56 protein-coding genes and 1 tRNA gene (1 of these 57 only partly in view) are annotated in these 54957 nt (G+C 66.7%); 26 read left to right on the top strand and 31 right to left on the bottom strand.

Translation table 11 applies throughout. The features are described from left to right. From LZD57_RS13395 to htpX, 3 genes are all read right to left on the bottom strand, one after another. Window positions 1-963, bottom strand: the 5' portion of a protein-coding gene (locus LZD57_RS13395; RefSeq protein WP_233719984.1) for a heparinase II/III family protein. The gene continues 726 nt to the left of window position 1, outside the view; 963 of the gene's 1689 nt are visible here — the first part of the coding sequence; it begins with the start codon at window positions 961-963; its stop codon lies beyond the left edge, outside the window. Window positions 964-1248: 285 nt separating this feature from the next. Next, window positions 1249-2619, bottom strand: a complete 1371-nt coding sequence (locus LZD57_RS13390) for an RsmB/NOP family class I SAM-dependent RNA methyltransferase (protein WP_233719983.1) — start codon at window positions 2617-2619, stop codon at window positions 1249-1251. 65 nt (window positions 2620-2684) lie between these two features. After that, window positions 2685-3779, bottom strand: a complete 1095-nt coding sequence (gene htpX, locus LZD57_RS13385) for a zinc metalloprotease HtpX (RefSeq protein ID WP_233719982.1) — start codon at window positions 3777-3779, stop codon at window positions 2685-2687. A gap of 208 nt (window positions 3780-3987) precedes the next feature. Between htpX and LZD57_RS13380 the strand changes: the two genes are divergently transcribed. The 5 genes from LZD57_RS13380 to LZD57_RS13360 all read left to right on the top strand — a co-directional run bounded on the left by LZD57_RS13380 (window position 3988) and on the right by LZD57_RS13360 (window position 6089). Beyond that, on the top strand, window positions 3988-4263 hold the full coding sequence (locus tag LZD57_RS13380; RefSeq protein WP_233719981.1) for a hypothetical protein: 276 nt from the start codon (window positions 3988-3990) through the stop codon (window positions 4261-4263). A gap of 123 nt (window positions 4264-4386) precedes the next feature. Next, a complete protein-coding gene (locus tag LZD57_RS13375; protein WP_233719980.1) occupies window positions 4387-4662 on the top strand; it encodes a ribbon-helix-helix domain-containing protein in 276 nt (91 codons plus the stop codon). Next, window positions 4643-4936, top strand: a complete 294-nt coding sequence (locus LZD57_RS13370) for a type II toxin-antitoxin system RelE/ParE family toxin (protein ID WP_233719979.1) — start codon at window positions 4643-4645, stop codon at window positions 4934-4936. Before LZD57_RS13375 ends, LZD57_RS13370 begins: the two co-directional genes overlap by 20 nt. A 236-nt stretch (window positions 4937-5172) precedes the next feature. After that, window positions 5173-5388, top strand: a complete 216-nt coding sequence (locus LZD57_RS13365; protein ID WP_233720021.1) for a DUF1674 domain-containing protein — start codon at window positions 5173-5175, stop codon at window positions 5386-5388. A gap of 185 nt (window positions 5389-5573) precedes the next feature. Then, window positions 5574-6089: a thermonuclease family protein gene (locus LZD57_RS13360; RefSeq protein WP_233719978.1), complete on the top strand. Its 516-nt coding sequence runs from the start codon at window positions 5574-5576 to the stop codon at window positions 6087-6089. Window positions 6090-6100: 11 nt separating this feature from the next. Here the strand turns inward: LZD57_RS13360 and LZD57_RS13355 are convergent, their stop codons facing one another. Beyond that, a complete protein-coding gene (locus LZD57_RS13355) occupies window positions 6101-6670 on the bottom strand; it encodes a carboxymuconolactone decarboxylase family protein (RefSeq protein ID WP_233719977.1) in 570 nt (189 codons plus the stop codon). A 212-nt stretch (window positions 6671-6882) separates the two neighbouring features. Here LZD57_RS13355 and LZD57_RS13350 point away from each other — a divergent pair, with 212 nt between their 5' ends. After that, window positions 6883-8157, top strand: a complete 1275-nt coding sequence (locus LZD57_RS13350; RefSeq protein WP_233719976.1) for an SAM-dependent methyltransferase — start codon at window positions 6883-6885, stop codon at window positions 8155-8157. Between the two features lie 100 nt (window positions 8158-8257). On the opposite strand, the gene LZD57_RS24165 is transcribed toward LZD57_RS13350, so the two are convergent. Next, a complete protein-coding gene (locus LZD57_RS24165) occupies window positions 8258-8974 on the bottom strand; it encodes a LuxR C-terminal-related transcriptional regulator (protein ID WP_233719975.1) in 717 nt (238 codons plus the stop codon). Between the two features lie 586 nt (window positions 8975-9560). Here LZD57_RS24165 and hslU point away from each other — a divergent pair. After that, entirely contained in the window at window positions 9561-10874 is a 1314-nt protein-coding gene (gene hslU, locus LZD57_RS13340; protein ID WP_233719974.1) for an ATP-dependent protease ATPase subunit HslU, read from the top strand. 297 nt (window positions 10875-11171) lie between these two features. Here hslU and LZD57_RS13335 read toward each other — a convergent pair whose 3' ends face one another. Beyond that, window positions 11172-12038, bottom strand: a complete 867-nt coding sequence (locus tag LZD57_RS13335; RefSeq protein ID WP_420844806.1) for an ABC transporter ATP-binding protein — start codon at window positions 12036-12038, stop codon at window positions 11172-11174. Here LZD57_RS13335 and LZD57_RS13330 point away from each other — a divergent pair. Further along, window positions 12029-12481, top strand: coding sequence for a cupin domain-containing protein (locus LZD57_RS13330; protein WP_233719972.1), 453 nt, complete (start codon window positions 12029-12031; stop codon window positions 12479-12481). The genes LZD57_RS13335 and LZD57_RS13330 overlap by 10 nt on opposite strands. A gap of 518 nt (window positions 12482-12999) precedes the next feature. On the opposite strand, the gene LZD57_RS13325 is transcribed toward LZD57_RS13330, so the two are convergent. Next, window positions 13000-13518, bottom strand: coding sequence for an ankyrin repeat domain-containing protein (locus LZD57_RS13325; RefSeq protein ID WP_233719971.1), 519 nt, complete (start codon window positions 13516-13518; stop codon window positions 13000-13002). A 172-nt stretch (window positions 13519-13690) separates the two neighbouring features. On the opposite strand from LZD57_RS13325, the gene ygfZ reads away from it, so the two are divergent. Genes ygfZ through LZD57_RS13310 form a run of 3 tightly spaced genes read left to right on the top strand, consistent with a single transcriptional unit; the run spans window position 13691 to window position 15813 of the window. Further along, on the top strand, window positions 13691-14554 hold the full coding sequence (ygfZ, locus tag LZD57_RS13320; protein WP_233719970.1) for a CAF17-like 4Fe-4S cluster assembly/insertion protein YgfZ: 864 nt from the start codon (window positions 13691-13693) through the stop codon (window positions 14552-14554). Next, on the top strand, window positions 14551-15237 hold the full coding sequence (locus LZD57_RS13315) for an HD domain-containing protein (RefSeq protein ID WP_233719969.1): 687 nt from the start codon (window positions 14551-14553) through the stop codon (window positions 15235-15237). Before ygfZ ends, LZD57_RS13315 begins: the two co-directional genes overlap by 4 nt. Window positions 15238-15297: 60 nt before the next feature. Beyond that, window positions 15298-15813 carry a tyrosine phosphatase family protein gene (locus LZD57_RS13310; RefSeq protein ID WP_233719968.1) on the top strand — a complete coding sequence of 172 codons (516 nt, stop codon included), beginning with the start codon at window positions 15298-15300 and terminating at the stop codon, window positions 15811-15813. 26 nt (window positions 15814-15839) lie between these two features. On the opposite strand, the gene LZD57_RS13305 is transcribed toward LZD57_RS13310, so the two are convergent. From LZD57_RS13305 to LZD57_RS13280, 6 genes are all read right to left on the bottom strand, one after another. Beyond that, window positions 15840-16903 (bottom strand): IS630 family transposase gene (locus tag LZD57_RS13305; protein ID WP_233719967.1). Its coding sequence is split into 2 segments (ribosomal slippage): window positions 15840-16411 and window positions 16411-16903, totalling 1065 coding nucleotides; the frame shifts between segments, so codons are not numbered across the junction. 86 nt (window positions 16904-16989) lie between these two features. Then, window positions 16990-18219 (bottom strand): adenylate/guanylate cyclase domain-containing protein, encoded by a 1230-nt coding sequence (locus LZD57_RS13300; RefSeq protein ID WP_233719966.1) that lies wholly within the window; start codon window positions 18217-18219, stop codon window positions 16990-16992. A gap of 151 nt (window positions 18220-18370) precedes the next feature. Then, window positions 18371-19198, bottom strand: a complete 828-nt coding sequence (locus LZD57_RS13295) for an MBL fold metallo-hydrolase (RefSeq protein ID WP_233719965.1) — start codon at window positions 19196-19198, stop codon at window positions 18371-18373. Then, entirely contained in the window at window positions 19195-19665 is a 471-nt protein-coding gene (locus LZD57_RS13290) for a cyclic nucleotide-binding domain-containing protein (protein WP_233719964.1), read from the bottom strand. Before LZD57_RS13290 ends, LZD57_RS13295 begins: the two co-directional genes overlap by 4 nt. Window positions 19666-19888: 223 nt before the next feature. Beyond that, a complete protein-coding gene (locus LZD57_RS13285) occupies window positions 19889-22603 on the bottom strand; it encodes an ABC transporter ATP-binding protein (RefSeq protein WP_233719963.1) in 2715 nt (904 codons plus the stop codon). Then, the gene (locus LZD57_RS13280) at window positions 22600-24615 is read right to left on the bottom strand and encodes a dipeptide ABC transporter ATP-binding protein (protein ID WP_338034703.1); all 2016 of its coding nucleotides are present in this window, start codon (window positions 24613-24615) and stop codon (window positions 22600-22602) included. The genes LZD57_RS13285 and LZD57_RS13280 overlap by 4 nt, the downstream gene beginning before the upstream one ends. Before the next feature lie 186 nt (window positions 24616-24801). Between LZD57_RS13280 and LZD57_RS13275 the strand changes: the two genes are divergently transcribed. Both LZD57_RS13275 and LZD57_RS13270 read left to right on the top strand, forming a co-directional pair. Continuing rightward, window positions 24802-25095: a BrnT family toxin gene (locus LZD57_RS13275; RefSeq protein ID WP_338034705.1), complete on the top strand. Its 294-nt coding sequence runs from the start codon at window positions 24802-24804 to the stop codon at window positions 25093-25095. Continuing rightward, window positions 25046-25309 (top strand): BrnA antitoxin family protein, encoded by a 264-nt coding sequence (locus LZD57_RS13270; protein WP_233719962.1) that lies wholly within the window; start codon window positions 25046-25048, stop codon window positions 25307-25309. The genes LZD57_RS13275 and LZD57_RS13270 overlap by 50 nt, the downstream gene beginning before the upstream one ends. 42 nt (window positions 25310-25351) lie before the next feature. Here the strand turns inward: LZD57_RS13270 and LZD57_RS13265 are convergent, their stop codons facing one another. Genes LZD57_RS13265 through LZD57_RS13255 form a run of 3 tightly spaced genes read right to left on the bottom strand, consistent with a single transcriptional unit; the run spans window position 25352 to window position 28925 of the window. Beyond that, the gene (locus LZD57_RS13265; RefSeq protein WP_233719961.1) at window positions 25352-26491 is read right to left on the bottom strand and encodes a glycosyltransferase family protein; all 1140 of its coding nucleotides are present in this window, start codon (window positions 26489-26491) and stop codon (window positions 25352-25354) included. Next, window positions 26491-27666, bottom strand: a complete 1176-nt coding sequence (locus tag LZD57_RS13260) for a glycosyltransferase family 4 protein (RefSeq protein ID WP_233719960.1) — start codon at window positions 27664-27666, stop codon at window positions 26491-26493. The genes LZD57_RS13265 and LZD57_RS13260 overlap by 1 nt, the downstream gene beginning before the upstream one ends. Further along, a complete protein-coding gene (locus LZD57_RS13255; RefSeq protein WP_233719959.1) occupies window positions 27663-28925 on the bottom strand; it encodes a glycosyltransferase family protein in 1263 nt (420 codons plus the stop codon). Before LZD57_RS13255 ends, LZD57_RS13260 begins: the two co-directional genes overlap by 4 nt. Window positions 28926-29279: 354 nt before the next feature. Here LZD57_RS13255 and LZD57_RS13250 point away from each other — a divergent pair, with 354 nt between their 5' ends. After that, entirely contained in the window at window positions 29280-30608 is a 1329-nt protein-coding gene (locus tag LZD57_RS13250) for an adenylate/guanylate cyclase domain-containing protein (protein ID WP_233719958.1), read from the top strand. An 81-nt stretch (window positions 30609-30689) separates the two neighbouring features. Here the strand turns inward: LZD57_RS13250 and LZD57_RS13245 are convergent, their stop codons facing one another. Continuing rightward, window positions 30690-32165, bottom strand: coding sequence for an ArnT family glycosyltransferase (locus LZD57_RS13245; RefSeq protein ID WP_233719957.1), 1476 nt, complete (start codon window positions 32163-32165; stop codon window positions 30690-30692). 191 nt (window positions 32166-32356) lie between these two features. Between LZD57_RS13245 and LZD57_RS13240 the strand changes: the two genes are divergently transcribed. The 3 genes from LZD57_RS13240 to LZD57_RS13230 all read left to right on the top strand — a co-directional run bounded on the left by LZD57_RS13240 (window position 32357) and on the right by LZD57_RS13230 (window position 35419). Then, complete coding sequence (locus LZD57_RS13240; protein WP_233719956.1) at window positions 32357-34105, top strand: glycosyltransferase; 1749 nt, start codon at window positions 32357-32359, stop codon at window positions 34103-34105. A gap of 5 nt (window positions 34106-34110) precedes the next feature. Further along, window positions 34111-34443, top strand: a complete 333-nt coding sequence (locus tag LZD57_RS13235; protein WP_233719955.1) for a lipid-A-disaccharide synthase N-terminal domain-containing protein — start codon at window positions 34111-34113, stop codon at window positions 34441-34443. A 142-nt stretch (window positions 34444-34585) separates the two neighbouring features. Next, on the top strand, window positions 34586-35419 hold the full coding sequence (locus LZD57_RS13230; protein ID WP_233719954.1) for a lytic murein transglycosylase: 834 nt from the start codon (window positions 34586-34588) through the stop codon (window positions 35417-35419). Between the two features lie 316 nt (window positions 35420-35735). Here LZD57_RS13230 and ldtR read toward each other — a convergent pair whose 3' ends face one another. Next, window positions 35736-36245: a transcriptional regulator LdtR gene (gene ldtR, locus LZD57_RS13225; RefSeq protein WP_233719953.1), complete on the bottom strand. Its 510-nt coding sequence runs from the start codon at window positions 36243-36245 to the stop codon at window positions 35736-35738. A 176-nt stretch (window positions 36246-36421) separates the two neighbouring features. Continuing rightward, entirely contained in the window at window positions 36422-36916 is a 495-nt protein-coding gene (locus tag LZD57_RS13220) for a DUF6163 family protein (protein ID WP_233719952.1), read from the bottom strand. Window positions 36917-37224: 308 nt separating this feature from the next. On the opposite strand from LZD57_RS13220, the gene LZD57_RS13215 reads away from it, so the two are divergent. The 6 genes from LZD57_RS13215 to LZD57_RS13190 all read left to right on the top strand — a co-directional run bounded on the left by LZD57_RS13215 (window position 37225) and on the right by LZD57_RS13190 (window position 43636). After that, window positions 37225-38616 carry a class II D-tagatose-bisphosphate aldolase non-catalytic subunit gene (locus LZD57_RS13215; protein WP_233719951.1) on the top strand — a complete coding sequence of 464 codons (1392 nt, stop codon included), beginning with the start codon at window positions 37225-37227 and terminating at the stop codon, window positions 38614-38616. 198 nt (window positions 38617-38814) lie between these two features. Further along, window positions 38815-39837: a porphobilinogen synthase gene (hemB, locus tag LZD57_RS13210; RefSeq protein WP_233719950.1), complete on the top strand. Its 1023-nt coding sequence runs from the start codon at window positions 38815-38817 to the stop codon at window positions 39835-39837. 538 nt (window positions 39838-40375) lie between these two features. Continuing rightward, window positions 40376-41362, top strand: a complete 987-nt coding sequence (locus LZD57_RS13205; RefSeq protein ID WP_233719949.1) for an ABC transporter permease — start codon at window positions 40376-40378, stop codon at window positions 41360-41362. Continuing rightward, window positions 41359-42366 (top strand): ABC transporter permease, encoded by a 1008-nt coding sequence (locus LZD57_RS13200; RefSeq protein WP_233719948.1) that lies wholly within the window; start codon window positions 41359-41361, stop codon window positions 42364-42366. Before LZD57_RS13205 ends, LZD57_RS13200 begins: the two co-directional genes overlap by 4 nt. A gap of 39 nt (window positions 42367-42405) precedes the next feature. After that, window positions 42406-43401, top strand: coding sequence for an ABC transporter substrate-binding protein (locus tag LZD57_RS13195; RefSeq protein ID WP_233719947.1), 996 nt, complete (start codon window positions 42406-42408; stop codon window positions 43399-43401). A gap of 159 nt (window positions 43402-43560) precedes the next feature. Further along, window positions 43561-43636: transfer RNA gene (locus LZD57_RS13190), tRNA-Lys, on the top strand. 167 nt (window positions 43637-43803) lie between these two features. Here the strand turns inward: LZD57_RS13190 and LZD57_RS13185 are convergent. Further along, window positions 43804-43971 (bottom strand): hypothetical protein, encoded by a 168-nt coding sequence (locus LZD57_RS13185; protein ID WP_233719946.1) that lies wholly within the window; start codon window positions 43969-43971, stop codon window positions 43804-43806. 198 nt (window positions 43972-44169) lie between these two features. Here LZD57_RS13185 and LZD57_RS13180 point away from each other — a divergent pair, with 198 nt between their 5' ends. The 3 genes from LZD57_RS13180 (at window position 44170) to LZD57_RS13170 (ending at window position 45983) form a co-directional block, all read left to right on the top strand. Beyond that, on the top strand, window positions 44170-44397 hold the full coding sequence (locus LZD57_RS13180; RefSeq protein WP_233719945.1) for a hypothetical protein: 228 nt from the start codon (window positions 44170-44172) through the stop codon (window positions 44395-44397). A 247-nt stretch (window positions 44398-44644) separates the two neighbouring features. After that, complete coding sequence (locus tag LZD57_RS13175; protein WP_233719944.1) at window positions 44645-45358, top strand: collagen-like triple helix repeat-containing protein; 714 nt, start codon at window positions 44645-44647, stop codon at window positions 45356-45358. Window positions 45359-45467: 109 nt separating this feature from the next. Continuing rightward, on the top strand, window positions 45468-45983 hold the full coding sequence (locus LZD57_RS13170; RefSeq protein WP_233719943.1) for a hypothetical protein: 516 nt from the start codon (window positions 45468-45470) through the stop codon (window positions 45981-45983). 146 nt (window positions 45984-46129) lie between these two features. On the opposite strand, the gene LZD57_RS13165 is transcribed toward LZD57_RS13170, so the two are convergent. Genes LZD57_RS13165 through LZD57_RS13115 form a run of 11 tightly spaced genes read right to left on the bottom strand, consistent with a single transcriptional unit; the run spans window position 46130 to window position 54699 of the window. Next, window positions 46130-46540 carry a phage tail terminator-like protein gene (locus LZD57_RS13165; RefSeq protein ID WP_233719942.1) on the bottom strand — a complete coding sequence of 137 codons (411 nt, stop codon included), beginning with the start codon at window positions 46538-46540 and terminating at the stop codon, window positions 46130-46132. Further along, window positions 46540-47184 carry a hypothetical protein gene (locus LZD57_RS13160; protein ID WP_233719941.1) on the bottom strand — a complete coding sequence of 215 codons (645 nt, stop codon included), beginning with the start codon at window positions 47182-47184 and terminating at the stop codon, window positions 46540-46542. The genes LZD57_RS13165 and LZD57_RS13160 overlap by 1 nt, the downstream gene beginning before the upstream one ends. 1 nt (window position 47185) lies before the next feature. Continuing rightward, complete coding sequence (locus LZD57_RS13155) at window positions 47186-48139, bottom strand: hypothetical protein (RefSeq protein WP_233719940.1); 954 nt, start codon at window positions 48137-48139, stop codon at window positions 47186-47188. Further along, entirely contained in the window at window positions 48139-48759 is a 621-nt protein-coding gene (locus LZD57_RS13150; protein ID WP_233719939.1) for a hypothetical protein, read from the bottom strand. Before LZD57_RS13150 ends, LZD57_RS13155 begins: the two co-directional genes overlap by 1 nt. A 4-nt stretch (window positions 48760-48763) precedes the next feature. Continuing rightward, window positions 48764-49000 (bottom strand): hypothetical protein, encoded by a 237-nt coding sequence (locus LZD57_RS13145; protein ID WP_233719938.1) that lies wholly within the window; start codon window positions 48998-49000, stop codon window positions 48764-48766. 2 nt (window positions 49001-49002) lie between these two features. Then, window positions 49003-50256: a phage major capsid protein gene (locus tag LZD57_RS13140; protein WP_233719937.1), complete on the bottom strand. Its 1254-nt coding sequence runs from the start codon at window positions 50254-50256 to the stop codon at window positions 49003-49005. 10 nt (window positions 50257-50266) lie between these two features. Further along, the gene (locus LZD57_RS13135; RefSeq protein ID WP_233719936.1) at window positions 50267-50962 is read right to left on the bottom strand and encodes an HK97 family phage prohead protease; all 696 of its coding nucleotides are present in this window, start codon (window positions 50960-50962) and stop codon (window positions 50267-50269) included. A gap of 2 nt (window positions 50963-50964) precedes the next feature. Continuing rightward, window positions 50965-52215 (bottom strand): phage portal protein, encoded by a 1251-nt coding sequence (locus LZD57_RS13130; protein ID WP_233719935.1) that lies wholly within the window; start codon window positions 52213-52215, stop codon window positions 50965-50967. After that, window positions 52215-53876, bottom strand: a complete 1662-nt coding sequence (locus LZD57_RS13125; protein ID WP_233719934.1) for a terminase large subunit — start codon at window positions 53874-53876, stop codon at window positions 52215-52217. The genes LZD57_RS13130 and LZD57_RS13125 overlap by 1 nt, the downstream gene beginning before the upstream one ends. After that, on the bottom strand, window positions 53876-54370 hold the full coding sequence (locus LZD57_RS24160) for an HNH endonuclease signature motif containing protein (RefSeq protein ID WP_338034702.1): 495 nt from the start codon (window positions 54368-54370) through the stop codon (window positions 53876-53878). Before LZD57_RS24160 ends, LZD57_RS13125 begins: the two co-directional genes overlap by 1 nt. Further along, window positions 54370-54699: a hypothetical protein gene (locus tag LZD57_RS13115; RefSeq protein WP_233719933.1), complete on the bottom strand. Its 330-nt coding sequence runs from the start codon at window positions 54697-54699 to the stop codon at window positions 54370-54372. Before LZD57_RS13115 ends, LZD57_RS24160 begins: the two co-directional genes overlap by 1 nt. Window positions 54700-54957 lie beyond the last annotated feature (258 nt).

The following is a 54957-nucleotide window of genomic DNA, read 5'->3' as shown; positions in this document are numbered from 1 at the left end:
TCCCGAATGGCGCGCATTCGACAGCGGCTCGCCGAGCGTCTCGTCGAAGCGCATCAGCGCCGCCATCAGCTGCATGTTCGAGCAGCCGGTGCCGTTGAACAGCGCCAGCGTGCCGTCGGTATGGCGGAAGAAGCGCAGCGCCGGCAGCATGCGGTCGATCGCCGAATAGATCCCCTTCGGCACCGGCTGGCCCTGGCCCTGCAGCGTCTCGCGGATCGGCAGGAGATCGCCGAGGATCGTCGCCAGCGCCGCCGGGTCGCGGCTCACATGGCCGCCGTCGGGCAGGATCTGCCGGTCGAGCTCGTCGGCGAGCTGCTGGGCCGACGCCCGCATCCGGCTCGCCGGACCCGGCAGGCAGTGCGTCGCCAGCGCCAGCGCCATGCGCACCGTCAGCCGCGGCATGCCGACCGGCGCCTCCTGGGCGATCGAGCGGAGGTAACGGGTCTGGATCGTCAGGCTCTTGAGGAACCGCCGGTAGAAGTCGTATTCGGCCGAGCCGAGCAGAAGGTCCGCATGGCTGAGCCAGGCGATCACCCGCCGCGCCGTCACCTCCGGCTCGAAGGCCACGCCGCCGAGACGGCCGGCCGAATAGCGCAGCCAGTCGGAAACCAGCGCGCGGGCATTCTGCGCGGCCAGCGCGTCGGCGGCGGCCGCATGGTGGGAAAGCCAGGAAAAGCCGTGCAGCTCGGCGGCGAACTCCGGGGTCGGGGGCGCGAGCTGGAAGATCGAGGCCCGGCCCGCTTCCACCAGCCGCCCGGCGAAGAGGAAGCGGCCGCCATAGATCGCCTCGGCGATGAAGGGATCGCCCTGATACAGCGTCGGCGGCACCACGGCGAGACGGTCGGGGCCGACGCCGGAGAAGCGCAGACGATGGATCGGCCCGTTGCGCAGCCGCCGGCGAAGGCGGCGCCAGGCCTCCTGAATCGTCAGAACCGCGATCTGCGGCTTGTCCGCCAAGGACATCGACACTCCGATCACCCCATGCTCAGCCCGGCCGGGTTCCCGCGACGCGCCCGGGCGGCCTCGCGCCGTGCGCCCGACGGGACGCACAAAGGACGCTCTCCTCATTCACGCGACGCGTCGTCGGCGCCGAAAATCCCATCGGATCCCCGTACCGCGGCGCCGCCGCGCCGGACCCGCAAAGGCCCCGCGTGGCTCGTCTGGTGCCAAGTTTCTGCCAATAGGGTAAACAAACCCTTACGAAACGAAGCTTCCGAAAGGGAATGTGAGACGCGACCTTACGGAAAATCAAGCTTTTTCGCGTCTGAACCTTGCGGCGAAGAAGCCGTCGAGGCCGCCGCCCGCTTCGCCGCCCCCCAGCATCTCGGGCGTGGTGCGCAACATTCCGTCCGGCGAGACGGCGAAGTCGAAGCCTTCCAGCTCGCCCGGAGCGACCGGCACCAGCGCATAGTCCGGCCGGGCTTCGAGAAAGGCGGCGGCGACGTCTTCCCCTTCCCGCCCGTCGATCGAGCAGTTGGCAAACACCAGCAGGCCGCCGGGTTCGACGAGATCGGCCGCCGGGGTCAGAAGGCGCAGCTGAAGAGCGGCGAGCTTTTCGATTTCCGCATCGTCCTTGGTATAGGCGACGTCCGGGTGGCGGCGGATGGTGCCGGTCGACGAGCAGGGCGCGTCGAGAAGCACCGCCTCGAAGCGGTGGTCGGGGGCGAACGCCATGACGTCCCCGGTCAGCGTCTCGGCGGAAAGGCCGAGACGCCCGAGATTCTCCTTCAGCCGCCGGATGCGTGAGGACGACTGGTCGAGCGCCGTCACCCGGGCGCCGGCGGCGGCGAGCTGCGCCGTCTTGCCGCCCGGCGCGGCGCAGAGATCGCCGACGCGCTTGCCGGCAACGTCACCGAACAGCTGGACGGGGAGCGCGGCGGCGACGTCCTGCACCCACCATTCGCCGGTGTCGAAACCATCGAGCCCCGAAATCGGCCCCTCGATCGCGGAAAGCCGCACGGAACGGCGCCCGATCGCCCGGCCACCGAGGCGCGCCGCCCAGCCTTGCGCATCGGACTTGACCGTCAGATCGATGGGCGCACGGGCGAGATGGGCGCCTGCGATGGCGCCGGCACGCTCCGGCCCATATTGCTCGACGAGCCGGCTCCACAGCCAGTCCGGGCAGTTCCGGCGGGGATCGGCCTGAAGGTCGGGCAGGCGCCCGGCCTCCCGCGCAATCCGCCTCAGGACGGCGTTGACGAGGCCGGAGAAGCGCGCGGCACGCGGATCCGAACCGGCACTGGCGACGGCGAGATCGACGGCCGCCGAATCCGGCACGTCGAGGCACAGGATCTGCGCCGCCCCGACATGCAGGACATGCCGCAGCGAAGCTGCCCCGGAGGGCAGCGGCCGTTCGAGCCTCGCCGCAATCTCCGCCTCGATCGTACCGCGAAACCTGAGGGCCGAGGTGAGGATCGCCTTGACCAGCGCCTGGTCCCGCGGCTCGAGCTGGCGCAGATGCGGATGGCCGGTCACGGCGTCGGTCAGGCCGTCGAGCGAGGTCTGCTTGTCGACGACGGCGGCCAAAAGCCGCGCCGCCACCTGCCGCACCGCGAGGCCCGGCCGATCGTCGGCAGGCGCGGGACGGCCGGGACGATCCGGCCTGCCCCCACGCCCCACGCCCGGTCTCCCCGGCTTCCTCGTCTTCCCGGCACCGTCGGTCGGATGCGGACCCTTCGCCCCGTTCAACCCCACGGCCCCTTGCGCGAGGGACCGCGGCCCGAACCGGCGCGACCCCAGGGCCCGCGCCCGTCCGCCTCCTTCGCGTCGCTCTTCGGATCATGGGGACGCCCGTCCCAGGGGCCGGCCCTGCCGCCCCTGCGGGGCGCTGCGGACTGTCCTCCGCCCGCCCACCCGTCGCTCCGAGCCACCCCGCGGCCGTCGCCCATCGGGGCGCCCAGCCGGTCGGCGTCGCGGCGATCGAGCCTCGCGCGGCCCATGTCGCTCGCCAGCTCCTCGAGCGCGGCGATGCGGTTTTCCGTCGCCGGATGGGTGGAGAACAGGCTGTCCATGCGCTGACCGTTCAAGGGATTGATGATGAACATGTGGGCCGTCGCGGGATTGCGCTCGGCGCCCCAGTTCGGCCGCTGGCGCACGGCGCCGGCAATCTTGCCGAGCGCCGAGGCGAGCCACAGGGGCTGGCCGCAGATCTCGGCGCCGCGCCGGTCGGCCTCGTATTCCCGCGTCCGGCTGACGGCCATCTGCACCATCATCGCCGCCAGCGGCGCGACGACGATGGCGACGAGGACGCCGACGAAGCCGAGCGGATTGTTGTTGTCGCGGCTGCCGCCGAAGAACATGCCGAAATTGGCGAGCATCGAAATCGCTCCGGCGAGCGTCGCGGTGATCGTCATGGTCAGCGTGTCGCGATGTTCGACATGGGCGAGCTCATGGGCCATGACGCCGGCGATCTCCTCCTGGCTCAGGGAGCGCAGAAGCCCGGTGCTGGCCGCGACGGCGGCGTTCTCCGGGTTGCGGCCGGTGGCGAAGGCGTTGGGCTGGTCGCTGTCGATGACGAAGACCCGCGGCATCGGCAGGCCGGCACGGCCGGCCAGCCCCTCGACGATCCGGTAGAACTCCGGCGCCGTGCGGGGGTCGACCTCGCGCGCGCCGTACATCCTCAGGACCATCTTGTCGCCGTTCCAGTAGGCGAAGAGGTTCATGCCGAGCGCGATGACCAGCGCGATCATCATGCCGCCGCGCCCGCCGATCAGGAGACCGACCCCCATGAACAGGGCGGTGAGGAAGGCGATCAGCATCGCCGTCTTGATCATGCTCATGAGGCTACCTCGAACCTTTCGTCCAAGCGGGGCTTGAGAGCGCCCGAACGCCTGAAATCTGGGAATGTCGCAAGGGGTCTTCAACGGTTCCCGACCGATCGTTGCCGCCCCGGCCGAGCGGCGGAGACGCTTTTCCGCCCCGCCTCCAAGGAGCCTTCCGGGCGCTGCGGGATTGCTGTTCGAATAGCTTCATCGAGGAGAACCGACAATGGCACAGTATCGACGCCTGGAAGGCGAGCGCGAGGAAGGCCAGATCGTCGTCCGCCTGGTCGAGGAGGGCGACATGGTCAAGGCGATGATCGTCGGGCACCGGGACACCGGCGACGTCACCGAGCCGACGATCTTTCCGAGCGAGGAAATGGACCCGGAAGAGGCGTTCCGCACGGTCGAGAACCAGCGCGAGATGCTCGGCGACACAGAAGTCCTCGTCGAGATGGAGGTCGGCGTCGAATGGGATCCGCGCTGGGGCGAACTCGCGGAGTGACGGCCCAGGCGGACCACGGGCCGGACGCCAAGGAGCGGATTCTTCTCCGGGCACTTCCGGGCTCGTCGGAAGCGCCTCGAGATTCGGCTGGCGGAAACTGGAGCGGGAACCTATGATTTCGTCATGACCATCACACTGACAGCCGATCAGGAAGCTTTGGTACGCCGTGCATTGGAGCGCGGTGTCGGCAGTTCGGAAGAAGCCGTGATCGACGCAGCTTTGCGAAGCCTCGGCGAGAACCCGGAACCGGATATTCTGGAACGGACGGGAATGGAGGCCGCCGCTCTCAACCGGGAACTCGAACGAGGATTGAGCGGACCGGGCGAGCCATGGGAAGGTGCCGACGCGTTCGAGGCGAAATTGCGGGCGAAGTATCCGCATGGCCGTTCGAACCAGTAGGGCAGCCCGAGCCGACCTCGAGCAGATCTGGCTTCAAGGCGCCACTACCTATGGTGTAAGTCACGCGCAAAGAGTTTTGCGCCGCTTCGACGAACTCTTCTCCCTGCTCGACGATTTCCCCGGGATCGGCCTGACTTATCCGGAATTTCCACCCGACATTCGCTATTTCCCGGTCAGAAATTATCCCTTTTTGATTTTCTTCACGCGAATTCGCGGTGGGATACGGATCGTACGGATTTTGCCGGACCGTGCGAACATCCCCAAGCGGTTCTGACGGCGCCGCAGGCGCTGGATCAGCGGTTAAGGGTGTATTCTGGGGCGCTCGTTCCGCTTTCGCGGCGCCTCGCCAGCCATCCCGGGTCTCCGCCAGGCTGGTGCCCACTTTCGCTCGCGTGAGGGCGCGACTATCTGCGCAGACGACCGGCTGGTGCGGAAGGGACGAATTCGATGAGCGACGACGGCAATGTGAATGACGGCAAGGCCGTGCGTGAGGACGCGATCCTCGATCGGATGCGCCTTTCCTCAGAACAGCCGGGGAGCCACGGCCGCCGCGAACTCACGCCGGCGGCAAGACGGGCGCTCGCCGAGGCAGAGGAACGGCGCCGCAGGCGCGCGGCCGAAACGGTCGATCCCGAAGACAGGCCGAAGGAGGTGAACGGCCGCAACGGCCCGGAGCCGATCCGCTACGGCGACTGGGAGAAGAACGGCATCATCTCCGACTTCTGAAATGGGGTGAGCCAAATTCCCGCGATGATTGTAGGTTGAACATCCTATAACTTCACCGAGTCGCGGACTTCGTGGAATCCGCGTCTTGATCTGTCCGCTCTCGCCTCCGTGAATCGACCTTGCCTTGCCGAATCGCCTTCTGCCGCGTACATAGGAAATTGTTCTCAGACGGAGCACCGTTTCCAATGCGCGCAATCGCGTGCCTTGCCCTCATAGGATGTGCCACCGCCGCCAGCCCCGGGCTGGCGGGCGAGGCTGTCTATCCGCGCGAGATCGCCGGGCCCGTCGCCGCCAACGTCGTCAAGGTGCGCGACGGCGACACGGTCGAGGTCGAGGCCTTCGTCTGGCCGATGCAGAGCGTTTACGTCGCCGTCAGGCTGCGCGGCATCGACGCGCCGGAAAAGCGCGGCAAATGCGCGGCCGAAAAGGCCGCCGCGGCCCGCGCGACGGCGCGACTGCAGGAACTCGTCGGCTCGGGCGAAGTCCGGCTCAGCGACATTTCCGGCGACAAGTATTTCGGCCGCGTCCTCGCCAGGCTCTCCGCCAAGGGCAACGACGACCTCGCCCGGACGCTCCTCAAGGAAGGACTCGTCGCGCCCTACAAGGGCGGCAAGCGCCGGAACTGGTGCGCCGACGGCGAGCTGCGCAGCGGCGCCCTGCGAGGCGAGGATCCCTCCGCCGTGGCGCTCGCCGGCCGCTGAGCCGCGCCGGCTCATTCCTTCTCGGGAACCGGCACGTTGAAGCCGTTCAGCGTCACCGACACGAGGCTGTAGAGGCCGACGAGATAGATCAGCTCGTTGGCGCCATGCTGGCCGAAGGTCTTCACCGCCAGATCGTAGGTCGGACGCGGCAGGATGCCGCCGCCGTTGAGCAGCGCGAAGGCGACGTCGTAGGCGACCTCCTCGGCGCCTTCGAGCCCCGTCGGCTTGACGCCGGCTACGAGCGTCGACAGCCGCTCCTCGGTCATCCCTTCCTTCTCGGCGACGGCGACATGGGCATAGATCTCGTAGGCGGCGTTGAAATGCGCGCCGGTGACGAGAATGGCGATCTGCCGGGCGTTGTCGGGCAGGGTCGCCTCCATCGACATCGCCTTGGTCAGCTCCCAGATGGCGCCGCCGATCTTCGGCTCGTGCAGCCACGGGTTCCACGGCCCCATCAGCGCGCCATCCTCGCGCACGGCCTCGAAAGCGTTGAAATTGCTGGAGATGCCGGCCTTCATGTCGTCGTAGAGCGGCTTCTGTTCGGCGGTGAGATCGGCAGGCGCGATCAGGGGCAGGCGCATGGCGGCATCCTTTCGTTTTCGGGTGCCGCGACTTCGCGGCGATTGTGCAATGCAACATAGAGGCCGCGCCGTTCCCTCCAGGACCATTGCCGAAATTTCATCGGGGCAGCGCTCGGGGCCGGCAGGAGGAGCGCCCCGCAATTGCGCCGTCGCCGCGGGCGGGCTAAGCCACCGCGCAACCGCGCATTTTCATGGAAAGTCGGAGTGATCGGATGGCCAACGCCGAGGAAAAGCTGGCGGATCTCGTGCGCCACGTGGTCGCCGCGCTCGAACCGAAGATCGCCATCCGGCTGTGGAACGGGGAATGGCTCGGCCCGACGACGGACGGCCCGGTGCTCGCCCTCAACGATCCGGCCGCCATCGCCCGGCTCGCCGTCAGCCCGAACATCGCCACCGCCGTCGGCCTGTGGATGTCGAAGGCGATCGACGTCGAGCATGGGACGATCTTCGATCTCGCGAGCGCCCGGCCCGACATCCGCACCAAGGCGGCGCTGAAGCGGATCGACAAGCTGAAGATCGCAGCCAGCCTGCCGGCGCTCTACGGCCTGTCGCGCCGGACGAAGACCAAGGGCCCCGCTTCCGGCGAGGATGCCTCGGCCAGCGGCTCCTCCAAGGCGGCGATCCAGTTCCACTACGACGTCTCGAACGACTTCTACCGGCTCTTCCTCGACAGCCGCATGCTCTATTCCTGCGGCTATTTCGACGGCTGGCACGACGATGTCGACAAGGCGCAGTTCGACAAGCTGGACATGATCTGCCGCAAGCTGCGCCTCGAGCCGGGCGAGCGCTTCCTCGACATCGGTTGCGGCTGGGGCGCGCTTCTGATCCATGCAGCGGAGAACTACGGCGTCTCCGGCCACGGCGTGACGCTCAGCCAGGCGCAGTTCGATCTGGCGAAGGAGCGTATCGCCGCCAAGGGCCTGTCGGACAAGGTGACCGTCGAGCTCAAGCCCTTCGAGGAGCTGACCGGCCAGTTCGACAAGGTGGCTTCGATCGGCATGTTCGAGCATGTCGGCTGGGACAGGCACGACGCCTATTTTTCCGCCGTCCGCAAGCTGCTGCGGCCGAACGGTCTCTATCTCCACCACGCCATCACCCGGCCGGCCAAGGAGACGGACGCCAAGTTTCGCAAGGGCACCAAGGAATATGCGGCGATCATCCGCTACATCTTTCCCGGCGCCGAGCTCGACCATGTCGGCCATACGGCGCAGTTCCTGGAAAAGCACCGATTCGAGGTCCACGACGTCGAGAACTGGCGGGAGCATTATGCCCGCACCTGCCGGCTCTGGCACGACCGTCTGCTGGCGCGCATGGACGAGGCTTCGGCGATCGCCGGCGAGGACAAGGCCCGGCTCTGGCTGCTCTATCTCGCCGGCGTCTCCCTCGGCTTTCAACGCGGCGGCCTGTTGATCTACCAGACGCTCGCCTCGAAGCGCTCCAAGGGCCCGAGCGGCCTGCCGCCGACGCGGCGCGATCTCTACGATTGAGCCGCGCGGGTTCGCCGGGTCACCGGCGTGGCGACGCCGGCCCTTCGATGGCGAAGGGCCGGCGGCACGTGACGCGAACGTCAGCCGCGTCCCGACGGGCTCACGACAGATAGCCGAGCTGGGCGGCCATGGCGACGGCGTGGGTGCGGTTGGCGGCGTTCATCTTGCGCTGGGCGGCGGTCAGATATTGCGACACGGTGTATTCCGACAGGGACAGGATGATGCCGATCTCGCTCGACGTCTTGCCGAGCATCGCGAGCTTCAGGCAGTCGCGCTCGCGCACCGACAGCGGATTGTTCCGCTGGTTCTCCTCGAAGCGCACCGCCGCCAGCATCGAGAAATAGACGAAGGCGAAACGGTGCAGCTCGCGGACGCTCTGCGCCGACAGGTCGGGATCGCGTCCGGCGAGCGACAGCGCGCCGCTGAAGGAGGTCATGGCGTGGACCGGCAGGAGGACGCCGGCCAGATAGCCCTCGCCGAGCAGGAAGCGCGCGGCCGGGCTCGGATCCGGCTCGTCGGCGCCATAGAGCGTCTCGATGTCCCAGACGAAAGGCATCGGATCGGTTCGCAGGGTGCCGAGAACGATTTTGAACTTGTTGAGACCGTTCGCGTCGTAGCCCTTGGCGAAGGCCGGCGACCAATTGGCGTGGACGATCCGGGTGACGAGGCCCTCGTCGTCGGTCGAAGGCAGGGAGAACGAGGCGGCATGGGTGAAGCCGTGCCGCCGCGCCACCTCGTCGAGGGCCTGTGCGAGATGCTCTTCCTGCCATGGCTCGTCGATCCGGGCGATCACGTCCTCGGCTCCGGCCACGCTCACGTCTCCCCCTCGCCTGCCTCGCGAGGATGGTCATTCGAACACCGATCGGAGAACGTCATCGTCGATCATACCCCTCGCGGCCGGCCCGCCGGTTTCGGGAAGGTCACTCGCCATTCCCGATCGCCGCGCCGGCTGGGGACGATGCCGCTTCGCCCCCTTCATCGAATGTCGCCGACTGCCGGAGACCTGGCCTGGAGTCCGACGAATCGCCGCCTCAGTTTGACTGCATTTCCGCCGGGATTTGAAGGCCCCGCAACGTCGGCTTCGCCATCATGCCGACGCAGAGGCTGGCACGGCGCGATCTGCGATCCCATCTAGACGGGCGTACACGAAGGACGGGATCGCCACGACCCCGCCTGCGCGAAAAACCGCGGCGCAACGGGAATGCGGCGGTGGCGCGTAGACACCTCACGAACGCGCCGGGCGTGGGAGGGATGGGCCGGCCGTCGCGATCCCGACTCCTGGTGTGACAGACTGACGCTCCCCTTCGCCGGCATCCAGAACGGCGCAACGGCCGACCGCGCGAGCGGCGAAGGGATTGGACCCTCGGGCGGGATTTCCCCCGCCGCAGATAGAAGTGACACTGATGACCGACTTCTCGCCCCGCGAAATCGTCTCCGAGCTCGATCGCCACATCATCGGCCAGAACGACGCCAAGCGCGCCGTCGCCGTGGCGTTGCGCAATCGCTGGCGCCGGCAGCAGCTGGAGGGGAGCCTCCGCGAGGAAGTGATGCCCAAGAACATCCTGATGATCGGGCCGACCGGCGTCGGCAAGACCGAGATCTCGCGCCGCCTCGCCAGGCTCGCCGGCGCCCCCTTCATCAAGGTCGAGGCGACGAAATTCACCGAGGTCGGCTATGTCGGCCGCGACGTCGAGCAGATCATCCGCGATCTCGTCGAGATCGGCATCGGTCTCGTCCGCGAGAAGAAGCGCGAAGAGGTGAAGGCGAAGGCGCATCAGGGCGCCGAGGACCGGGTGCTCGACGCGCTCGTCGGCAAGACCGCCTCGCCCGCGACCCGCGACACCTTCCGCAAGCGGCTGCGGGCCGGGGAACTCGACGACAAGGAGATCGACATCGAGGTCGCCGACACCGGCAATCCGCTCGGCGGCATGGAGATCCCCGGCATGCCGGGCGCCAACATCGGCGTCCTCAACCTTTCCGACATGCTCGGCAAGATGGGCGGCCGGCGCACCAAGCAGCGCCGCACCAGCGTCCGCGACAGCTACGACCTTCTCATCGACGAGGAATCCGACAAGCTTCTCGACGAGGAGCAGCTGGCGCGTGAGGCGGTCTCCGCCGTCGAGAACAACGGCATCGTCTTCCTCGACGAGATCGACAAGGTCGCCAACAACCACAGCCAGGGCGGCGGCGGTGCCGGCGTCAGCCGCGAGGGCGTCCAGCGCGATCTGCTGCCGCTGGTCGAGGGGACGACGGTCGCGACCAAGCACGGGCCGGTGAAGACCGATCACATCCTGTTCATCGCGTCGGGCGCCTTCCACGTCTCCAAGCCCTCGGATCTTCTGCCCGAGCTGCAGGGCCGCCTGCCGATCCGCGTCGAGCTTCGCGCGCTGACCCGCGACGACTTCCGCCGCATCCTGACGGAAACCGAGGCCTCGCTGATCAAGCAGTACGTCGCGCTGATGAAGACCGAAAACGTCGACCTCGAAATCACCGACGACGCCATCGACGCCATCGCCGATACCGCCGTCTCGCTCAACGGCTCGGTCGAGAACATCGGCGCACGGCGCCTGCAGACGGTGATGGAGCGCGTCCTCGACGACATCTCCTTCGAGGCGCCGGACAAGACCGGCGAGCGCTACACGGTCGACGCCGCCTACGTCCACAAGGCGCTCGACAGCATCGCCGGAAACGTCGACCTGTCGCGGTATATTCTGTAAGGGGGTGAGGGGCGTCGAGGACGCTCAGGCGTTTGAACGATCAGCCTTTCGGTGGGCCTTTCCCCCGCGCGGCGTCATCCTCGGGCTTGTCCCGAGGATCTACTGTGGGTCGATCATCGAACCGTTCGGTAGCGGAAGGGCGTTCTGCCAGGATTTGGGAGTGGCAGTGGCGGCAGATCCTCGGAACAAGCCCGAGGATGACGCAGCATACCGGGTCCGCGGCATGAATCCGTTCGGACCATGACGACATCGGACGTCTCCGCCGCGACCGCAATCGGGCAGCGGTCAATCACCCCCTCAATCATACCCGTGCCCCGCCCGCAGTCCTTCGCGCACCCGGTGCGCGATTGCCAGGAACTCCGGCGTATCCCGGATGTCGAGCGGCCGGTCGGCGCCGAGGTCGCAGTCGATGATTTCGTGGATGCGGCCGGGCCGCGGGCTCATCACCACGATGCGGGTCGACAGGAACACCGCCTCGGGGATCGAGTGGGTGACGAAGACGATGGTCTTGTCCGTCTTCGCCCAGAGCTTCAAAAGCTCCTCGTTGAGATGGTCGCGGACGATCTCGTCGAGCGCGCCGAAGGGCTCGTCCATCAGGAGAAGATCGGGATCGAAGGACAGCGCCCGCGCGATCGAGGCCCGCTGTTGCATGCCGCCCGAAAGCTGCCAGGGATATTTTCTGCCGAAGCCCGCCAGCCCGACGAGATCCAGCCCCTCGTCGATCCGCCGTCGCTGCTCGGCCCGCTCGATCCCCATGATTTCGAGGGGGAGCGCGATGTTCTTCTCGATGGTGCGCCAGGGATAGAGCGCGGCGGCCTGGAATACGTAGCCGTATGCACGCTGGCGGCGCGCCTCGTCCGGGCTCAGGCCGTTGACCGAGATCGAGCCGCCGGTCGGCCGTTCGAGATCGGCGATCACCCTGAGAAGCGTGGACTTGCCGCAGCCGGACGGCCCGATCAGCGAGACGAATTCGCCGCGGAAGATGTCGAGGTCGATGTCTTTCAGCGCGTGGACCGGCGCATCGGCCGTGGCGAAGACGAGGTCGAGCCCCTTCGCCGCGATCACCGGCGCCCCTCCTCTTGCGGCCGGATTCGCGCTATCCTTCGCCGTCTGGGTGGGTGCGCCCTGCCCGGACGACGATGGGAGACCTTCCGATGGATGCATCCTCGATTCCTTCCGACGCTGAATGCCGGCTCATAAGGCCCGCTTCGACCTATGACGGCAAGCAGGGTTTCAGCTATGTCGCCGGCATCGCCAAGGAAACCGTCGGCTCGACCGGCATCTGCATGCACCTTCTGACGATTCCGCCCGGCGGCCGGGCGAAGGCGCATCTGCACGAGAACCACGAAACGGCGATCTACGTCGTCAGCGGCGTTTCCGGCACCTGGTACGGCGACCGGCTGCAACATCACGCGACGGTCGCGGCGGGCGATCTCTTCTACATCCCCGCCGGCGTCCCGCACCTTCCCTACAATTCCGGCCCGGAGCCCTGCGTCGCCGTGATCGCCCGCACCGATCCGAACGAACAGGAAAGCGTGGTGCTGCGGCCCGATCTCGAGGCGCTGGTTCCGGCAACGCCCCCGCCGACGGTCGAGGCCGCAGAGTAGCGCGCCGCATCGCCTTCGGCCGGTCGGGCGCGTCTCGCGCCCTCGCCTGATCCTTCCGAGGTCAGGGAAGTCGCCGGGCGCCATTGGCCATGGACTCCTCCCGACCGGACATCCCGTGGAGAGACGACGGGACGACTTTGGCGCACCGACCGATCACCCTCTGTCGAAGGGCTGCGGCGACACCCCACCCGCATCGGCGATGACGTCCCGGCGAATCCATCGCAACGGCGTCATCCTCGGCCTCGTGCCGAGGATCTACCGTCACCTCCGCACCAGAAGCCTCGCAGGCACACCTTTCGTCAACGGACGGTCCGATGATCACCCCGCAGTAGATCCTCGGCACGAGGCCGAGGATGACGCCGCATCGAGGGCCGGGCCCGCAATTTTGTCGGCGGCCACGCGGAGTTTCGGGCAAAGCTCGATGCGCGGGGCCCCTCGCAGATGCGCGGCCTCTTCGATGACGCGCGGCCCCTGGGATAGGCGCCGGCGAACGTCGGCTCGTCGCGCGGCCTGCCTCCTCAAGCCTCGTTCAGCGCCGCCAACCGCTCCGCCGCCTTCTTCGCCCCCATCGTCTCGGCGGCACCCCGGGGCGTGCCTCCGTCGGCTGCCGTCGCCCCGAGATCGGCCCCTCGCCCGACGAGAAGGTCGATCATCTCCACCCGATCGAACATCGCCGCGATCATCAGCGCCGTTCGCCCGTCCTCGCCGGCCCCGTCGACGGCCGCCCCATGATCGAGCAGCAGACGGGCGATTTCCATCTCGCCCTTGAAGGCGGCCCCGGCGAGCGGCGCCTGGCCGCGATCGTTGCGCCGCTCCGGATCGGCGCCGCGCTCCAGAAGCAGCCGCGTCGCCTCCAGATGCCCGTGATAGCTCGCCAGCATCAACAGGCTGTCGCCCTTCTCGTTGGTGAGATTCACCGGCATCCCCGCATCGAGAAACGCCCCCAGCCCCTCGACGTCGCCGCCCCGCGCCGAATTGAACACGCGGGTCGCCAGATCCTGGAAGGCGGCGTATTCCTCCGGGGTGAGGTCATTCATGCGGGATGCTCCATCGATGGTCTTCGGCCCGCAGGCGAAGGCAGATGCGGCTGCGATTCGCCGTCCGTCGCCTTGTCGGGCGGCTGGCCGGGGTTTACCTATTGCGGAACCTAAAGACGCTCGGCCCACGGACCAGCCCCCGCCCCTCGAAGATCAAGACGAGCTGGACGACATGCCCTTCACCCCCCTCCCCGACCGCGCCGTCCTGATGCTGACCGGCCCCGACGCCGAGGACTTTCTGCAAGGCCTCGTCACCGCCGACGTCGGCGCCGCCACCGCCGGGGCGGCGAGCCCGGCGGCGCTGCTGACGCCGCAGGGCAAGGTGATGTTCGAGTTCCTGATCAGCCGGATCGACGGCGGGCTGCGGCTCGACGGGCCGGCGGAGATCCGGGCCGATCTGAAGAAGCGGCTGACGCTCTATCGGCTGCGGCGCAAGGTCGACATCGCCGAGAGTGACGAGACGGTCTTCGCGCTCTGGGACGAGGATGCGGACGGAAAGGGCCTCGGCGACCGCCGATTTCCGGACACCGGCGTCTTCCGCATCTACGGCCTGGCGCCCGAAGGCGTCGCCGAGGCGCCGGCGGAAGAGTACCGGGCGCTGCGGATGCGGAACGGCGTCGCCGAGCTCGGCTCGGACTACGGTCCCTCCGAGATGTTTCCCCACGACGTCCTGATGGATTTTTCCGGCGGCCTCTCCTTCAAGAAGGGGTGTTTCATCGGCCAGGAAGTGGTGTCGCGCATGCAGCATCGGGGCACGGCGCGGCGCCGGCTGATGCTGGTCGTCGGCGAGGCGCCCCTGACCGCCGACGCCGAGATCCTGGCGGGCGAAAGAAGCGTCGGCGAGATCCTCTCGATCGAAGACGCCGCCGGCCTTGCGCTGGTGCGGATCGACAAGCTGGCGAGCGCTGCCGCCAGAGGCGAGGCGCTGACCGTGGATGGCATGCCGGTGGCGCTGGAAATCCCGGCCTTCGCCGGCTACGCGATCCCCGAAGCCCGCGGCGGCGGGGATGACGGAACGGCCGGCGACGCGGCATGAGCCGCCGCCACGCCCCGCCGAAAGCCAGCGAGGGACGAAGCGCACCCCGCGTCTGGCAGCGCATGTTGTCCGGCCGCAGGCTCGATCTTCTCGATCCCTCGCCCCTCGACGTCGAGATTTCCGACATCGCCCATGGCCTCGCCCGCGTCGCCCGGTGGAACGGCCAGACCAGGGGCGACTACGCCTTTTCCGTCGCCCAGCACTCGCTGATCGTCGAAAGGATCGTCGCCGAGAGAGAGGTCGATCCGCGCTGGCGCATGGCGGCGCTCCTGCATGACGGGCCGGAATATGTCGTCGGCGACATGATTTCGCCCTTCAAGGCGGTGATGGGCGGCGACTACAAGACGGTCGAGAAGCGGCTGCAGGCGGCGATCCACCTGCGCTTCGGCCTGCCGGGCGAGCTGCCGGCGCCGGTGGAGAAGGCGATCAAGGCGGCCGACCGGGTCTCGGCCTATTACGAGGCGACGCTGCTCGCCGGTTTCGGCGAGAAGGAGGCGGCGAAGTTCTTCGGCGCGCCGGGACGGGAGGTCGTCTCGCCGGAAGACTTCGCGCCGCAGCCGGCAACGCGGATGGAGGCCGCCTTCCTGGAGCGCTTCGCCGTGCTGGACAAGGAACTGACCGCAGGGCGACCACGGACCGGCGGCGCGACGAACGCCCCGCCGGCGGCAGCAAGCGCGCGATGAGCCCGTCCACCTTCGTGCGATGCATTGGCAATCTCGTCGGGGAGGCCCTATAGCAGCGCCATGAGCTATCTCGTCGTCTCCTCCCTCGCCGACATGCCGAAGACGGTCGAAGAGCACGGCGCCCTCGATCTCGTCACGCTGATCAATGCCGAAACCGTCGTCGACCGCCCGGTGGCGGTCGCGGCGCCGCGCCATCTCTTTCTCGGCTTCAACGACATCGCCGAGGAGATGGCGGGTTTCGTCGCGCCCTCCCGGGATCATCTCGACCAGCTGATCGCATTCGGTTCGCGCTGGAGCCGGGACAGGCCGCTGGCGATCCACTGCTTCGCCGGCATCAGCCGATCGACGGCGGCCGCCTACATCCTGGCGATCGCCATCAATCCCGATCTCGACGAAGCGGCTCTTGCGAACGAATTGCGCCGTCGCTCGCCCTCGGCGACGCCCAATCCCCGGCTGGTCGCGCTCGCCGACGAAAAGCTCGGGCGAGGCGGCCGGATGGTCGCGGCGATCACGGCGATCGGCCGCGGCGAAAACGCCTTCGCCGGCACGCCCTTCGTCCTGCCGCTGACGCTCTGAGGGAGGGCCCCCTTATACCAACAGCCCTAACCCTTGATCTGTGTCCATGACCTTCGGGTTATTGATGCGACGGTTGCCGGGTCTCGTGCGAAGAATGTCCATGCATCGCAGCAGACGTCGACGATGTGGGCATAGTCGTCGAAGACGGTGATCGCGAGCTTGTTCTGGCGCAGATACTGCCAGACGTTCTCGACCGGGTTGAGTTCGGGGGCGTATGGCGGCAGTTCGACGATGGTGATGTTGCCGGGAACGTCCAGCTCGTCCGACTTGTGATAGCCTGCACCGTCCCAGACGAGGACGGCATGGGCGTCTTCGGCGACCTGTCGGCCGATCTCGTCGAGATGCAATTGCAGCATCTCGGCGTTGGCCCGGGGAAGGACGAGCGCCGCGCTCGTTGCCCGGGTGGGGCATACAGCCCCGAAGATATACGCCCATTTGTAGCGTCGGTCGCGCGGGCCGCGTGGTCTCGTGCCTCGCCGTGCCCAGACGCGGGTCAGCGTGCCCTGCTGGCCGACCCGGGCTTCATCCTGGAACCAGATCTCGATCGGCTTGTCCCTTGCCGCTTCCGGCAAGGCGGCCGTCACGGTTTCGCAGAAGCTTTTTTAAAAGCCTCCTGTGCTGCGGGGTCGGACTTGGGATGCTGGGCGCGAACGGAAAGGCGCTTGAAGCCGAGATACGCCAACTGCTTGCCGACAGCCCGTTCCGTCAGGACGACACCGAAGCGCTCTTCGATCACCCGCTGCAGATCGCTCTGGCGCCAGCGCACGACCCCGTCCTTTTGGGGATCGGGTCCCGCCTCCACGATCGCTGCCAGTTCGGCGAGGTTCTCCGGGTTCAGCCGCCGTTTCGGGCCGGCATAGCTGCGGTTCACCAGGCCGGCCAATCCATCTGCGTTGTAACGGTGAACCCAGTCGCGAAGCGTCTGGCGATCCATGCCGCAGGTTTCGGCCGCCGTCTTGCGGTCGACCCCATCCAGCACCATCGCCAGAGCCAGCATCCGCCGCGCCGCCTTCACGTTCGGCGCCTTCGCCGAAGCCGCCCGAAGCTCGGATGAACTCATCTCCAAACGCGTGATCTCGATCCCTGCCATCGGGGCCTCCCTGTCGCAAATCACAGAGAGTCAGACTTTCAGCGCCGTGGGAATCCACCCAGAGTCAGAATTCGGGGCGGTTGGTATTACTCGGCCGCCGCCTTCAGCGGCACTGCCGCCAAGTTCAGCGGCATGAAGAGTTCCATCGGCTCGTCGACGCCCTCGAGGGCATGGGAGCCGACCGAGCGCCAACGCCCGGGCACGAGATCGGCGACGCGCTTGCTGGCGAGAACGTTGGCATCCATCGTCTTGGTCAGCTTCTCGATGCGCTCGACCTCCGTCACGGTCGGACCGATGACGGTGAAGGCGAGGCGCTCGGGTACGCCGATATTGCCGAACACCACCTTGCCGATGTTGAGGCCGATGCCGAAGTTGATCGCGGCGAGGCCCGCGGCACGGCGCGTGGCGTTGACGCCGTCGCGCATGTCGAAGGATTGCGATAGGGCGTCGAGCACCTTGCGGAGCACGGCCTCGCCCTCGGCCCGCGTCTCCATCGGAAAGACGATCAGGACGGCATCGCCGATGAAGGCCAGAACCTCGCCGCCGGCAAGGATGGCCGGCCGGGCGGCGCATTCGAAATAGTCGTTGAGGAGCGCCAGATAGTCGTCGCTGGAAAGCGTCGCCGTCAGATGGGTGGAGTCGCGCAGGTCGGAATACCAGACCAGCGCCTTGGTCGTCGCGCCGTCGCCGAGGCGGATGTTGCCCTCGAGCACGCTGCGGCCGGCCTGCCGGCCGAGATAGGCCTCGACGATGTTGGTGGTGATCTGCTGCTGGATGATCGACTTGCAGACCAGCGCCAGGCTGCGCTGGATTTCCTGCAGGACGGAGAGATCCTCCTCGGTGAACCCGCCGTCGCGGTCGCAGGCCCAGATCACGATGATGCCGGTTCCCCGCAATTCCGTCCCCTTGCCGGGCTGCTTGAATGCCGTGCGAAGCGCCAGATAGTCCGTGAAGCCGTGTGCGGCGAGTTCCTCCAGCAGCCGGAAGTCGGTGAGCCTGCCGGGCCCGGCCAGCCGCCGGCGCAGGATCTTCAGGTCGTTCTCCAGCATGTGCTTGAGCGGGCTCGCCTGCCAGGCTTCGGTGTTGGAGTCCTGATGGTGGAAATGATCGAGCGTCGCCACCCTGTCGTGGCGGTCCCAGGAGATCATCTCGGCGCGAAACAGGGGATGCAGCGTCGGCCAGTTCAGCCGTGCCCGCGAGATCGGCACGCCGATGCCGAGCAGCTTGATGCACAGGCGATAGAAGATGTCTTCGAGCTTCGGCTCGCCGAGCGCCTCGGAGAGCAGCCATTCGTTGACCTGATCGGCAAGCCCCATGACGCCAGCCCTTTCGTTGCAGAAATGCCCGAAGCGAACCGCCGGGTTCCTCTCGGGGTGGCGGTCCGATCCAACATCAACTGAAGAGCCATGGCGGTCTTTTCAAGACGAGGCGCCGATTGCGGCCCTGCCGTCCGCCCGGGCCCTGCGGTCAGACCGACAGCGTCAGGCCGGTGCTGGCGACGTATGCGCCGGGAAACACGGCCCGCATCTCGGCCTCCAGCCTCTCCAGCCAGCCGTCGGTCCGCGAGACGTCGTGATGGAAGGCGACGAACCGTTCCACGCCGGCGGCCCGGCAGAGGCGGACGCCCTGCTGCCAGGTCGAATGGCCGAAACCGACGTAGCGGGCGAAGTCCTCGTCCGTATAGGTCGAATCGTAGATCATCACCTCGGCGCCGGCGATGAACTCGACCAGCGCCGGATCGATCGTTCCGACCTCGTGCTCGGTGTCGGTGATGTAGCAGAGCGAGCGGCCATCGAAATCCACCCGGTAGCCCACCGCCCCGTTCGGATGGTTCAACCGGAAGGTCTTCACGCAGATGCCGTCGCCGAGATCGATCTCGTCCGGCGGTCGGAAGTCGCGATAGCCGATCTTCGCCGCAAACTGTTTCGGCGTCACCGGAAAATAGGGCGGGCACATGAACCGGGCGACCATGTTCCGGCAGGTGGTTCCGTCGAGGAGATGGCCGGCGAAGATCCGCGCCGAGACGTGGTCCTTGTAGAGCGGGATCAGGAAGGGCAGGCCCATGACGTGGTCGAAATGGCAGTGGGTCAGAAGGACGTCGAAATCGTCGACCCGCTTCTCCTCGTAGAGCTTGCGGCCGGCGGCGACGATGCCGGTGCCGGCGTCGAGAAAGATCACCCTTTCGCCGCAGCGCAACTCGACGCAGCTCGTGTCGCTGCCATAGCGGGTATTGACGGCGGCCGGTGCCGGGATCGAGCCGCGCGCGCCCCAGACCGTCAGTTCGAAACGGCTCATCTGGCTCCGCCCTTGCCGGCGGCGAGGTCGCGGGCGCGAACCAGCTCGGCATTGGTGTGGCTCAGCCGTTCCGCCAGCCCGCGCATCACTTCGGCCGCCACTTCCGGGAACTGCCGCACCAGCTGCAGGAAGGCGTCCTTGCGAACCCTGAGCGCCGAGACGGGCGTCTTGGCGGTCACCGTCGCGGTGCGCGGCACGTCGCAGAGGATCGAGATCTCGCCGACGACGTCGCCGGTCTTCAGTCTGGCCACGACGAAGTCGCCGGTCTCGGCCGCGATCGAGACGTCCGCCTCGCCGTCCATCAGGACGAAGGCGGCATCCCCCTGTTCGCCCTGCCGGCAGAGCACCTGGCCCTCGCGATACATCACCGTCTCGGCGGTGTAGGCGATCAGCTTCAGCCGACTGGGCTCGATGCCGGCGAACAGCGGCACGGCCCTCAGGAGGTCGATCTCGGATTTCAGAAGCATCGTCTTCGATCCTTGCGTAACGACGACGGCAGTGCGGACAATCCGTTCGCGATTTCAGTTTGCATGCCGGCAGTGATCACAACTCGTGAGCCACGCGTTCCGAACGTCCCGAAACGCGACGACGAGGCTGCGACATTTGCGCACCCCGAACTTGGCACGGCGGCGGATGCCGCATCAATAGCACGGCCCCGGAGCTTTGGCTGGCGTCGCAGCCGGGCGGCGGTCACGACACCTCCATCGGCGTCGCGGCCCGGCTTTCCGGATCCTGCATGCGACCCTCCCGGAAGCTGATCCGCCGATCGAAGAGATCGGCATGTTCCGAATGGGAGAGGACCCAGACGATCGTCTGGCGCTCGACGCCGAGGTCCTGGCGCGATTTCAGCACGGCGGCGGTGATGCGCCGCTGGCTCTCGCCGTCGAGAGCCGAAAGCGGCCGGTTGAGGACGAGGAGATCGGGCCGCTTCAACAGGGCCCGGGCGAGCGTCAGCTTCTGCTGCTGGCTGGCGGCGAGCCGCTTGGCGCCAGAGCCGATGTCGAAGGAGAGGCCGAGATCGAAAACCACCTCGTAGAGGCCGGTCTCGCGCAGCGTCTCGGCGAGCACCGTGTTGATCCGCCCCTGCGCCTCGGCATAGCGGGTGACGATGCGGCCGAACAGGATGTTGTCCTGCAGGCTCGCGGCGCGGTTCACGCCGGCCGGATCGTGAAGGAACACCGCCCCGGCGAGATCGGGACCGAGACCGTCGGCAAAGTGATCGCGCGCCGCGACGATCGCCTGCTTCAGGCCGGCGTCGAGCAGCCCCAGGCGGTGCCGCGGCTCGACATAGCCGAAGGCGAGGCGCTGGAAGGCGCGGCGGTCCCTGTCCTTGTACTTGTCCTCGCGCTTGCCCTCGCCGTCGATCCGGCGCAGCGCGGCCCGGTAGCGCTCGACGTCTTCGGGGGACATCAGGTCGATGTCGTCGAGCAGCGGATTGTCGGCGGAAAGGTCACCGAAGATCTCGACCAAAGTCTCGGCGATCTGCCGCCCCATGACGAACAGCTTGTCGTCGAGGCCGCTCGCCACGAGCGCCGCCTTGACCGAGGGCCGGTCGGCAAGCGGCTGGTCGGCATCGGCATCCGGATCGGCGGTGCCGAAGACGAGATTTTCGAAGACGGAGGCGTAGTCGGAATAGCGGCTCCTGTCGAAGCTCTCGAAATAGTCCTCGTCGCCGCCCTCGATCAGCCGCTGGCGGAATCGCGCCCGGGCGCTGAGGATCTGGTCGGATACGCCGTCGGCGAGGACCTCCGGCAGTTTGCCGCGCAGGCCGAAGCGGGCGATTTCCGATCGCAACTCGACGATCGCCAGAACTTCGGCGAGCCGGGTGGGAAGGGTTTCCGGTCCGGTGACGCCGGCCGCCTCGTAGTCGATCCAGTCGTCGCGGATGTCGAGGTCGAGATTGCCGGAGAGCCGCGCTTCCTCCAGCCGTGAGGCTTCGGCACGGCCGCTGCGCTCCTCGCGGCGCATCGGCACGTGCTTGAGCCCGTAGGTCAGGGCGTCGCGGACGCTCATCTGCGGCAGGAAAAGCCCCGAGGCCGAATAGCCGAGGCGCCGGCCGGGAATGAAGTCCGGCATCGAATCGAGCGTCGTGCCGGCAAAGGCGACGCGCCCTCCGGCCGGCTGGACGAGCCGCACGAGCGCTTCGGCAAGATATTCCCCGCCACCGCCCGGCGGGCCGACGAGGGCGACGGTTTCCCCGGGCGAGAGCCTCAGCGTCGTCGGGTAAAGGAGCTCGTTGCCGGCGTCGTCGCTGACCTTCAGGCCCGACACCAGCACCTCGCCCTCGAGCCGCGGGGGCGCGTCGAAGCTGACCTTCTGGGTGTCCGCCGCGACGAGATCCGACATGACGAACTGCTCGCGGATCTGGGCGTATTTCGACTGCACGTCGACCCGGTACTGATCCCAGGCGATCAGTTCCTTCAAGGGGGCCGGCAAGTCCTTGTAGGCGGCGATGACGGCGACCAGCTGGCCGATGTCGAGCTTGCCGGTGATGACCAGATAGCCGCCGCCGAGATAGAAGATGAACGGCGTCATCTGGGCGAGCAGGTTGTTGAGAAAGTTCACGAAGAACTTCCACTGGTAGAAGTCGTAGCGGATCTTCAGGATCCGGCCGAGCCGCTCGCCGAGTTCGGCCCGCTCGTAGTTCGACGTATCGTTGGTGCGGATCGAGGCGATGCCTTCCACCACCTCGCCGATGCGTCCGGACAGGATGCGGGCGGTCAGCTGCCGGGAGCGGGCGAGGACCACCAGCCGCCGCCGCATGCGCGGGATCATCACGATCTGGACGAGCACGATGGTCGCGGCGACGAGGCCGAGCCAGAAATTCTGCAGGACGATGAAGAACAGCGCCGTCAGCGCCTGGCTCATCAACAGCGCCGGATCGGCGAAGGCGCTGCCGCCGAATCCGCCGACCGGCTCGGTCTCGTCCTTGATCATCGAGGCGATCTCGGAACCGCGCACCTGCTTGAAGCGGCCGGAGGGAAAGCGCAGCACCCGATCGACCAGCTGATAGCGCAGCCGCCGGAGCAGCCGCTCGCCGAGCTTGCCCTTGTAGGTCGAGATGTAGAACTTGAAGAGGCCGTTGACGATGACGAAGAACAGGAAGGCGAAGGAGAGCGCCATCAGCACCCCCAGCCTGTCGAGTTCGAGCCCGTCGAAGACGTCGATTTCCCCGCCGCCGAGAAAACCCGGCAAGGGGATCGAGAAGTCGAACAGCGTCTGGGTCTCGCCGGCCGCCCACTCGCCCTGGATCGGACCGTTGACGATGCGCTTGGGCAGGTCGAGCGTCAGATAGTAGAGCGGCAGGGAGACGGCGAGGACCCCGAACAGCCAGAGCTGCTGGCTGCGGGTAAAGCGCCAGACGTAGCGAAAGACGCTTTCGTCGAGTTCGTCGGCGGGCTTCATGCGGGCGTCTCCAGGGCCGCCACGGCGGCGGCGACCGCCTCTGCGACACCGCCGCGATCGCCTCGCTGGTTCAAGAACCGAAGGTCGGCGGCCCGCACGAAATGGCCCGGCCTCGCCTCGAGGAGCGGCGGCAGCGGCTGGTCGGCGGCGACGGTGAACGGCGCCGGCCAGTCCCGGCGCCCGATCAGCCCGGCTTCCGGCAGGTGCGAGAAGTCGAGCGGCCTGTCGAGATCGGCATGGGGAACCGCGTCGATCAGAAGCTTGGTGTAGGGGTGCAAGGGCCGGCGGAAGAGGTCCGCCCGCGGCGCCAGTTCGACGATCGCCCCGTCGCACATGACCACGATACGATCGGCGATGTGGTTCACCACCGCCAGATTGTGGGTGATGAACACGTAGGTGAGGCCCGACAGACGTTGCAGATCCTTCAGCAGATTGAGGATCTGCGCCTGGACCGAAACGTCGAGGGCGGCCACGGGCTCGTCGCAGATGAGGATTTCCGGCTCCAGCGCCAGCGCCCGCGCGATGCCGATGCGCTGGCGCTGCCCGCCGGAAAAGCTGTGCGGATAGCGGCCGGCGAAGCTCGGATCGAGCCCGACGGCGGCGAGCAGCCGCGCCACCCGCTCGCGCCGCTCGGCCGGCTTGCAGAGATCGTGGATCTCCAACGGTTCCGACAGGATCGCCCCGACGGTCATCCGCGGGTCGAGCGAGGAGAAGGGATCCTGGAAGATGTACTGCATCCGCTTGCGGACCTTGAACATCGTCTCGCGGTCGGCGGAGACGAGATCGACCGGCCCGTCCGTTCCGCCCTCCCCCTCGCCATGCAGCACGATCGAGCCGTCGTCGACGGGCACGGCCCGCATCAGGGCTCTCGCCAGCGTCGTCTTGCCGGAGCCGGATTCTCCGACGAGGCCGAGGCACTCGCCGCGCCGGACCGTCAGCGAGACGTCGGCGAGCGCCCGGATCACCCGCGCCGGCGCCCGTCCGACGAGGCGGCGGTCGCCGCGCAGCGAAAAGCTCTTCTGAAGCCCCCGCGCCTCGACCAGCGGCTCGCCCTTCGGACCGCTCGCCTTCGGCTTGACCAGGGCGTCGGCGTCGATCCTGATCTCGCGGATCGGCGTCAGCCGGCGGCGATCGGCGTCGGAAAAGTCCGGCACCGCCTTCATCAGCGAGACGAGATAGGGATGGCTGGGATTGGTGAAGATGGTCCGGGCGGGACCCGATTCGACCACCCGGCCGTGATGCATGACCACGACCTCCTCGGCCAGATTGGCGACGACGCCGAGATCGTGGGTGATCAAGAGCACCGCCATGTCGAGCTCGCCCTGAAGGTCCTTCAGGAGCTTGAGGATCTGCGCCTGCAGCGTCACGTCGAGCGCGGTCGTCGGCTCGTCGGCGATCAAGAGCGGCGGCCGGCACATCAGCGCCATGGCGATCATCGCGCGCTGGCGCAGCCCGCCCGACAGTTCGAACGGATACATCCGGACCGCCCGCTCGGGCTCCGGAAAGCGGACGAGCCGCAGGGTTTCGATCGTCAGCTCGCGGATTTCCGCCTTCGACGCCTTGCGGTGGATGGCCGCCATCTCGCCGATCTGGTCGCCGAGCGTGTGGAGCGGCGAAAACGCCGTCATCGGCTCCTGGAAGACCATGGCGATGGAGCGGCCGCGGATCGAGCGGAATTTCGGCGACGCGCGGGGGATCGCCGCAAGGTCCACCTCGCCGAGTTCTTGGTCGCGAAACAGGATCGTCCCGGCGGTGATCACGCCGTTCTTCGGCAGGATGCCGAGGATCGCCTGGGACGTCACCGACTTGCCGGACCCCGATTCGCCGACCAGCGCGACGGTGCGGCCCGGCGCGATCGCCATCGACAGGCCGGTCACCGCCTTGGTGACGCCTGCCATGGAGCGGAACTCGATCGACAGATCCTCGATCGACAAGAGCGCGCCGACCGAGCGGTCGACGTCCGGCGTGATCGAACGCGATGCCGAAGACGAAAGCACCGCAGCGTCACTCATCGACACGTTCCCCCATTGACGACGCATTGCGGCGAGATTTCCCACCCGCCCACCCAAGCTTCCATCGCATTATCACGGCGGCGGCGAAAGGTTGCTACGGGTGTCGAGCGAATTCGTGTGCAAATATCGCAGGCGCTTGCGGATACATGTGTACACGATATATGTACATGAAATGGAGGAGCGACTATATCTCTGCGCTTCGAGTGGGACGATGCGAAAGCCAGCGGCAATTTCGAAAAACACGGCGTTGCGTTCGTCGACGCCGCCCAGATCTTCGCGGGACCGATCCTGCGGGTCCGGGACGAGAGAAACGCCTATGGCGAGGAGCGCTTTCGCGCCGTCGGCTCGGTCCGCGGGCTCGTTCTCGTCGTGATCTTCACGAGGCGAGTCGAGGCGATCCGGATCATCTCCGCTTGGAAGGCAGGACGCAATGACCGACGACGCTACGACCAGATACTCGCTGACCGAATTGATCGGTAGAGACGGCGGAACGCGAGACGATGCACCGGAAGGCCCCGAACTTGGCCCCGATTTTTGGGAAAAGGCCGAGCTGGTGATGCCGCGCAAGAAGAAATCCGTGCATCTTCGAGTCGACCAGGACGTCTTCGATTTCTTCAAGAGTCAGGGAGATGGGCATCTCACCCGCATGAGTGCCGTCCTGCGATCCTATGTCGAAGCCCATCGACAGAGGTGATGCCGCGGCAGCCGAACGAGGGGGCCGCAACGGCGTTCTTCGTCACCCCCCGATCAGCCGGGCGATCGCCGCGGCGGTGGCGTCGGCGCCTTCGAGGTCGATCGACGGCGCCGGTCGGTCCCTCCGCGAATCGGCCGCGACGATCGCTGCGGCGAGGCGTTCCGGCGTGAGATCAGCGGCGTCCACAACGCCGAGGAGCCCGATCTTTTCCATCCGTTTCGACCGGAAGGCCTGTTCGGTCTCCTCGCCGTCGTCATAAGGCACCACCACCGCCGGGATCTTCGCCCGCATCAGGTTCATCACCGTGTTGTAGCCGGCCTGGGAGATCGACAGGGAGGCCCCGTCGAGAAGTGCCTGGAAGGACGGCGTGAAGCGCTCGACGACGGTGCGCTCGTCCGCCATCGCCTGCAGCGCGGCGTAGTCGGCTTCGTTCGCCCGCGGTCCGGCGAGGAAATGCCAGACCTTGTCCCGGATCGCCGGCGGACACAGCGCCCGCGCCTCGATCGCCGTTCCGAGCAGCCGGCCCGCCGCCGCGCCGCCGCCGGCCGAGATCACCACCCGGCCGTTCGGCTCGATCGGCCCGCGCTCGGCGGCCTCGGTGACGTAGCCGGTATAGGCGACGAGATCGGCGATCTCTTCGGCATGGGGATAGGTCTCGCCGAAGGTGAAGAGCTTCGGATCGGAATGGACGAGCACCGCCGCGAGATGGCGGCGCGCCAGCTCGGCGGCGAACTGCGCCCGCTCCGGATGCTTGGTCGCGACCAGAATGTCGCGCACCGAGGTGACGCATTTCACCCGCGGCGCGTCTCGAAAGGCCCGCTCCATCAGCGGCACCAGCTCGAACCGGAAGCGCCAGCGGCCGAAGGGAAACATCTCCATCAAAACGACGTCGGGCCGGACGGTCTCGTAGACGTCGATCAGCGCCTCGGTGCGCCTCGCCTTCCATTCCGCGTCGATCGGCTTGCCGGTCTCGTCATAGAGGGTCTTGAAGTCCGCTCCCTCGATCGAAACCGGCGGCAACTGGACGACCTCGGCCTCCTTGAACGGCATCTCCGGCACCGGATGGCCGCCGAGGGCCACCGTCACCTCGATCCCCCGCGCGGCCATCGCCCGGGTGATCAGCTCGCCGCGGCGCAGGTGGCCGACGCCGAGAAGATGCTGCACGTGAAACAGAACCCGCATCAGACGGCCCTCTTCATGGTGGATGGCGTGGAAGCGGCTCGCCCGAAGCGGCGAAGCGTTTCGGCGAGCACTGCGTCGAGCCGCGCGGCGGCGGCGGCGACGTCGTGCCGCGCCATCGCCCGGCGGCGCGCGGCATCGCCATATCGCGCGCGTCTTGCCGGATCGCGCAGCGAACGGACCGCCCCGGCAAAGGCGGCCGGGTCGCCATGCGGCACGAGCAGCCCGGTTTCGCCATGGGCGACGACGCCGGCGACGCCGGGGCTCGTTCCCGCGACGACCGGCAGGCCCGCCGCTCCGGCCTCGATCAGCGCCATGCCGAAGGCCTCCTTCACCGCCGGCCAGACATAGAGGTCGGCGGCCGAAAGCAGCGCCGGCATGTCGGCGGCGAGAACCGGGCCGAGGAAGGCCGCTTGGACGCCCTTTTCGGCAAAGGCCGCGCGCACCTGCGGCTCGGCCGGGCCGGTCCCGGCGATGAGAAGCTCGAAGCCGTCGGGCTCGACGAGGGCCAGCGCTTCGGCCAGCAGCCGGTAGGAGGCGAGTTTCTGGTCGGCCCGCATCATCGCCGCCGTCACCAGCCACGGCCGTTCGGGATCGAGCCCGAACCTGGCGGCAAGCGCGGCGCGGCTTGCGGCGCGCCCCGCGCCGGCCGCCGCGAAGGGGCCGGCGTCGATGAACGGGGCGAGCGTCTCCATCGGCACGCCGGGGTCGAGATGCGGCGCGACGCCCGCCGCGTCGTTCGGGTTCAGCGTCAGGACGAGATCGGCGCGGGCGAGCGCCGTCAGGCTGGCGCGATAGCCGGCATCGAAGGGGCCGCCGCGCTGCTTGTTCGCGACCGAAGCCTCGGCGACGACGTAGGGGATGCCGAGGGTGGTCGCAACGGCCGGCCCGACGTGGTCCGGCGCCTTGTGGTAGAGGTGATAGGTGAACCAGAGATCGGGCCGCAGCGACGGGTCGGCGAGGCGCCGGCCGAGGCGCCGTGCGAGCCGTGCGCCGACGGCGGCGAGCCTTTCCTGCCGTTCCCGATCGCCGCGGTCGTAGCTCCTGAAGCGCGAGGCGAGCGTCACCGCGTGGCCGGGCAGCCGCAGCGCCGCCATCAGATTGCGGGCGAGCAGCCGGTCGCCGGACGGAACCGGGTCGTCCGGCGCCTTCATCGGCGCGTAGAAGGCGATCCTCATGTCCGGGCGAAGCGCTGGACCTGGTACCGCGCCTCGGACGAAGCATCGCTGATACCGGTGGACTGCCCGGGCGCCGGCCGGCCTTCGGCGACGATCGCGTCGACCAGCCGGCGGATCGTCTCGACGCCGCCGAGAAGCTTCGGAATCGCCGCGGCCTGGGGCCGGCTCTGGGTGGGCAGACCACGGATCGCGTCCGCCATGATCGCGGCGTCGTCGACCTCGTCGTCGAGCAGCATCCGGGCAAGGCCCAGCTCCTCGGCCCGCGAGGCCCGGATGAACTGTTCGAGACGCGGATGCCGGCGCGGCACGATGACGGCCGGCTTGTCGAAGGACAGGATCTCGCAGAAGGTATTGTAGCCGCCCATGGCGACGAGCCCCTCGGCCCGCTCGATCAACGGTTCGATCGAGGCGGCGAAGGTGATGAGGTCGACGCTGTCGAGCCGTCTTCCCCGCTTCTGGAAATCCGCCGCGTAGCCCGATTCCATGAAGGGCCCGAGCACGATCTTCGCCCGCACCCCGATCGTGTCGCAGCTTTCATAGGCCCGCAGCACCCAGTCGACGAGCCTCGCGCCGTCGCCGCCGCCACCGGTGGTCACCAGCACGTAGGGCCGCTCGCCGATGCGGATCCGCTCCGGCAGCGCGCCGGAAGGCTCGTCCGCACGGGGCAGATAGCCGGTGAACACCGCCCGCTGGCGGACCCGATCCGAGACGCCGATCCCCTCGAGCGGATCGCAGATCTCCGGCAGGCCGTAGATCCAGACGTCGTCGTAGAGATCCTCCACCGCGGCGAAGGCCCCCTTGCGATGCCATTCCTCGGCCAGCCGGGACGGCTCGTCCATGATGTCGCGCAGGCCCAGCACCAGCCGGCAGCCGGTAGTCTTGAGAAAGGCCAGGCTTTCCCCGACCTCGCCGCGCATGCCGAGCGGCTCCTTGTCGACGAGGAAGATGTCGGGGTCGAAGATTTCCGCGGTCTTCTTGATGATCGCCGAGCGGATCTCGGTCAGGTCCTCGATCGAAAGACCGGGATTGGAGGGCGCATAGCTGTCGGTGCCGAGCTTGACGACGCCCGGAACCCGGATGAAGTCCACCTGCGGGGGGAAGCTGAAGGAGCCGACGACGGGAGAGCCGGCAACGATCAGGATCGAGGTGTCCGGCCGATGGTCGACCAGCGCCTGTGCGATCACCCGCGAGCGTCTCAGATGGCCGAGCCCGAACGTGTCGTGGCTGTAGATCAGGATGCGGGGAGACCGAGACTGCATGGCGACTCCTGACGCAGCCCTCATTCAAGTCCATCGCCGGCGCGGCGAGCTTCACTCCCCACGCGCACCGGCTCGAAGCGCTCGCCTTCAGGGGCCGCATCGGGATCTTCCCGGTGCCTTCCGGGCGAGCCCGCTCCAGTCGTCTTACTATTGCGTCACCCTCCGGCGATCAAGCGAGGCGTGTACGATAGCGGCGAGTTTGCCGGATGAGGGCCGGAATGGCGGGTGCAAGGCGGCGCGAGTGTTTCCGAAGCGTCACACACAGTTGACCTTGCCGCGCCGTTGCACGGCCGCGCAATCGGGCGAAAACACTCGACGCTCGCAGGTCGAGTCACCGGCGTCAGGAAAGGCAAAATGCTGAACGGTCTCTTCGTCCCGCGCCCCGCCGGCGCCGTGCCGCCGCGTATCCTTGCCGACATCCTGCGCTTCGACGCGGACAGCGAAAGGCTGACCGGCTGGGTGCAGTTCGCCGTCGCCGCCTTCATTCTCGGCCTCTATCTGATCGCCCCGAAGCCGGTCGATTCCATGTCCCGCAGCCTGGTGCCGCTCGGTCTCGGCATCTATCTCGGACTGACGCTGCTGCGCCTTTATCTCTCCTATCGCGCCTCGCTGCCGAAACTGTTCCTGTTCGCTTCGCTCGTCGCCGACGTGGCGCTGCTCTATGCGCTGATCTGGTCGTTCCACTTCCAGTACGGACAGCCGCAGGCCTTTTCCCTGAAGGCGCCGACGCTCCTCTACGTCTTCGTCTTCATTGCGCTGAGGGCGCTGCGCTTCGATCCGATCTGGGTGCTTCTGACCGGTCTCGTCGCGGCGCTCGGCTGGGTGCTGATGGTCATCCACGCCATCGCCGAAGACGGCACCGGCGCGGTCACCCGCAGCTTCGTCGACTACATCGACGGGACGAGAATCCTGATCGGCGCCGAGGTCGACAAGATCGTCGTCATGGTGGCGGTCTCGGCGATCCTCGCCATCGCCGTCGCCAGGGCCCAGAAGCTCGTCCTCAGGACCGCGCGCGAACAGGTCGAGCGGGCCGAGATCCGCCGCTTCCTGCCGGCTCCGGTCGAGGCGGCGATCACCGGTTCGCAGGACGCCGTCGTCGCAGGCGAGGGCGTCCTGCGCAACGCCGCGATCATCGTCCTCGACATCCGGGGGTTTTCAGCCTTCGCCGCCGGGCGAGATCCGAAGGCGGTGGTGGCGACGCTGGTCTCCCTCCACGCCATCGTCGTGCCGATCGTCGAGAAACATGGCGGCATGATCGACAAATATCTCGGCGACGGCATGCTGGCGACCTTCGGTGCGGCCCGCGAAAGCGAGATGCCGGCGGCCGATGCGCTCACGGCCCTCTTCGAGATCGTCGAGGCGACGCGGGACTGGAGCGAGGACAATGCCGACGGTTCCGGCGTTCGTCTTGCGCTCAACGGCGCGGCGGTGGCCGGCCGGATCATCTTCGCGGCGCTCGGCGATGCGGCGCGGCTCGAATATACGGTGATCGGCGAGGCGGTGAACCTCGCCGCCAAACTGGAAAAGCACAACAAGACCGAGGGAACGACGGCCCTCACCACGGCGACGACGCTGGAGGCCGCCATCCTCCAGGGCTACCGCCCGCCGCGGCCGCTCGCCCGGCTGGCCGATCGCCGCGTGGCGGGCGCCGGCGAACCGCTGGCGCTGGTGGTGGTGGCATGAACGGCGGGCGCGGGGAAGCCGTCGGCGGACACGCGGCCGTAACGGCGATGGCGCCGCGTGGCATGGCGCCCCCCTGCCGGCTCAGCGCTTCGAGGCCGCTCCGCCCGCTGGCTCGGAAAAGCCGTAGACCGGCATGGTGCCCTCGGCCGAGGCGTAGATCGGCGCGTCGATCGTGGCGATCTGCCGCGCTCCCAGCCGCTCCAGATCGTCCTCGCCGAGGCCGATGAGCAGCGTGCCGTCCCGTGCATCCTCGCCGTTCCAGGGCCGGTCGAGCTGGAACTGGTCGGTCGGCGTCTCGCCCTTCGCCAGGTAGGCGAAGACCTTCAGTTCGGAATCGCGCAACGCATAGGCGACGCCCGCCGTCAGCGCCCGGCTTTCGACGACGATGCGGCTCGCGCCTCGTTGCGCGGCCAGCGCCTCGAGGCTCGCCGCGGTCTTCTGCCAGCCGGCGAGCTGGCGGAGCTGCTTGCCCGCGCCCGGCGCGTCGGCCGGATCGAAGACCGCCGTACCGACGAGGACGGCCAGCGAGACCAGGCCGCAGACGATCAGATTGGTCCAGAAGAAGAGCCGCCAGCGGTGGCGGACCACCAGGGCCGTCGCGACGATGACGCCGGCCGGATAGGCGGTCGCGGCCCAGTTGGCGTTGGCATGGGCGAGAAAGCCCTGGATGGTGATGACGAAGAGGATCGGCCAGGACAGGACCAGCATGAGGACGTCGGTGCGCGGCGTCTCCGTCCGCGCCTTCAGGAACAGCGCGTTGAGCATCGCCCCGAAGATCACCGGCCCGGCGATGCCGAACTGCGCGGCGAAAAACTCGAAGCCCTTGCGGCCGTTGATCCGCTCGAGGCTCCAGCCGATGTTGTCGTTCGCCGTGTGCTCGAAGGTGGCAAAGCCGTGCAGCGCGTTCCAGACGAGGTTCGGCGCGATGAGGAGCAGCATGAGGCCGAGGGCGACGAGGCTTTCCCTGCGAAAGAGCCTCTCCCGCAGTTCCGGCATCACGGCCCCGGCCAGAGCCACCAGCGCCGGCAGATAGATCATCGCGTATTTCGCGTTGAGCCCGAGCCCGGCCGCGATGCCGAAGAGAACCGCCGGCTTGAGACCGGGCCGCTCGATCTGTGCGCAGACCGCGACGAGTGCCAGCGCCCAGAAGAACAGCAGGAACGGATCGGTGGTGATCAGGAAGGACGAGACCGCGATCCCCGGCATGACGACGAAGAAGATGCCGGTCCAGAAGCCGGTCCGCGCGCCGTAGAGCCGGGTGGCGAGAAGCGCCAGGACGAAGGCGGTGGCGCTGTTGACGAACGGGACGACGGAGCGCACGCAGGCCGCCCCCTCGCCGCAGATCCGCGCCTCCGCGGCGATCGTCCAGGCGATCAGCGGCGGCTTGGTGAAATAGCCGAAATCGAAATGCCGGGCCCAGAGGACGTATTGCGCCTCGTCGAAACCGAGTTCGCTCGGCGACAGGAACAGCGCCGCAAGCCGCGCGGCAGCGATGGCTGCGAGGATCAGGGCCAGCCCGGAAAGCGAGAGGAAGCGATCCTGCAGGCGGCCCGTCATGCCGGCCGAATCAGGAATGGCGGCATCGCGAATGGCTGTCGTCGGAAGTGTCATAATTGTTTGCCGATGGGGGGTTAGAGCCCGCCGGATGCGGGAAATGCGAAGGGTCTCCCGTCGCTGAATGACCGACATCGGCGCCCTGGGTCGGTGCAAACTGTCCCATGGCGGATTGCGGTGCAAGGGAGTTTGGAATGTTCGGCCGTGCAGAACCGCCCGCCGGGCCGCTCGACCGGTTCGCCCGATCGGTCGACGGGCCGCCGCGAACGAACCACGCGGCGGGCTCGAAAAGCCCGAACCGTGAGACGGCGCTGCACGCCGCCGGGCTGACGGGGCGGCGTCCGCTCGTCGTTCTGACCGGCTTGCTGGCACTCGTCAGCCTGTTCTTCCTCGGCTTTCCCGGCATCGACACCTCGGTCAGCGCGCTGTTCTATCGCCCGCATCTCGGCTTCGTCGGCAACGACAGTCTCGATCTGACGATCATCCGCGGCTTCGGCAACTGGATGACGATCGCGGCCGTCGGCGCCGGTCTCCTCGCCGTCCTCGGGGCCCTGCTGGTGCGCACCGGGCGCTGGTCCCTGGCGCCGAGCGAGGCGCTTTACCTCCTGTCCGTCTACGCGATCGGACCGGGGCTGATCGTCAACGCGATCCTGAAGAACGCCATCGGCCGCGCCCGCCCGCGCGAACTCACCCAGTTCGGCGGCAGCCTCGATTTCACGCCGGTCTGGGAATGGGGCGGCGCCTGCACCCGCAACTGTTCGTTTTCCTCCGGCGAAGCGGCGGCGGCGGCGGCGATCCTGACTTTCGTCGTCCTCGTGCGGCGGGAGGACCGCCTGTCGCTCTGCCTCGGTCTCTCGGCTCTCGCCGCGACCGTCTCGGCCGCCCGCATCGCCGCCGGCGGACACTTCCTGTCCGACGTCCTGGTCTCGTGGGTCATCGTCCTCGCCACCATCATCGCGCTCAGGCCGGTCTTTCTCGGCCCGCGCGGCAGGCGGATCGACGAAGGCTTCGCGAAGCTGCGTCGCCGCCTTCGCAGCCGGCTGCCGTCGGCCGCCGCTTCGCTAACTTTCCGTTCCCGCGCGTCGAATTTCCGCGAATCCGTGCGATTTTCGGGCGCGACCGGCACGACGGACTGTGATATTGGCGCGCCGATGGACGCCTTTCCCGCATTCGAAACCGCGACCGAGCCCCGCAATTCCAGGCGATTCGCCATGGTCAGCGTCGTCGTGCCCGCCAAGAACGAAGCCGACAATCTCGCCATCCTGGTGCCGGAGATCGCCGCAGCGCTGGCGAGCCGCGGCCACGAGATCCTCGTCGTCGACGACGGCTCGAACGACGGGACGCCGGCGGCGGTCGCGCGGCTGCGGGCGGACGGCATCGCCGTGCGCCACATCCGCCACGAGCGCTCGGCCGGCCAGAGCCGGGCCGTGCGGACGGGCGTCATCCACGCCGCCGGGGACTGCGTCGTCACGATCGACGGCGACGGCCAGAACGACCCGGCCTTCATCCCGGCCATGGTCGATCTCCTGGAGCGAAGCGGCAACGGCTGCGGTCTCGTCGCCGGCCAGCGGACGGGGCGCACCGACACCTTCGCCAAGCGCCTGTCCTCGAAAGCCGCGAACCGGCTGCGCACCGCGATCCTGAAGGATGCGACCCGCGACACCGGCTGCGGTCTCAAGGCGCTGCCGACCGAATTGTTTCGCCGGCTGCCCTTTTTCGACGGCTGGCACCGCTACCTCCCGGCGCTGGTCCTGCGCGAGGAGCGGACCATCGCCCATCTCGACGTCAAGGACCGGCAGCGGCGCTTCGGCAGCTCGAACTACGGCATCTTCGATCGTGCGGCACGCGGCGCGCTCGACCTCTTCGGCGTCTGGTGGATCATCCGCAGAGGCCGCAGGACCCCCGGCGAGGTCGTGGACGTCACTGCGGCGAAGGAGCATTGAGACCGATGGCGGCCTATCTCTACCACGTCTTCGTCGAGCAGTTCGACCTGTGGATCGCCCTCGGCTTCTTCGCCCAGGCGATGTTCACCGCGAGATTCGTCGTCCAGTGGATCGCGTCCGAGCGGGCGCGCCGCTCGGTGGTGCCGGTCGCGTTCTGGACGTTCTCCCTCGCCGGCGGAGCGCTGCTGCTCGTCTATGCCCTCCACCGCCGCGACCCGGTCTTCATCATCGGCCAGGCGGCGGGCCTGTTCATCTATACGCGTAACATCATGCTGATCGCCGGCGAGAAAAAGCGCAATCTCGCAGAGACCGAGAGCATGGAGATCCCGCGATCCTGACCGGCGCAAGAGTTGCCGATTTAACTCTTCAAGAGATTTTGCCCGACTGCTGCCGTTTTCATTGATAGAAGGCGGCACAGATGATTGATCCGTGCATCCGGCAATATCGCCACGAACAGACATGAGACGAGGGAAACGACCAATGCTCCGACGCACCAAGTTCGCCCGCCTGGCCGCCGCCGGCCTGACTGCCGCCGTCATGTTCGGCGCGGCCGCCCTTCCGGCAAACGCTGCCCAGTGCGGCAACTCGGCCGCCGGTTTCGACCAGTGGAAACAGCAGATGGCGCGCGAGGCGGCCTCCGCCGGCATTTCCCAGCGCACCATCCAGTCGGCGCTGATGCCGACCCGCTACTCGAACAAGGTCATCAGCCTCGACCGCAACCAGCATTCGATGAACATCTCGCTGGAAGCCTTCATGCAGCGTCGCGCGCCGGCTTCCTTCGTCTCCAAGGGCAAGCGGATCATCCAGCAGAACGCCGGCCTGCTCAACTCGATCGAGAACCGCTACGGCGTGCCGAAGGAAATCCTCGTCGCCATCTGGGGCATGGAGACCGGCTTCGGCTCCAATTCCGGCAACATGCCGGTGTTCACCTCGCTGGCGACCCTGTCCTACGACTGCCGGCGCTCGGCCTTCTTCACCGAGGAGCTCCTGGCGGCGCTGGCGATCGTCGACCGCGGCGACATGAGCGCCGACCAGATGCGCGGCGCCTGGGCCGGCGAGATCGGCCAGACCCAGTTCCTCGCCAAGAACTACCTGCGCTTCGCCGTCGACGGCGACGGCAACGGCCGGCGCGACCTCATCCGCTCGAAGGCGGACGTCCTCGCCTCGACGGCGAACTTCCTGCGCCAGCACGGCTGGCGCCCGGGCGCCGGCTACCAGCCCGGCCAGCCGAACTTCGCGGTGCTGCGCGAATGGAACCGCGCCGGCGTCTACCAGAAGGCGCTCGCCCTCTTCGCCTCCAAGCTCGCCGGCTGACCGGAACGTCGCTCCCGCCGTCTGCGGCGCGAGGTCGGCTGAACGACATCGACGACCGGGCCCGGCGCACACCCTGCGCCGGGCCTTTTCATTGCCGGCGATCCGGTCGGGCGGGCCGTCGTCACGACGGCGCAAGCACCGGAAAGCAGCCCGGCTGAGCGGGATCGGCCTGCCGCGCGACGGCATGCGCGATGGCGACGACGTCGACGACGTCCGGGCCGGAGCCCGCGCGCTTCGCCCACCAACGCCGATCGCGCCCGCGGAGCGAATGCCCCGGGGCGGATCGATGCGGGCCGACTGAAGGTTCGCGGGCCGATCAGAGGCGATAGAGGATCTGGTCGTTCCAGAACCGGTCGAGACGCTGCAGCGACTTGTTCATCTTGGTGAATTCCTGCTCGTCGAGGCCGCCGACCTTGTCGATCGAGCCGATGTGGCGGTCGTAGAGTTCGGCCACCACGCGGGCGACTTCCTGGCCCGTCTCGGTCAGCGAGACGCGGACGGCGCGGCGGTCGACGCGGGATTTCTGATGGTCGATGAAGCCGAGTTCGACGAGCTTCTTGAGATTGTAGGAGACGTTCGAGCCGAGATAGAAGCCCCGGGTCCGCAGTTCGCCGGCGGTCAGCACCGAATCGCCGATGTTGAAGAGCAGGAGCGCCTGCACGGCGTTGATGTCGGTGCGACCGGCCCGGTCGAACTCGTCCTTGATCACGTCCAGAAGACGGCGATGAAGCCGCTCGACGAGCTGAAGCGTTTCGAGGTAAAGCGACTTCAGCTCGGTCTTCTCTTCTGCGACCGGAAGCGACTGCGCCTTGTTGTTCGTGATCATGTTACTGCTCCGCTGTTGAAGTGATGGACTATTGTTTTGTCTATCCATCTTGGAGACCAATCTACGCGGCGCACCTAAAATTCGACTTAAACCGCAGACTTAACACGATCTTACGCCGACAGGACGAATTTCTTGCTTAATGAAATTCTTCGAATGCGATCGAACGGCCGGCGAATTCAGCGGCCGGGCCGCAGCCCGCTCTCGCGCCAGTCGATCACCCGCAGCGCCGCCAGCATGCCGAGTCCCCAGGCATGGGCGGCGAGCCCCAGCGGGTTTTCGCCGAACAGCGCCGGGAAGCCGAGATGCATGACGGCCTCGACGATCGCGATCAGCACCCAGATGACCGCGCCCCACCCGGCGGTCATCCACAGGCCGATGCCGGCGACGGGATAGAGCACGGCGAGCGCCGGCGCGGCGATCCGCCACCAGATCGGCATGAGATCGAAGCGCCCGAGATGGACCGGGTCGATGCCGATCAGCCGCGCCCAGTAGAAGATGCCGACGGCGAAGACGACGAGCCCGGCGGTGCGGCAGAGCAGAACCGTCAGCCGGCGATTGAGGCTCTTGGCCTTGGTCTCGCCCGAAAGCGCGATCGTCATCTGGCTGCCCTGGCCTTTCTTGGAGTGGTCGAGGGTCGTCGAAGCCTCGCATCGGCCGCCGGGTTCCGGCATCCCGCCTTTGGGCTCGTCGGCATCCCCGACCCGGGGTTGCGCGGGATCTCCCGCAACCGTGCTGCACGACAGTCCTACGCTGCCATCGGCCTTTGCTCAAGCCGGCGGCGCTCCCGGCGCGGCGGCGCCAAGCGAGCGTGGCGATGATCGCCTCGGCTTTTCCGAAAGCCGCCGACGCGCCCCGCACACCTCGTCTTGATGATCCCACCCGATGCCTATACGGCTCGCTCGAACGAGGCCCTGGTTGCGGCACGGCGCGGGCGGGCGTCTGGCCGCGTGGTCCGCGCCGGTCGGCGGGAGATCGGATCGTGCGCCGGTCCGCCACCCTCGGGCCGAACGCCGACGATCCCGTCGTCGGCAGGAAATCCGTCGCGGGTGGTGCGCGGCATCACCTTCTGTCCATGGGGGGCATGATGACGTTTCGAGACTTCGACCTCGCCGAGGGTATCCGACGGAACCGCGCGGCGGGCGACTTCGCCTTCGCCTCGATCTGCTCGGCCCATCCAGACGTGCTCGCCGCCGCGCTGGACCATGCGCGGGACGGCGGCTGGCCGATCGTCGTCGAGGCGACCAGCAACCAGGTGAACCAGTTCGGCGGCTACACCGGCATGAAGCCCGCCGATTTCATCGCCTTCGTCGCGACGATCGCCGAAGCCGCCGGCTATCCGGCCGGGAAGATCGTCTTCGGCGGCGACCATCTCGGCCCCCAGGCCTGGCGCAGCCGGCCCGCGGACGAGGCGATGGCCCTCGCCGAGACGATGGTGCGATCCTATGTCGAGGCCGGCTTCACCAAGATCCATCTCGACTGCTCCGAGGGATGTCGCGGCGAGCCGGCCCAGCTCGACGACGCGGTCGTTGCAGAGCGCGCCGCCCGGCTGGCGCGCGCCTGCGAAGCGGCGGCCGGCCAGGGCGCCGCGAAGCTGCGCTATGTCGTCGGCACGGAGGTTCCCCCGCCCGGCGGCGCGAGGGGCGCGCATGCGCCGATCGTTCCGACCGACCCCGACCGGGCGCTCGGGACGATCGAGGCGCATCGCCGGGCCTTCGAGCGCGAGGGACTCGGCGCGGCCTGGAGCCGGGTCTGCGCATTGGTCGTCCAGCCGGGGCTGGAATTCGGCCCGGCCCATGTCGATCATTTCGACACCGCCCGGCCGGACCGGCTGAGCCCGGTCCTCGAGGCCTTTCCCACCCTCGCCTTCGAGGCGCACTCCACCGACTACCAGAAGGCCGCCGTCTATCCGGATCTCGCCCGCCGTCACTTCGCCGTCCTGAAGGTCGGTCCGGCGCTCACCCACGCCTATCGCGAGGCGATCTACGGGCTGTCCCACATCGACGGCTGGCTGACGGGCTCCACCCACGTTTCCGCGGTGATGGAAGATCTGATGCTGGCCGAGCCGAGGTCCTGGAGCGGCCATTACGACGAGGCCGACGCCGCGACGGCGAAGGTCATGCGGCATTTCGGCTATGCCGACCGGATCCGCTATTACTGGGCAAAGCCCGCCGCGCTCGAAGCGGTCGCAGCGCTCACCGCCCGGTTCGACGCCGCGCAATCCCTGCCGCGGCCGATGCTCGAACAGTATTTCACCGCCGAGGAGGTCGACCGGGCCCTCGGGCGGGACGGTCCGCCCTCGGCCAATCTCGTCCGTGCGCGCATCCGCTCGGCGCTGAAGCCCTATTTCTGGGCCGGCGAGGCCGACGCCTGATCGGAAAGGGCGGATCTCGGCCGGCTCGTCGATCCACCTCGTCGATCCGCCCTGTGCGCCGGCGCTCCAATCTTGCAGGCCGCGCCGCAAGGGCATAGGCAGGCTCTGCGGCGCAAGGGGGCGTCGCGGCTTCGGCCCGGATCGACGCGCGGTCGACGCAAAGTGCCGCCGGAGCCTCGCCAGAAGGACGCGAAAGCCATGACCGCAGAGAGACCTTCGATCACCGATCGCATCGATACAGCGACCGGGGGGATGCGCCTGCGCCGCCTGCGCCAGGCCGATTGGAGCCGGCGGCTGGTGCGCGAGACGCAGCTTTCGGCCGCCGACCTGATCTGGCCGATCTTCGTGCGCGAGGGCTCCGGCGAACCGCATCCGGTCGCCTCGATGCCCGGCGTCGCGCGGCTGTCGGTCGAGGACTGCGTGGAGGCGGCGAGGCGCGCCCGCGATCTCGCCATCCCGGTCATCGCGCTGTTTCCCTACACCGACCCCAGCTTACGCGACGAGACCGGCAGCGAGGCGCTCAATCCCGAAAACCTCGTCTGCCGGGCGACCCGCGCCATCAAGGCCGCCGTGCCGGAAGTCGGCATCATGTGCGACGTCGCGCTCGATCCCTATACCAGCCACGGCCATGACGGGGTGATGGTGGGGGAGCGCATCGTCAACGACGAATCGGTCGAGTTGCTCTGCCGCCAGGCGGTCGTCCAGGCGGAGGCCGGCTGCGACGTCATAGGCCCGTCGGACATGATGGACGGGCGCGTCGCCTGCATCCGCGGCGCGCTCGACGATGCCGGCTGCCGCGATACGATGATCATGGCCTACAGCGCCAAATACGCCTCGGCCTTCTACGGGCCGTTCCGTGACGCGGTCGGCTCCGGCGGCATGCTGAAGGGCGACAAGCGCACCTATCAGATGGACTACGCCAACAGCGACGAGGCGGTGCGCGAGGCGGCGCAGGATCTGGCGGAAGGCGCCGACATGATCATGGTCAAGCCCGGCCTGCCCTATCTCGACGTCCTGTCCCGTCTCGTGCGGGAATTCGGCGTGCCGACCTTCGCCTACCAGACCTCCGGCGAATATGCGATGATGATGGCGGCGGTCGGCAACGGCTGGCTCGACGGCGACAAGGCGATGGTCGAGACCCTGACCGCCTACAAGCGAGCCGGTGCGTCGGGCATCCTGACCTATTTTTCGCCGCGGGTGGCCGAGATGCTGCGGGGGTGAGAGGAGCAGCGCTCGTCGGCCTGACCTGGATTACGCCTCCAGGGTGTTTCACTCGGCCAGAGTTCATGCCCGTCGTGAAACTCGAAGATGAGTGCGCCGTCTGAACTTGCCTTTTTCAAGAGCATACTTTGACGCGGCGTCATCCTCGGGCTTGTCCCGAGGATCTATTGTGGGTTGATCGTCGGACCATCCGCCAGCGGAAATCCGTTCGTTTACGCTTCTTGTGTGCCGGCGGCAGTAGATCCTCGGGACAAGCCCGAGGATGACGATGCTTCAATCTGGTAGGCCCGCTTTTATCCGCCGATATGGGCAAATGCGGCGGTTCCGCGGCAGCCCTCTACCCACGTGCTTGGAAGCGATTTGGCTCGTCCCCGAGGATGATCGCCCTCGTATCGATCTCTTGGCAACCTTAACTCCGCGACAACCGCCAAGCTTGAAGACACCCGCCAGGCCTTCATACCCCGCCCCCAAAAGGCCAAGCCGCCACCTTTCTCCGGCCCACCCTTGACCTTTTCCAGTCTCCCGGCGACGGTGGGCGATGCCGTCCGCACGGCGTCAGGGGAACCGGAAAGGACCCGCCATAAGCGCCTCGCCCGCCATTGCCGAACCCTCCGCCGGCATCGGATTTTCCGGCCTCGCCGCCCGCTTCCTCAAGCGGCGGGCCAAGGGTCGCACCGTTCCCGTCCTCGCCGTCTGCCTCGCCATCCTGGCGGTGTGGTATCTCGCCGCGATCGGCGTCAACTGGGCGACGGAGACCGACAAGCTGGCCCGCGCCGGCGACTACACCACCAGCGACGCCATCGCCGCCACCTGGTCGGCTGAGCGTCCCGTCCTGCCGGCGCCGCACCAGATCGTCGCGGAGCTGTGGAAGACGGTCTTCGACGTGAAGCCCACCTCGCCGCGCTCGCTCCTCTTCCACGCCTGGGTGACGCTCTCCTCCACGCTTCTCGGCTTCGTCTTCGGCTCGGCGCTCGGCATTCTCATCGCCGTCGGCATCCTGTTCTCCAGGACCCTCGACAAGACGCTGATGCCCTGGGTGGTCGTCTCCCAGACCATCCCGATCCTCGCCATCGCGCCGATGATCATCGTGGTGCTGAATTCCGTCGGCGTTCAGGGGCTCCTGCCGAAGGCCTTCATTTCCACCTATCTGTCCTTCTTCCCCGTCACGGTCGGCATGGTGAAGGGCCTCAGAGCCCCCGACCGGATGCTGACCGACCTGATGCGCACCTATTCGGCGAGCCCGCTGCAGACGCTGGTGAAGCTGCGCTTTCCCGCCTCGCTGCCCTTCCTCTTCACCTCGATGAAGGTGGCGGTCGCAGCTTCCCTCGTCGGCGCGATCGTCGGCGAGCTGCCGACCGGCGCGGTGGCGGGTCTCGGCGCCCGGCTCCTCGCCGGCTCCTATTACGGCCAGACCATCCAGATCTGGTCGGCGCTGGTGACGGCGTCGCTGATGGCCGCCGTGCTGGTCTGGCTGGTCGATCTCTGCGAGCGGGTCGCTCTGGCACGGCAGGGGGCGCGGCCATGATCGCCCGGCGACCTGCGCTCTCCGCCCTGTTCAAACGACGCGAGGCCTCGACGGGCTACATCCTGCTGGGCATCGCCTTCGTGCTGTTCTTCGTCGTCAACACGACCACCGTCATCCTGCGGAACTTTGCCGACCCGGCTCCGGGCAAAGCGTTCTGGATCATGAGCGCGATCCTGTGGGCGATCGCCTTACTTGCGACCCGCGAGCTCGCCACCGCCGTTCCGAGGTCCAGCACCGCAGCACGCATCCGGGACGTCGCGGTCCCGGTTCTGTTCGGGGTCACGCTTCTGGCCCTGTGGGAGCTCGTCGTCCGCGGGTTGAACGTCCCGCCCGTCCTCCTGCCCCCGCCCTCGGCCATTGCGACGACCATTGCCGCGTCGGCGCATCTCCTCCGGGCCGACTTCGTCCAGACGGTCCTGAAGGCCGTCCTCGCAGGCTATGCGATCGGCTGCGGCGCAGGCTTCCTCACCGCCCTCCTCGTCGACCGCTCGCCCTTCCTGAAGCGCGGCCTGCTACCCATCGGCAATCTCGTCTCGGCCCTGCCGATTATCGGCGTCGCGCCGATCATGGTGATGTGGTTCGGCTTCGACTGGCCGTCCAAAGCCGCCGTCGTCGTCGTCATGACCTTCTTCCCGATGCTGGTGAACACGGTCGCCGGCCTCAACGCGTCCTCCGCCATGGAGCGGGACCTGATGCGCACCTATGGCGCATCGCACGGCCAGACGCTGATGAAACTGCGGCTGCCGGCCGCCCTGCCCTTCATCTTCAACGCGCTGAAGATCAACGCCACCCTCGCCCTCATCGGCGCGATCGTGGCCGAATTCTTCGGCACGCCGATCGTCGGCATGGGCTTTCGCATCTCCGCCGAGATCGGCCGGATGAACACGCCGATGGTCTGGGCCGAGATCGCCATGGCCGCCCTCGTCGGCTCCTTGTCCTACGGCCTCGTCGCTCTGATCGAGCGGCGCGCCACCTTCTGGCATCCGTCGATCCGGCACGGATAGGCGAACGATTCTGATCCAACGGCAACAGGGAACACTGCCATGAAAGCATCACTGATCGGCGCGGCGATCGCTCTTTCGGCCGCGAGCTTCGCCGGCACCGCCAACGCCGCCGACACCCTGACCCTGCAGCTGAAATGGGTCACGCAAGGGCAGTTCGCCGGCTATTACGTCGCCAAGGAGAAAGGCTATTACGACGAGGCCGACCTCGACGTGACGATCAAGCCGGGCGGACCGGACATCGCACCCGAACAGGTGATCGCCGGCGGCGGCGCCGACGTCATCGTCGACTGGATGCCGGCGGCGCTGGCCGCCCGCGAGAAGGGTCTGCCGCTGGTCAACATCGCCCAGCCCTTCGCGAAATCCGGCATGGAGCTCACCTGCCGCAAGGAGACCGGCATCGAGAGCCCCGAGGACTTCAAGGGCAAGACGCTCGGCGTCTGGTTCTCCGGCAACGAATATCCGTTCCTCTCCTGGATGTCGAAGCTCGGCCTCTCCACCGAGGGCGGGCCGGACGGCGTCACCGTCATCAAGCAGGGCTTCAACGTCGACCCGCTGATCCAGAAGCAGGCCGACTGCATCTCGACCATGACCTACAACGAATACTGGCAGGTCATCGACGCCGGCATTCCGGAAGACGAACTCACCGTCTTCAAATACGAGGACCAGGGCGTCGCCACCCTGGAGGACGGGCTCTACGTCCTGGAAGACAGCCTGAACGACCCGGCCACGGTCGACAAGCTCGCCCGCTTCGTCGCGGCCTCGATGAAGGGCTGGGCCTATGCCGCCGAGAACCCCGACGAGGCGGCCGAAATCGTCCTCGACAACGACATGACCGGCGCCCAGACCGAAGAGCATCAAAAGCGCATGGTCCGCGAGATCAACAAGCTGGTCGACGGCTCCGACGGCACCCTCGACACCGCCGCCGCCGAGAACACGGTCTCCGTCCTGATGGGCGGCGGCTCCGATCCGGTGATCACCAAGAAACCGGAAGGCGCCTGGACCGCCAAGGTCACCGACAAGATGAAGGAAATGTAAATCCGCCCCGAAGGCGCGGCCGCCGACGCCGCTCGCACCGCGCGTTCCCTTCCGCGGCCGGCGCTCCATCGCCGGCCGCTTCCGTTTCATCGCCTTCGGTGTTGATTGTTCGGCCCCGATTCCGTATCAGGCCCCTCACCCGGACCCATCGTCCGGCGCGGGCGCGTAGCTCAGTTGGTAGAGCAACGGACTTTTAATCTGTAGGTCCAGGGTTCGAGTCCCTGCGCGCCCACCAAAAAGGCCAACAAATTCAGTATCTACCGCCGCTTATGCATCTGACTTGCGCCCCAATTTTGCTCTGGGGTTCCGACAGGGTTCCAGAACGAAGACAATGGAAGGGCGCCCCTCGCGGGACGCCCGGCGCTGCTTCCTCATTGGCCGCCACGATCGGCGGGCAGCGAATCAGTCAGCCGCTATCGGCTCGACCTCCCACCAAGTCTCCACGACGACATTCCACACGCCATCCGGGCCCCGCTTACAGCGGTCGTACTGGACGGCCTCGAAGCCCTCGGGCAGGTTCTTTGGCTCCGCCTCGAAGCGGCCGGGAATGACGTTCAACGGCATGGTCATCGCTCAATCCTTTCGTTGCTGGCGATGGATAAAAGCTGCCGAAGTTGATATCGCTTGTCTATAACTATAGAAAAATAATCGTGTCGCCGAAAAGCGATATGTACTGACGTATAAAAGCGACGTTGCATGCTGAAGAGATTATTGCAATTCTGTCGCCTCATGAGACACCCGGCAGCTCCACGCGACATGGGATGCGACATGACCAAGGATGAAGCCAAGCAGGCCCAAGCGCAGCTGCGCGACAGATGGAGCCGCGAGACCGGCACCCCGAAGTCTGCTGAAGCGGACCCCGACTATGCGGACTTTCGACGATGGTGCGCTGCCCAGGGCTTCAGCGATTACTTCAAGTTCCGATCCGTCCGAGGGGCAGAAGAGGATTCGGAGGACTGGTTCATAAAGGACTTCAAGCAAAGCTGGCGGTACTAAAAAATGCAAGCCCACAGGGCTGTCTAGCGGGCGCCAGGTCATAGCCTCAGAGCCGCTGGGTTAGCGGCGCGGACAATCCTTTAACACCGAGGCTCTTCCGAACGAAATGGCGATCACGACATGCTGCACCAAGCTAAGCCAACGATTGAGAGCTCAAGCGATTGTTGCCGTTTGGGCATATGCGGCGAGGCAAAATTCGATCATCTTTTGCGCCATCTCCAAACGCAACGAATGAAGAGGGATAGGTATGTCGCAAGGTGACCTTCTCCGCTTAGCTGGTGCTGCTACAGTCTTGCTTGGCTTTGCAGGTACAATCGGGGGAGGCGCAATTTATGCCGCAAACATCAAGAATGAGTTTGATTCAGCGAAAGCGAAAGTAGTTGCACTTGAGGCGCAGGTCGCCGAACTGCGCCGCCAACTCGATACAGCGTCTGAGCGATCCATTATGCGTGGCGCGCCCGGCGAACGGGGGCCCGAAGGTCCTGCCGGACCACGGGGACCTAAAGGCGATCAAGGTCTTCCTGGTTCGGACGGCGCTCAAGGTCCTCGGGGAGAGGCTGGTTCGTCGTTGAGCGAGGAAGACATCAAGAAATTGATAGCATCAGCGATTGCAGGGGCGCCCGCAATGAGATCTTCCGCCATGCAGACAGCTTCTTTACAAACCTCGAATTTATTCGACACAACCCAATGCATCCAGCAATCCAGCTTGCGAAAATTAACTTTTATAGATCTGAAAAAAGGTAACGAATTTTGCGGAGATGACGGCGCTCTTCTTTCTGTTTACAACGGTTTTAATCCAGATAGAAAGGAAATGTATTTCAATAACCCTGGATATGGCGATTGGCGCTGTCGAAACGGTCACCAGTGTGGTTTTAAATGGATGAGCGGCCGAAAATTCCATATAGATCGATACGCAGTTGATGAAAAAGGACAAAGCGTCGTGCGTATTCGTTTTGACTGACCTCGGTGCAACGTGCTTTCCTTACGCTATCTCACCTTACCGGTAATTTGTCCTCTTCTCTTTGCTACGTCATATAGTATCCGCTCATTCTTGAAAGGGGATTCGGGAGATGATCAGCACCAGACACCTCATCGCTAAGCCGGTCGATGAAATACGGCCGGGAGAAATTTTTTACGGGAAGTTCCGCCAAGAGACCGTCTTGTGCCTCGCGCTATGCAGCGAAACCGATGACAGCTTCAGTCACTTCGCCGTACTGAGTCCGGGTCATCCTGACATGCCCGGTATAATAGGCATTTTAAGTAAGTCGGTTCTGGCTATCAGGCGCGTCCTCGAGCTCCGATCCGCCACGCTGGTCCCAAGCGTATCGCTCCCTGCTGTCGACCCATCTCCGAACACTTTCTATGCCCCTGTGAATGCACTTCTTATGCAGGGGAGTGAGCTGTTCATCAACGCGCAGAATGGCCCAAGACGAAATGAAACCATATTTCTGCGAACGCATGATGGGAGGCCGGCGCAACTCGAGCTGCACCACACCGTCCTCTTCACCGAATGGGGCGTTTACGCTCCGGACGTGAACGAAAAGCTGGTCAAGGTCGCACACATCAGTCCGCCGTCGGCGGAGTAGCGGCGGGTACAAGAACCGCTAAGCCGCTCGGAACAATTGCTCGATGAAAATGCTGCAGGCCGACCGCTCCGTTTTTAGGGTGATCGAGAAGCTTTTGCTTCCGCGCTCGCGGCAGTAACGTTTTGATGCCCACGCTACGGGGGTGCTTAACCTTTCACATCGAACTGATACGGCACGGCAAATGACAGCCGATACAACCCGCCGATGTCGTTGCTGTCGTCGCTCACCGGGGACGTTGGCGCGAAGGTGAGCAAACCGCCGATCCGCTTCCCTCGGAAGGCGTTGGCGATCTGCTCGGCCCATAGATCACCCTGAGCGATTCCGCTGGCGGTACGCGGCACGGTGAGGACGAAGCGGACACCGCCTTCCTCGCGATAGAAGTTGTTCCCAGGATCGCCGGTGCTCGCCTGCCGGCTCGACGAATGTGGGAACTGCACGACGAGGAAAGCGCCACCATCCTCCCGGCTGCCAATGGCGCCCTTGGCGTAGACGGGGCAGCCGTCGAAGTTGGCCGCCAGATGGGCGCGGATGGTGGACTCGACGATGCGGTGTGCCATCAGTAGGCCCTCACGATGATTGCAGGCGTGCGGCTGGCACGCTCGGCCTTGCGCTTTGACGCGGTGGATTGCCCCGGCGCATCGGCGAGGGCTCGCCAGCCGAAGCGAATGTCGGCGATGTTGCCGAAGCGATGATGCGCCATGCCGGCAATGACCTCGAAAACGCCATCTGGCGCCTGATCGGAAAGCGGCGGCCTTCCTCCGGCCCCCTCGATCTTTCGGCTGTAAGGTTGGGTGTTCAAGAACACGTATTCGCCGGCGTCCTCGGGGAGGTCGTCGGTAGTCAGATGCTCCACGCCATCGACGAGCAGGATATGCGAGCGGCTGTAACGCCCGGTGAGGACCGGCGATGCCTGCAGAAGCTGCTCTCCGATGTAGACCAACACCTCGCGCATAAAGTGCCATTCTGCGAAGACGATGCCGCCCGGCCGGACGGACTGCACCGGAGCACCGCGGCGGCCGTCAACTGTGATCTCGTGCTTCGCGTCGGCACCGAACGCTCTGCGGTTGATCTCCTTCGCGCGATCGATTTCGGCCTGCGCTGTTTCGGCAAGCCGCTGCGCTCGTGCCGCAGGCGAGGCGATTTCATCCACCATCAGCTCAAATGCTCTTGCGAACGGATCGATTCGCGGTGATCGCGCCATGTCAGCGGCCTCCCTTCGCCGTGAAGTCCCACTCTTGGGGCTCGGTCACGGGCTCACAGCGCATGCGGGCGCGGTCGCTGTTGTTTTTTCGATTGGCACAGCTCTGCGAACAGAAGCGGCGCGGCCGTGAGACGACCTTCAGCGAGAAGACCGAACCGCAGCCTTCACAGGTCACCTGCGGACGGGGCTTGCGCCATCTTTCTACGCCGGTCGCTGCGGCGTCGGAGCATGGCTTTGAGCAATATTTCTGCCGCTGACCATGGTTCAGCCTGGAGCGAAATACCGTCCCGCACTGCTCGCAATTCACCTCAGGCTTGGACCTTTCGGCGAGCCCGCGACAACGCACGCTGCAAAAGAGCTGACCGCTGTGCGCTATGAACGGCCGGTTGCACTGTTCACAGGTGCCGGTCCGCTGGCGGACTTCTTCCGCTGACGTGCGGGATATCTGAGCGAGATAATCGGCAAGTGACCGCCGTTCGCCGGACAGCCGGGCCTTGGTCAAACTCGCGGCAGTGGTGCACAGGTCGGAACAGAACTTCGCCCTGCCGGAAGCCTTGCGCTCGTCGGGAATGGATGCGCCACATCTGGAGCAATAGTAGTGCTCGACGCTGAAGTTTGCGGCGCATTCCGGCTGACCTTGATCCCAAGTCGGACGAACCGCACCGATCTGCTTCAGCGCGGCAGAGACAACATCGGCAGCGGCATTATCGGCGTCGGTCCATTTCCAACCCTGCATGATGAGCGAACGGCGAATGCCGGATCTGCAAGCCCCTTCGAATTCGAAATAGGTCGGCTCCCCCGTGCGCAGGATCGAAGCCGCGCTCTCGACAAGGCGCAGCATCACCTGATGATTGAGCTGGCGGAATTTCGCCTTGGCCTTAGCTGCGGCCTTCGCTTCGCGCCTGGTCTGATCCGCGCGAATGATCCGCATCGCTGTGTGGGTGAGCTGAAGCATCAGAACAGCCTCCGATACGGCTGGAGAAGCTGCTCTGCCTCCGGATCGGCGAGGACGCTGCCGGCGCCCGGCACCCACCACGACGTCGAGCCGATGCCTTCCGTGGTCTCGCTCTTGATCAGGGGGTCGCGACCTGAAAGCGAGCGATAGGCGCCGACGAGGCGGATGGCCGCGCGCTCCACTGGCTCCGGCAGCGTGGCGACCGGCGCGTCATTGTCGTCGGACGGCAGGACGTAGCCGGCGGCATAGGTCACAGCGACCGGGGCGCCGCTCCAAGCCACGCGCCGCCCGCTATCAGACAAGCGGCATACGAGGCCAGTTTCGACCTCGTAGTGAAAACTGGCCGGCGCGACGGTCTCCTCGCCCTCGATCACTTCAACGAAGGCCACCGCCGGCGACCGTGACAGCATCAGGTAGCCGTCGCAACAAGGCGCTTCGAATACCTCCTTCACGGTCTCAAGGCCGAAAGGCCGCCGGCAATAGTCGGCGATGACGCGCGACGCCTGGTCGATAAGGGTGCCCACCGCCTCATCTTCGGTCGGGGCGAAGTCCAGCATTGCCCGCGCCCTTGAGAGCGTGGTCAGATTGGCGGCCGTGGCGGCAGTGACGACGGTGAGCATGGCATCAACCCTTGTTCGGACGGGTTCGGCGGGCGGGCGGTGCCGGCGGCTGCTTGGCTGCCGGATCCTGCCGCATCTTGTTTTCTGGCTTCGGCGCCGCGGCCACGCGGCGGGCGAGCTTCAGCCGCTCCAGCTCGTCGGCGCGCGTGGCGCCGACAGTGAAGCGGTCGCCGACGTCGCAGGTGTCACCCTGCGGCGTCCGGTTGAACGGCTTCAGAGCCTCGATCTCGACGTTAGTCATGATCAGCTCTCGGCGCCGGCGACGAGGTTGCCGTAAACGAAGGACTCCGGCCGCGTGACAGCGAGCGCGAGCCGCTCCTCGGCTCGGATCGTGACGGCGTTTTCGATGAAGTTGGCCCGGTCCTCGGTGGAGACCTGGACGTTCGCGTCCTCGCGATCGAAGACCTGCGCGCCCATGTTGAAGGCGCCAGTGAGGAACTTGCCGTCTGCGATCGCGTCGCTGTCGACGACCGGCAGGCCCCACAGCCGCTTTTCGACGACGCCGCGGGGATCGCCGATGATGTAGCGGCCCTCGCTGTCCTTCAGCGTCTCTATTTCCGCCCAGTCGCTCGGCGACATGACGACGGCCGTGGCGCGGTAGAGGGCCAGCCGCACCTGCAGGATCGCCCGGCGAATGCGGTCGACCTTCGTGTCGCTACCGAGCGAGCGATTGGCGAAGTCGTAGGCGCTGGCCTGCGGGATGATGCCCAGGAGGTTCTGCCCGGTGCCGTCGCCGGCGAGGAGCTGCGCTTCCTCGACGAGCGCGAGGCCGTAGCGGGCCCGGCCATCGATGTAGGACTGAAGCAGCGGTATATCGTCGAGCACCTGCTTAGAAGCGTGAAACCAGTGAGCGATCGTGCGCACCGGCGTCGAGACGAGATTGAACGCCAGATCCGACTGCGGCTTCTGCGCAAGTTCCGCGACCGGCGCCGCCATGTTCTGGAAGCCGGTCTCCTTCACGTATTCGATCGCGTTCGAAGCCGTGCGCCCGGGCATCAGCAGGTCGCGGATGGTGAAGGTCCGCAGGCCCGGCGTGACGATGTACGGCAGCCGCTCCGGCCGGATCGCATCGCCGACGCCGCCGGTGCCGGTCGTGGCCGAGGTGATCGAGGTCACCGCCTTGACGTTCATGCGCGCGGTGCCGCCCTTGCGAGCGATCATCGCCTTGAATTCGTCGCTCTCGGTGAAGAGCTCGCCGGTGGACTTCATCGACGGGCCATCGCCGGAGCCGCCGCGCCGGGCGAGCTTCTGCTCGACCTCGATCATGCGCGCCTGCAGAGCGGTGCCCTGCTCGACGAGGCCGGTGAGCGCCGCCTTCGTCTCGGCCGCCATCTGGCCCGTGGCCTTGATCTCGGCGTCGGCCTTCTCGGCAAAGGCCTTGATCTCGCCGTCGCGCTTCGTGAGCGCCGCCATGACGGCAGCTAGCTCGTTCTGATCATCCTGGCGCTGGCCGGCATCCTTCCGGCCATATTCGCGCATTCCAACATGCATATTCATCGGTCTGTCCTTAGAGCTTTGGGAGGGAGAAGCCGGCGAGCGCCTTCGCGAGGTCGCCAAGGCCGGCATTGGTCGCCTGGTGAGGCTGGCCCGCTCCCGCGGCCCACGCCTTGAAGCCGCCGTCGGCGATGGCAGCGGCGTCTGAGCGCGAAAAGCCCCGATCCTTCAGGAGCCGTTCGAACTCGCGTTCTGTGATGGTCTCGCCCGCAGCGAGCTTGGCCTTGACCGTGTCGACCCGGGCCTCGTCGTTTGCAGGCGTGGTGACGATCGAGGCTTCGACGAGATCGACCTGTTTCAGCGTGCGGATGCGCGTCGTTTCGTCGAAGGACGAATCCTTGACGTAGTAGCCGACCGAAAGGCCGGTGATCGCGCCGGCGCCCATGCCGCGCTTGGCGAGCCGCGCATAGGGCGCCTCGTCGAGCCAGAGCGTGCCCTCGCCATAAAGGCCGTGCTGATCTTCCTTCAGCACGTCCCATTGCCCGATCGGCTCGTCCGTCCGGTGCTGCCACAGGATCGGCAGCGTCCGACCTTTCGCGGCCGTCTCGGCGAGGCTCGCGACGAAAGCGCCGGGCGCGACCTTCTCGCGGTAGGAGTCGACGACGTCCCACACACTCGCATAGCCAGAGAAGTGCCCGGCGTTGTCCGGCTTCGCCTTCAAACTGAGGTCGAAGGCGCGATGCTTCGTAGCGGCTTCCTTACGCTCCATGGTCAGGCCTCCGGAATGGGATCGCCGGGTGCCGGCTGGACACGGGCGGGCTTGCGCCCTGCCTGGTCGAGCGGCACGAGGGTGGAATTGACGAGGTGGACGTCGCCGCCTTCGAAGCGGGGGAAGTTCTCGCGATCGGCGATCTGGTTCGGCGTGATGGCGCCGACCTGCATGAGCTTCGAATACATCTCGGCGCGGCCGGCGCTGTCGGCGCGAAGCAGTCCCTCGACGGTGAACTCGGCGTAGAGCCGCGGCCGTTCGGCCGGCGCAATCAGCGCTCGCTTGATCGCCTGTTCGATGCGGGTGAGGTACGGCCTAAGCCCAAGCGTCAACCAGCCGAGCATGACCTGCTCGACGCCGCTCCCCCACATCGTCGTGCCTTGCGCGTTGTGCCCGACGAGGATCGGCGGCACGCCGAACCAGCGGCAGATTTCCTCGATGTGAAATGCCCGCGTCGCCAGCATCTCAGCGTCACGCGGCGGCATGTTGACGTCCTGCCACTTGAAGCCAGCGGCGCCCTCGAGCAGCAGCGTCTTGCCGGCATTCTCCGATCCGCTGAAGGGCTCGATCAGCGCTTTCTTCGCCTGCTCGCGCTGCGCAGGTGTCAGAAGCTCCTTGCCTTCATAGGTGAGGACACCGCCCGGCCTCAGGCCATTGGCAAAGGTGCGCGCCGCCGCCTCGTCGGTCGCCATCGCAGCACCCAGCGTCTGCCTGGCATGCGCCACCGGCGAGAGACCAAGGTCGCCGCCGAAGCCGAAGCCGCGGATATGCATGATCTCGTCTTCGGCAAGCTCGCGGATGCCGCGGGGATCGTTCAGCCGATAGCGCAGCGCCCCGAACTGATCGCGGAAAACCTCCATCAGGTCCGGCCGCAGGAGGCACAGTGAGACGATGCGCTCGCCGTCGCGGACGATCTCGACGAAGGCGTTGCCCCATACGAGCAGATGTGCCGTCAGCCCCTCGAGAAACTCGACGGGTGTCTGATCGGCGTTCGGCGCATCGCGCAGGAGAGCCGACAGCGGATGCGCCGTCGCGAGATCGCGGCCGCCGTCGGCTCGCTTCAGATAGACGCCGATCGGCAGCGTCGCGATCGTCTGCGCGATCAGGCGGACGCAGGCCCAGAAGGTTGCGACCTGCATGGCGCTGTCAGGCGTGACGGCCCGGCCGGCCCAGGATTCCGTTCCGAAGAACGTCGTCCAGATCCGGCTGTCCTTCAGCCCGAAGCGTCGCGCGAGGGTGGAGAGACCGAACATCAGGCGAATACCACGCTGGAGAGGAAGTCCGAGACATCGACCTTCGGCGAGGCCTCGAAGCGTTTGCAGAGCTCGAGCGCCATCACGAGCGTCACGGCGGGATCGATGCGAACCGGCCCCCGGCCGTTCGATTTGTCCTTTGCGATTTTGAGGTTGCCGGCCGGGTCGCTATCGGTGATCGCGCCTGCGACCGCGGCAGTGAGGACAGGGTTGCCGCCGTGGCGGATCCGGCCAGTCAGTGCGAGCTCGGCGAACCAGTCGACGGCCGGACCCATCTCCTTGAAGCCTTGGCCGAACGGCTCGAGCGGCACGGGGAAGTTCGCGTCGACCTCCTGCAGATCCTGCCGGAAATCGTCGATCCTCCATCTGTCGAAGCCAATCACCTGGAGATCGAACTCCGCGGAGAGCTTCACCAGCTCGGCGGCGACGAAGCCGTAGCGGATGGTCGGCCCGGGAACGGCGGCGATATGGCCGGCGGCGATCCACTCGCGGAACCGCTCCTGTTCGGCCGGGCGGCGCCCGCCAAGCTGTCCCTCCGGCGTCCAGCAGAATTGCAGAACGTCGAAGGTCGGTTCGGGATCGTCGTCGGGAAAGGCGAGCGTCAGGCTCGTCAGGTCGTGCTTGCCGGAAAGGTCGAGCGCACCGAAGCACACACGGCCGCGCAAGGACTCACGATCGACGGGCACCGCTCCGGCCCTCCACACGCTTGCGGTCACGATGCGGTTGTCCTCGCGGGCGTCGACGCGCTGATTGAGGCGAAGATTGCGAAAGCTTGGCTCGAAAGCCGGGATGCGGCGGGCGCGTGCTGCGGCCTCGCGCATCTCTTTCACCGACAGGTATTTGCCGAGCGCCGGATTGCAGGCGAACCACGTCGCTTCCGCGAAGGGATCGGCCTCCGGCGGCGCTGAAATCAGCTGGACGAAGATGCTCGGATCGGCGCCCGAAAGCCCGTCATCGATCATCTGCGACAGGGCGTGATTGTCATCCGGCGCTTGCGTCGAGATGATCAGCCCGAGCGCTTCCTTTCGTTTGCCGAGGCCATTCAGAAGGTTATCGAGAAGCTCGCGGTCTGGCACCTGTGCAAGCTCGTCGAAGACGAACAGGCTCGGGGCGATAGCGTGGCCCTTTCGGGCATCGGCTGACATTGCCGCGTAAATGCTGCCGGCGCCGGCACCGGAGAGCACCTCGAGCCGCTTGTGAAAACGCGTGCAGTTCACCCGGGCGGCGAACTCCGGCACTTGGGCAATGATCGCCTCGCACTCGGCATAGATGATGCCGGCCTGTTGTCCATCGACGGCGGCGCTGTAGACCTCACCACGGGGCTCGCTCTCTGGCCCGAGGAGATGGCACAGGACAAGGCCAGCGCAGAGGCCGGTTTTGCCGTTGCCTTTCGGCTCGCTCTTGATGCCGATCCGGCGGCGGCGGAGACCCTTCTCATCGAGATCGCCATAGATCTCGGTCACGAACTCGCGCTGTTCCGGCAAAAGCCGCATGCGCTTGCCGGCAAGCGGGCCTTTCGTGATCGGCAGCCATTGCAGGAACCGGATCACCCGCTCGGCACGCGTCAGCCCCTTCCGCTGCCACGGAAGCACACGCTTGCGAGCCGGAAGGGCGGCTCTTGCCTCTTTCATGCGGCGAGCGCCTGGACCACGCAGTCCCATCAGCCAGCCCTCCCGCAGAGCCCGCGGAGGCGAACTAATTCTTTTCGCTTCCCCCACGCCGGTCCGGAGGCCCCATCATTGGCGACTTTCGATGCCCCCCGGGTCTCGTGGTTGCAGATGACATGCTTGCCACGGCTCGAAGTTGCCGCGTGACGCGCGTTCGTCTCGTCGGGCTGCTCGGCACAGGATCGATTGAAAGGATGCGCAGGATCGCTCGGAAAGCCGTCTGCATTGATGCGAGCGGTATAGCTTCGCCGCTCCACCTGCTGCTTGTCGCTGTTGTGGCACGGCGCGCAGAGTGGCTGCCAATTGCTCCGCTTCCAGAAGAGCTTGTGATCTCCCTTGTGAGGCTCGATGTGGTCGACGACGGTGGCGCGATGGAGCCTGCCCATCGCCTCGCAGCGGCGGCACCACGGATGCGCGGCGAGGAAGGCGGCGCGGGCGCGCTCCCACTTGCTGTCATAGCCGCGTTGGCGAGCGGTCGGGCGAGCCATCAGCCGGCCGCCTGCAGGTCGAAGCGGACGATGTGCTCGCCGATGCGGCGTGTCTCTGCGACAGTGACGGAGCGCGGCGAGCCGGCGACGAGGAGCTGATCGCCTTCCTTGGGGATGAAGCCGGAGAGGCCGGTGGGGGAAAGGACAATGCGGGAGGTGTGAACGTCGATGCCGGCGGCGATCTCCTCCGGCGTGGCGCCGCGGATGAAGGCGCGGGTCGGGACGTCCTGCTCCGTGCCGGTCTCGAAGACGACGCGCTTGAAGACGACCGGTTCGCCCTTGGCGGCGAGCTGGCGATCGAGCTTCGCGATTTCGTGCTGTGCTGACATGGGGCTCCCGCGGTGACGGGAACGGCGTCGCATGGCCGTCGCTTATCGGCGACAGCGGTGGCGGCTTGTGTCGTCAGGAAGCGTCACACGACGCGAGGAAGGCGGTTCATCAGCACACGGTTGCCAAGCGCAATGTTGCGCTGAGGATCGGCGAGCGCAGTTTTGCGCCGGTCAACGCATCCAGATTTGAATTGGTTGAAGGCGCATCCGAAAGTGGATGGGCTGCATCGAAAAGCCGATGGACGTCAGCGCGGTTCT

The organism is Jiella avicenniae, from assembly GCF_021390325.1.
Classification (GTDB): Bacteria; Pseudomonadota; Alphaproteobacteria; order Rhizobiales; family Rhizobiaceae; genus Jiella; species Jiella avicenniae.
This window is presented reverse-complemented; position numbering and strand designations above follow the sequence as displayed.

Bases quoted from the DNA above. Each gene is read 5' to 3' on its own strand.
- htpX (WP_233719982.1), bottom strand. From the start codon at position 3,779: ATGAGCATGATCAAGACGGCGATGCTGATCGCCTTCCTCACCGCCCTG.
- LZD57_RS13380 (WP_233719981.1), top strand. From the start codon at position 3,988: ATGGCACAGTATCGACGCCTGGAAGGCGAGCGCGAGGAAGGCCAGATC.
- LZD57_RS13375 (WP_233719980.1), top strand. From the start codon at position 4,387: ATGACCATCACACTGACAGCCGATCAGGAAGCTTTGGTACGCCGTGCA.
- LZD57_RS13370 (WP_233719979.1), top strand. From the start codon at position 4,643: ATGGCCGTTCGAACCAGTAGGGCAGCCCGAGCCGACCTCGAGCAGATC.
- LZD57_RS13365 (WP_233720021.1), top strand. From the start codon at position 5,173: ATGCGCCTTTCCTCAGAACAGCCGGGGAGCCACGGCCGCCGCGAACTC.
- LZD57_RS13360 (WP_233719978.1), top strand. From the start codon at position 5,574: ATGCGCGCAATCGCGTGCCTTGCCCTCATAGGATGTGCCACCGCCGCC.
- LZD57_RS13355 (WP_233719977.1), bottom strand. From the start codon at position 6,670: ATGCGCCTGCCCCTGATCGCGCCTGCCGATCTCACCGCCGAACAGAAG.
- LZD57_RS13350 (WP_233719976.1), top strand. From the start codon at position 6,883: ATGGCCAACGCCGAGGAAAAGCTGGCGGATCTCGTGCGCCACGTGGTC.
- hslU (WP_233719974.1), top strand. From the start codon at position 9,561: ATGACCGACTTCTCGCCCCGCGAAATCGTCTCCGAGCTCGATCGCCAC.
- LZD57_RS13330 (WP_233719972.1), top strand. From the start codon at position 12,029: ATGGATGCATCCTCGATTCCTTCCGACGCTGAATGCCGGCTCATAAGG.
- LZD57_RS13335 (WP_420844806.1), bottom strand. From the start codon at position 12,038: ATGCATCCATCGGAAGGTCTCCCATCGTCGTCCGGGCAGGGCGCACCC.
- LZD57_RS13325 (WP_233719971.1), bottom strand. From the start codon at position 13,518: ATGAATGACCTCACCCCGGAGGAATACGCCGCCTTCCAGGATCTGGCG.
- ygfZ (WP_233719970.1), top strand. From the start codon at position 13,691: ATGCCCTTCACCCCCCTCCCCGACCGCGCCGTCCTGATGCTGACCGGC.
- LZD57_RS13315 (WP_233719969.1), top strand. From the start codon at position 14,551: ATGAGCCGCCGCCACGCCCCGCCGAAAGCCAGCGAGGGACGAAGCGCA.
- LZD57_RS13310 (WP_233719968.1), top strand. From the start codon at position 15,298: ATGAGCTATCTCGTCGTCTCCTCCCTCGCCGACATGCCGAAGACGGTC.
- LZD57_RS13300 (WP_233719966.1), bottom strand. From the start codon at position 18,219: ATGGGGCTTGCCGATCAGGTCAACGAATGGCTGCTCTCCGAGGCGCTC.
- LZD57_RS13295 (WP_233719965.1), bottom strand. From the start codon at position 19,198: ATGAGCCGTTTCGAACTGACGGTCTGGGGCGCGCGCGGCTCGATCCCG.
- LZD57_RS13290 (WP_233719964.1), bottom strand. From the start codon at position 19,665: ATGCTTCTGAAATCCGAGATCGACCTCCTGAGGGCCGTGCCGCTGTTC.
- LZD57_RS13285 (WP_233719963.1), bottom strand. From the start codon at position 22,603: ATGAAGCCCGCCGACGAACTCGACGAAAGCGTCTTTCGCTACGTCTGG.
- LZD57_RS13280 (WP_338034703.1), bottom strand. From the start codon at position 24,615: ATGAGTGACGCTGCGGTGCTTTCGTCTTCGGCATCGCGTTCGATCACG.
- LZD57_RS13270 (WP_233719962.1), top strand. From the start codon at position 25,046: ATGACCGACGACGCTACGACCAGATACTCGCTGACCGAATTGATCGGT.
- LZD57_RS13265 (WP_233719961.1), bottom strand. From the start codon at position 26,491: ATGCGGGTTCTGTTTCACGTGCAGCATCTTCTCGGCGTCGGCCACCTG.
- LZD57_RS13260 (WP_233719960.1), bottom strand. From the start codon at position 27,666: ATGAGGATCGCCTTCTACGCGCCGATGAAGGCGCCGGACGACCCGGTT.
- LZD57_RS13255 (WP_233719959.1), bottom strand. From the start codon at position 28,925: ATGCAGTCTCGGTCTCCCCGCATCCTGATCTACAGCCACGACACGTTC.
- LZD57_RS13250 (WP_233719958.1), top strand. From the start codon at position 29,280: ATGCTGAACGGTCTCTTCGTCCCGCGCCCCGCCGGCGCCGTGCCGCCG.
- LZD57_RS13245 (WP_233719957.1), bottom strand. From the start codon at position 32,165: ATGACGGGCCGCCTGCAGGATCGCTTCCTCTCGCTTTCCGGGCTGGCC.
- LZD57_RS13240 (WP_233719956.1), top strand. From the start codon at position 32,357: ATGTTCGGCCGTGCAGAACCGCCCGCCGGGCCGCTCGACCGGTTCGCC.
- LZD57_RS13235 (WP_233719955.1), top strand. From the start codon at position 34,111: ATGGCGGCCTATCTCTACCACGTCTTCGTCGAGCAGTTCGACCTGTGG.
- LZD57_RS13230 (WP_233719954.1), top strand. From the start codon at position 34,586: ATGCTCCGACGCACCAAGTTCGCCCGCCTGGCCGCCGCCGGCCTGACT.
- ldtR (WP_233719953.1), bottom strand. From the start codon at position 36,245: ATGATCACGAACAACAAGGCGCAGTCGCTTCCGGTCGCAGAAGAGAAG.
- LZD57_RS13220 (WP_233719952.1), bottom strand. From the start codon at position 36,916: ATGCCGGAACCCGGCGGCCGATGCGAGGCTTCGACGACCCTCGACCAC.
- hemB (WP_233719950.1), top strand. From the start codon at position 38,815: ATGACCGCAGAGAGACCTTCGATCACCGATCGCATCGATACAGCGACC.
- LZD57_RS13205 (WP_233719949.1), top strand. From the start codon at position 40,376: ATGCCGTCCGCACGGCGTCAGGGGAACCGGAAAGGACCCGCCATAAGC.
- LZD57_RS13200 (WP_233719948.1), top strand. From the start codon at position 41,359: ATGATCGCCCGGCGACCTGCGCTCTCCGCCCTGTTCAAACGACGCGAG.
- LZD57_RS13195 (WP_233719947.1), top strand. From the start codon at position 42,406: ATGAAAGCATCACTGATCGGCGCGGCGATCGCTCTTTCGGCCGCGAGC.
- LZD57_RS13185 (WP_233719946.1), bottom strand. From the start codon at position 43,971: ATGACCATGCCGTTGAACGTCATTCCCGGCCGCTTCGAGGCGGAGCCA.
- LZD57_RS13180 (WP_233719945.1), top strand. From the start codon at position 44,170: ATGACCAAGGATGAAGCCAAGCAGGCCCAAGCGCAGCTGCGCGACAGA.
- LZD57_RS13175 (WP_233719944.1), top strand. From the start codon at position 44,645: ATGTCGCAAGGTGACCTTCTCCGCTTAGCTGGTGCTGCTACAGTCTTG.
- LZD57_RS13170 (WP_233719943.1), top strand. From the start codon at position 45,468: ATGATCAGCACCAGACACCTCATCGCTAAGCCGGTCGATGAAATACGG.
- LZD57_RS13165 (WP_233719942.1), bottom strand. From the start codon at position 46,540: ATGGCACACCGCATCGTCGAGTCCACCATCCGCGCCCATCTGGCGGCC.
- LZD57_RS13160 (WP_233719941.1), bottom strand. From the start codon at position 47,184: ATGGCGCGATCACCGCGAATCGATCCGTTCGCAAGAGCATTTGAGCTG.
- LZD57_RS13155 (WP_233719940.1), bottom strand. From the start codon at position 48,139: ATGCTTCAGCTCACCCACACAGCGATGCGGATCATTCGCGCGGATCAG.
- LZD57_RS13150 (WP_233719939.1), bottom strand. From the start codon at position 48,759: ATGCTCACCGTCGTCACTGCCGCCACGGCCGCCAATCTGACCACGCTC.
- LZD57_RS13145 (WP_233719938.1), bottom strand. From the start codon at position 49,000: ATGACTAACGTCGAGATCGAGGCTCTGAAGCCGTTCAACCGGACGCCG.
- LZD57_RS13140 (WP_233719937.1), bottom strand. From the start codon at position 50,256: ATGAATATGCATGTTGGAATGCGCGAATATGGCCGGAAGGATGCCGGC.
- LZD57_RS13135 (WP_233719936.1), bottom strand. From the start codon at position 50,962: ATGGAGCGTAAGGAAGCCGCTACGAAGCATCGCGCCTTCGACCTCAGT.
- LZD57_RS13130 (WP_233719935.1), bottom strand. From the start codon at position 52,215: ATGTTCGGTCTCTCCACCCTCGCGCGACGCTTCGGGCTGAAGGACAGC.
- LZD57_RS13125 (WP_233719934.1), bottom strand. From the start codon at position 53,876: ATGGGACTGCGTGGTCCAGGCGCTCGCCGCATGAAAGAGGCAAGAGCC.
- LZD57_RS24160 (WP_338034702.1), bottom strand. From the start codon at position 54,370: ATGGCTCGCCCGACCGCTCGCCAACGCGGCTATGACAGCAAGTGGGAG.
- LZD57_RS13115 (WP_233719933.1), bottom strand. From the start codon at position 54,699: ATGTCAGCACAGCACGAAATCGCGAAGCTCGATCGCCAGCTCGCCGCC.